51 protein-coding genes, 2 tRNA genes and 1 riboswitch (1 of these 54 running past the window's edge) are annotated in these 57671 nt (G+C 57.0%); of the genes, 21 read left to right on the top strand and 32 right to left on the bottom strand.

Annotated elements, in window-relative coordinates; genetic code table 11:
• From kdpD to NP77_RS18310, 8 genes are all read right to left on the bottom strand, one after another.
• On the bottom strand, nt 1–2123 hold the 5' portion of the coding sequence (gene kdpD, locus NP77_RS18345; RefSeq protein WP_039661150.1) for a two-component system sensor histidine kinase KdpD. Its footprint begins 553 nt before the window's first position; only the first 2123 of its 2676 coding nucleotides appear in the window; it begins with the start codon at nt 2121–2123; its stop codon lies off the left edge, out of view.
• Between the two features lie 16 nt (nt 2124–2139).
• Nucleotides 2140–2706, bottom strand: a complete 567-nt coding sequence (gene kdpC, locus NP77_RS18340) for a potassium-transporting ATPase subunit KdpC (RefSeq protein ID WP_039661149.1) — start codon at nt 2704–2706, stop codon at nt 2140–2142.
• Between the two features lie 10 nt (nt 2707–2716).
• Entirely contained in the window at nt 2717–4765 is a 2049-nt protein-coding gene (gene kdpB / locus NP77_RS18335) for a potassium-transporting ATPase subunit KdpB (RefSeq protein WP_039661147.1), read from the bottom strand.
• Nucleotides 4762–6450, bottom strand: coding sequence for a potassium-transporting ATPase subunit KdpA (gene kdpA, locus NP77_RS18330; RefSeq protein ID WP_039661146.1), 1689 nt, complete (start codon nt 6448–6450; stop codon nt 4762–4764). The genes kdpB and kdpA overlap by 4 nt, the downstream gene beginning before the upstream one ends.
• The gene (kdpF, locus tag NP77_RS18325; protein WP_010253443.1) at nt 6450–6539 is read right to left on the bottom strand and encodes a K(+)-transporting ATPase subunit F; all 90 of its coding nucleotides are present in this window, start codon (nt 6537–6539) and stop codon (nt 6450–6452) included. Before kdpF ends, kdpA begins: the two co-directional genes overlap by 1 nt.
• 108 nt (nt 6540–6647) lie before the next feature.
• Nucleotides 6648–7814 carry an HD-GYP domain-containing protein gene (locus tag NP77_RS18320; RefSeq protein WP_008926329.1) on the bottom strand — a complete coding sequence of 389 codons (1167 nt, stop codon included), beginning with the start codon at nt 7812–7814 and terminating at the stop codon, nt 6648–6650.
• 158 nt (nt 7815–7972) lie between these two features.
• Nucleotides 7973–8929: a 2-hydroxyacid dehydrogenase gene (locus tag NP77_RS18315; protein ID WP_039661144.1), complete on the bottom strand. Its 957-nt coding sequence runs from the start codon at nt 8927–8929 to the stop codon at nt 7973–7975.
• Entirely contained in the window at nt 8910–10301 is a 1392-nt protein-coding gene (locus tag NP77_RS18310; RefSeq protein WP_039661142.1) for an MFS transporter, read from the bottom strand. The genes NP77_RS18315 and NP77_RS18310 overlap by 20 nt, the downstream gene beginning before the upstream one ends.
• Nucleotides 10302–10720: 419 nt before the next feature.
• Here NP77_RS18310 and NP77_RS18305 point away from each other — a divergent pair, with 419 nt between their 5' ends.
• Nucleotides 10721–11638: a sugar ABC transporter substrate-binding protein gene (locus NP77_RS18305; protein ID WP_039661141.1), complete on the top strand. Its 918-nt coding sequence runs from the start codon at nt 10721–10723 to the stop codon at nt 11636–11638.
• Between the two features lie 35 nt (nt 11639–11673).
• On the opposite strand, the gene NP77_RS18300 is transcribed toward NP77_RS18305, so the two are convergent.
• On the bottom strand, nt 11674–12174 hold the full coding sequence (locus tag NP77_RS18300; RefSeq protein ID WP_039661139.1) for a GNAT family N-acetyltransferase: 501 nt from the start codon (nt 12172–12174) through the stop codon (nt 11674–11676).
• A gap of 72 nt (nt 12175–12246) precedes the next feature.
• Here NP77_RS18300 and NP77_RS18295 point away from each other — a divergent pair, with 72 nt between their 5' ends.
• Nucleotides 12247–14079 carry an ABC transporter ATP-binding protein gene (locus tag NP77_RS18295; protein WP_039661137.1) on the top strand — a complete coding sequence of 611 codons (1833 nt, stop codon included), beginning with the start codon at nt 12247–12249 and terminating at the stop codon, nt 14077–14079.
• Here the strand turns inward: NP77_RS18295 and NP77_RS18290 are convergent.
• On the bottom strand, nt 14076–15200 hold the full coding sequence (locus tag NP77_RS18290; protein WP_039661136.1) for a GNAT family N-acetyltransferase: 1125 nt from the start codon (nt 15198–15200) through the stop codon (nt 14076–14078). The two genes, NP77_RS18295 and NP77_RS18290, sit on opposite strands and share 4 nt — an antisense overlap.
• Before the next feature lie 141 nt (nt 15201–15341).
• Between NP77_RS18290 and NP77_RS18285 the strand changes: the two genes are divergently transcribed.
• From NP77_RS18285 to NP77_RS18275, 3 genes are all read left to right on the top strand, one after another.
• Nucleotides 15342–16247 (top strand): LysR family transcriptional regulator, encoded by a 906-nt coding sequence (locus NP77_RS18285; protein ID WP_039661134.1) that lies wholly within the window; start codon nt 15342–15344, stop codon nt 16245–16247.
• Nucleotides 16248–16345: 98 nt separating this feature from the next.
• Nucleotides 16346–17287 carry a glutathione S-transferase family protein gene (locus NP77_RS18280; RefSeq protein ID WP_039661132.1) on the top strand — a complete coding sequence of 314 codons (942 nt, stop codon included), beginning with the start codon at nt 16346–16348 and terminating at the stop codon, nt 17285–17287.
• A gap of 23 nt (nt 17288–17310) precedes the next feature.
• On the top strand, nt 17311–17916 hold the full coding sequence (locus tag NP77_RS18275; protein ID WP_039661131.1) for an alpha/beta hydrolase: 606 nt from the start codon (nt 17311–17313) through the stop codon (nt 17914–17916).
• On the opposite strand, the gene NP77_RS18270 is transcribed toward NP77_RS18275, so the two are convergent.
• Together NP77_RS18270 and crcB are read right to left on the bottom strand one after the other, a co-directional pair.
• The gene (locus tag NP77_RS18270; protein WP_039661130.1) at nt 17913–18728 is read right to left on the bottom strand and encodes a sugar phosphate isomerase/epimerase; all 816 of its coding nucleotides are present in this window, start codon (nt 18726–18728) and stop codon (nt 17913–17915) included. The two genes, NP77_RS18275 and NP77_RS18270, sit on opposite strands and share 4 nt — an antisense overlap.
• Before the next feature lie 127 nt (nt 18729–18855).
• Entirely contained in the window at nt 18856–19233 is a 378-nt protein-coding gene (gene crcB / locus NP77_RS18265) for a fluoride efflux transporter CrcB (protein WP_003852055.1), read from the bottom strand.
• Nucleotides 19234–19322: 89 nt separating this feature from the next.
• A riboswitch (Fluoride riboswitch) is annotated at nt 19323–19398 on the bottom strand.
• Nucleotides 19399–19515: 117 nt separating this feature from the next.
• Between crcB and NP77_RS18260 the strand changes: the two genes are divergently transcribed.
• Entirely contained in the window at nt 19516–20436 is a 921-nt protein-coding gene (locus NP77_RS18260; RefSeq protein ID WP_008926341.1) for a nucleoside hydrolase, read from the top strand.
• Nucleotides 20437–20445: 9 nt separating this feature from the next.
• Here NP77_RS18260 and NP77_RS18255 read toward each other — a convergent pair whose 3' ends face one another.
• Nucleotides 20446–21474 (bottom strand): zinc-binding alcohol dehydrogenase family protein, encoded by a 1029-nt coding sequence (locus NP77_RS18255; protein WP_039661128.1) that lies wholly within the window; start codon nt 21472–21474, stop codon nt 20446–20448.
• A gap of 137 nt (nt 21475–21611) precedes the next feature.
• On the opposite strand from NP77_RS18255, the gene NP77_RS18250 reads away from it, so the two are divergent.
• Nucleotides 21612–22514, top strand: a complete 903-nt coding sequence (locus tag NP77_RS18250; protein WP_039661126.1) for a GntR family transcriptional regulator — start codon at nt 21612–21614, stop codon at nt 22512–22514.
• Between the two features lie 170 nt (nt 22515–22684).
• Entirely contained in the window at nt 22685–24037 is a 1353-nt protein-coding gene (locus tag NP77_RS18245; RefSeq protein ID WP_039661125.1) for an MFS transporter, read from the top strand.
• Nucleotides 24038–24056: 19 nt separating this feature from the next.
• On the opposite strand, the gene NP77_RS18240 is transcribed toward NP77_RS18245, so the two are convergent.
• Entirely contained in the window at nt 24057–25448 is a 1392-nt protein-coding gene (locus NP77_RS18240; protein WP_003852046.1) for a hypothetical protein, read from the bottom strand.
• On the bottom strand, nt 25441–26352 hold the full coding sequence (locus NP77_RS18235) for an alpha/beta fold hydrolase (RefSeq protein ID WP_003852045.1): 912 nt from the start codon (nt 26350–26352) through the stop codon (nt 25441–25443). Before NP77_RS18235 ends, NP77_RS18240 begins: the two co-directional genes overlap by 8 nt.
• A gap of 351 nt (nt 26353–26703) precedes the next feature.
• Between NP77_RS18235 and NP77_RS18230 the strand changes: the two genes are divergently transcribed.
• On the top strand, nt 26704–27033 hold the full coding sequence (locus tag NP77_RS18230) for a hypothetical protein (RefSeq protein WP_003852044.1): 330 nt from the start codon (nt 26704–26706) through the stop codon (nt 27031–27033).
• Here the strand turns inward: NP77_RS18230 and NP77_RS18225 are convergent.
• From NP77_RS18225 to mntP, 3 genes are all read right to left on the bottom strand, one after another.
• Entirely contained in the window at nt 27011–27826 is an 816-nt protein-coding gene (locus tag NP77_RS18225) for a DUF4225 domain-containing protein (RefSeq protein ID WP_039661123.1), read from the bottom strand. The genes NP77_RS18230 and NP77_RS18225 overlap by 23 nt on opposite strands.
• A gap of 437 nt (nt 27827–28263) precedes the next feature.
• Complete coding sequence (azuC, locus tag NP77_RS24075) at nt 28264–28341, bottom strand: stress response protein AzuC (RefSeq protein WP_123809971.1); 78 nt, start codon at nt 28339–28341, stop codon at nt 28264–28266.
• A 117-nt stretch (nt 28342–28458) separates the two neighbouring features.
• The gene (gene mntP / locus NP77_RS18220; RefSeq protein WP_003852038.1) at nt 28459–29034 is read right to left on the bottom strand and encodes a manganese efflux pump MntP; all 576 of its coding nucleotides are present in this window, start codon (nt 29032–29034) and stop codon (nt 28459–28461) included.
• Between the two features lie 316 nt (nt 29035–29350).
• Between mntP and NP77_RS18215 the strand changes: the two genes are divergently transcribed.
• A complete protein-coding gene (locus NP77_RS18215; RefSeq protein WP_008926345.1) occupies nt 29351–29593 on the top strand; it encodes a DUF1158 domain-containing protein in 243 nt (80 codons plus the stop codon).
• Here the strand turns inward: NP77_RS18215 and NP77_RS18210 are convergent.
• Entirely contained in the window at nt 29583–31025 is a 1443-nt protein-coding gene (locus tag NP77_RS18210; RefSeq protein ID WP_039661122.1) for a PLP-dependent aminotransferase family protein, read from the bottom strand. The two genes, NP77_RS18215 and NP77_RS18210, sit on opposite strands and share 11 nt — an antisense overlap.
• A gap of 57 nt (nt 31026–31082) precedes the next feature.
• Between NP77_RS18210 and NP77_RS18205 the strand changes: the two genes are divergently transcribed.
• The 3 genes from NP77_RS18205 (at nt 31083) to NP77_RS18195 (ending at nt 36174) form a co-directional block, all read left to right on the top strand.
• Entirely contained in the window at nt 31083–31538 is a 456-nt protein-coding gene (locus NP77_RS18205) for a carboxymuconolactone decarboxylase family protein (RefSeq protein WP_039661120.1), read from the top strand.
• A 511-nt stretch (nt 31539–32049) separates the two neighbouring features.
• The gene (gene mqo / locus NP77_RS18200; protein ID WP_003852028.1) at nt 32050–33663 is read left to right on the top strand and encodes a malate dehydrogenase (quinone); all 1614 of its coding nucleotides are present in this window, start codon (nt 32050–32052) and stop codon (nt 33661–33663) included.
• Between the two features lie 126 nt (nt 33664–33789).
• Entirely contained in the window at nt 33790–36174 is a 2385-nt protein-coding gene (locus NP77_RS18195; RefSeq protein ID WP_039661119.1) for a phosphoketolase, read from the top strand.
• Here NP77_RS18195 and NP77_RS18190 read toward each other — a convergent pair.
• The gene (locus NP77_RS18190) at nt 36171–36758 is read right to left on the bottom strand and encodes a LysE family translocator (protein ID WP_003852024.1); all 588 of its coding nucleotides are present in this window, start codon (nt 36756–36758) and stop codon (nt 36171–36173) included. The genes NP77_RS18195 and NP77_RS18190 overlap by 4 nt on opposite strands.
• A gap of 134 nt (nt 36759–36892) precedes the next feature.
• On the opposite strand from NP77_RS18190, the gene NP77_RS18185 reads away from it, so the two are divergent.
• The gene (locus NP77_RS18185; RefSeq protein ID WP_039661117.1) at nt 36893–38380 is read left to right on the top strand and encodes a PLP-dependent aminotransferase family protein; all 1488 of its coding nucleotides are present in this window, start codon (nt 36893–36895) and stop codon (nt 38378–38380) included.
• Here the strand turns inward: NP77_RS18185 and NP77_RS18180 are convergent.
• Nucleotides 38347–38970: a glutathione S-transferase family protein gene (locus NP77_RS18180; protein ID WP_003852022.1), complete on the bottom strand. Its 624-nt coding sequence runs from the start codon at nt 38968–38970 to the stop codon at nt 38347–38349. The two genes, NP77_RS18185 and NP77_RS18180, sit on opposite strands and share 34 nt — an antisense overlap.
• A gap of 106 nt (nt 38971–39076) precedes the next feature.
• Between NP77_RS18180 and NP77_RS18175 the strand changes: the two genes are divergently transcribed.
• Complete coding sequence (locus NP77_RS18175; protein ID WP_008926350.1) at nt 39077–39925, top strand: PhzF family phenazine biosynthesis protein; 849 nt, start codon at nt 39077–39079, stop codon at nt 39923–39925.
• A gap of 39 nt (nt 39926–39964) precedes the next feature.
• Here NP77_RS18175 and NP77_RS18170 read toward each other — a convergent pair whose 3' ends face one another.
• Complete coding sequence (locus tag NP77_RS18170; RefSeq protein WP_003852020.1) at nt 39965–40723, bottom strand: SDR family NAD(P)-dependent oxidoreductase; 759 nt, start codon at nt 40721–40723, stop codon at nt 39965–39967.
• 115 nt (nt 40724–40838) lie between these two features.
• On the opposite strand from NP77_RS18170, the gene NP77_RS18165 reads away from it, so the two are divergent.
• From NP77_RS18165 to NP77_RS18155, 3 genes are all read left to right on the top strand, one after another.
• Nucleotides 40839–41738 carry a LysR family transcriptional regulator gene (locus NP77_RS18165; protein WP_039661114.1) on the top strand — a complete coding sequence of 300 codons (900 nt, stop codon included), beginning with the start codon at nt 40839–40841 and terminating at the stop codon, nt 41736–41738.
• A 45-nt stretch (nt 41739–41783) separates the two neighbouring features.
• Nucleotides 41784–42803 (top strand): inner membrane protein YhjD, encoded by a 1020-nt coding sequence (gene yhjD, locus NP77_RS18160; RefSeq protein ID WP_003852018.1) that lies wholly within the window; start codon nt 41784–41786, stop codon nt 42801–42803.
• Between the two features lie 272 nt (nt 42804–43075).
• Nucleotides 43076–44407, top strand: coding sequence for an MFS transporter (locus tag NP77_RS18155; protein ID WP_003852017.1), 1332 nt, complete (start codon nt 43076–43078; stop codon nt 44405–44407).
• 628 nt (nt 44408–45035) lie between these two features.
• Here the strand turns inward: NP77_RS18155 and ilvC are convergent.
• On the bottom strand, nt 45036–46511 hold the full coding sequence (gene ilvC, locus NP77_RS18150) for a ketol-acid reductoisomerase (protein WP_039661162.1): 1476 nt from the start codon (nt 46509–46511) through the stop codon (nt 45036–45038).
• 162 nt (nt 46512–46673) lie between these two features.
• Between ilvC and ilvY the strand changes: the two genes are divergently transcribed.
• Complete coding sequence (ilvY, locus tag NP77_RS18145) at nt 46674–47555, top strand: HTH-type transcriptional activator IlvY (RefSeq protein ID WP_008926355.1); 882 nt, start codon at nt 46674–46676, stop codon at nt 47553–47555.
• Here ilvY and ilvA read toward each other — a convergent pair whose 3' ends face one another.
• The 6 genes from ilvA to ilvL form a co-directional block, all read right to left on the bottom strand.
• Nucleotides 47556–49103 carry a threonine ammonia-lyase, biosynthetic gene (gene ilvA / locus NP77_RS18140; RefSeq protein ID WP_039661112.1) on the bottom strand — a complete coding sequence of 516 codons (1548 nt, stop codon included), beginning with the start codon at nt 49101–49103 and terminating at the stop codon, nt 47556–47558. It lies immediately after the preceding gene.
• A gap of 2 nt (nt 49104–49105) precedes the next feature.
• Entirely contained in the window at nt 49106–50956 is a 1851-nt protein-coding gene (gene ilvD, locus NP77_RS18135) for a dihydroxy-acid dehydratase (protein WP_008926357.1), read from the bottom strand.
• A gap of 62 nt (nt 50957–51018) precedes the next feature.
• A complete protein-coding gene (locus tag NP77_RS18130; protein WP_039661111.1) occupies nt 51019–51948 on the bottom strand; it encodes a branched-chain amino acid transaminase in 930 nt (309 codons plus the stop codon).
• Nucleotides 51949–51966: 18 nt separating this feature from the next.
• Entirely contained in the window at nt 51967–52224 is a 258-nt protein-coding gene (ilvM, locus tag NP77_RS18125) for an acetolactate synthase 2 small subunit (protein ID WP_039661110.1), read from the bottom strand.
• Nucleotides 52221–53867 carry an acetolactate synthase 2 catalytic subunit gene (ilvG, locus tag NP77_RS18120; RefSeq protein ID WP_039661108.1) on the bottom strand — a complete coding sequence of 549 codons (1647 nt, stop codon included), beginning with the start codon at nt 53865–53867 and terminating at the stop codon, nt 52221–52223. The genes ilvM and ilvG overlap by 4 nt, the downstream gene beginning before the upstream one ends.
• Nucleotides 53868–54017: 150 nt before the next feature.
• The gene (ilvL, locus tag NP77_RS23500; protein WP_072101316.1) at nt 54018–54116 is read right to left on the bottom strand and encodes an ilv operon leader peptide; all 99 of its coding nucleotides are present in this window, start codon (nt 54114–54116) and stop codon (nt 54018–54020) included.
• A 330-nt stretch (nt 54117–54446) separates the two neighbouring features.
• Between ilvL and NP77_RS18115 the strand changes: the two genes are divergently transcribed.
• Nucleotides 54447–55967 (top strand): YifB family Mg chelatase-like AAA ATPase, encoded by a 1521-nt coding sequence (locus NP77_RS18115; protein WP_039661107.1) that lies wholly within the window; start codon nt 54447–54449, stop codon nt 55965–55967.
• A 26-nt stretch (nt 55968–55993) separates the two neighbouring features.
• Here NP77_RS18115 and NP77_RS18110 read toward each other — a convergent pair whose 3' ends face one another.
• On the bottom strand, nt 55994–56332 hold the full coding sequence (locus NP77_RS18110) for a DUF413 domain-containing protein (RefSeq protein ID WP_008926362.1): 339 nt from the start codon (nt 56330–56332) through the stop codon (nt 55994–55996).
• A gap of 120 nt (nt 56333–56452) precedes the next feature.
• Between NP77_RS18110 and hdfR the strand changes: the two genes are divergently transcribed.
• Nucleotides 56453–57286, top strand: a complete 834-nt coding sequence (hdfR, locus tag NP77_RS18105; RefSeq protein WP_008926363.1) for an HTH-type transcriptional regulator HdfR — start codon at nt 56453–56455, stop codon at nt 57284–57286.
• A 119-nt stretch (nt 57287–57405) separates the two neighbouring features.
• Here the strand turns inward: hdfR and NP77_RS18100 are convergent.
• Together NP77_RS18100 and NP77_RS18095 are read right to left on the bottom strand one after the other, a co-directional pair.
• Nucleotides 57406–57481: transfer RNA gene (locus NP77_RS18100), tRNA-Trp, on the bottom strand.
• A 7-nt stretch (nt 57482–57488) separates the two neighbouring features.
• A tRNA-Asp gene (locus NP77_RS18095) sits at nt 57489–57565 on the bottom strand.
• Nucleotides 57566–57671 lie beyond the last annotated feature (106 nt).

The raw sequence follows: 57671 nt of genomic DNA, 5'->3' as shown, positions 1-57671 counted from the left end.
GTCTGCTCGCGAATCTGGCTGGCCTGCGGCACATATTTTGAGTTGTCACTGGCCAGGTCAAGCATCAGCATTTCTGCCTGACCAAACAATACGGTCAGCGGGGTGCGCAGGTCGTGTGACAGCGCCGACAGCAACGCATTGCGCAGCTGTTCACGCTCAGCTGAGAGACGGGACGCTGCCTCGCTGTGAGACAGCGCCATCCGCTCCAGGGCATTGGCGATCAGCACCGTAAAGGTTTCCACCAGCCGCTGCTGCTCAGGAATCATCAGCTGACGCAGGTTCTGCGGCTCCACCACCAGCAATCCCCGGCACTGCGCGCCGCTTTTCAGCGGCAGGATCTGATAAGGCACTGCCGGTAAGGTATCGGTGCCCGCGCCTGCAGGCTGGCCTTTGCTGTAACTCCATTTAGCAATCGCGCGATCCGGCTCGCTGGCCGGTAACGCATCGCCCACCGCTTTCAGCTCGCCCTGCTCATCGGGCAGCAGCAGCAGGCAGCGCGCCTGTAGCGTGGCGTCGAGCACACGCTGGCTGGTGGCGGCGATATCCTGCGGTGTCAACGCGCTGCCCAGCGATTTCGCCATCTCATAGAGCTGACGCGCCCGCTGCTCGCGGTAGCGCGCCACCCGCGCCTGATAGCGCACGCCTGCCGTAAGATTCCCGACAATCACGCCGACCGCCAGCATCACGCCAAAGGTCACCAGATATTGCAGGTCGGAGACCGCCACCGTGCCGGTGGGGGCCACAAAGAAGAGGTCGAAGGCGACGATATTTATCACCGTGGCGATCACCGACGGCCAGCGGCCATAGCGTAGTGCCACGATCACCACCGCCAGCAGGTAGATCATCACGCAGTTGGCGGGATCGAAATTGATCAGCACCGATTGCCCGGCTGCGGTCACCAGGATACAGAGCACCAGCGCCATCATCACGCCGCGCAGCTGAATGCGCCATTTTTCGCTGTTAACACGACCATCCGGCAGCGGATGCGGCGCATCTTTCAGCGGCTCATCCAGCGCCACGACCAGCAGATCGAGATCCGGGCCAAGCTGGCCCAGTCGTTCAGCAAAACTGTCACGCCGCCAGCGCCGAAGCGGGCGACGGCCGGTGACGATTTTGCCCAGATTGTGTTCGCGGGCATAACCCAGCACCGCTTCCGCTTCATCCGGTTCAGAAAGGGTGGCGGTTTCCGCGCCCAGCTCCTGTGCCAGCTGTAATGTGCGCAGGATGGCCCGTCGCCGTGCTTCCGGCAGCCGGTTGAGCCGGGGCGTTTCAACATAGACCGCGTGCCATTCGCTGCCCAGTCGCGCCGCCAGGCGGGCTGCGGTGCGCACCAGCTTTTCACTGCCGCTGTCGTCGCCAATACAGAGCAGAATAGCGTCGCGGGTGTGCCAGACGCGCTCCCGTCCCTGCTGATCGCGCCAGGCGCGCATCTGATCGTCTACCCGATCGGCGGTGCGGCGCAGCGCCAGCTCACGCAGGGCGAAGAGATTACCTTTACGGAAAAAGTTTTCGATGGCGCGCTCAGCACGATCGCCAATATAAACTTTGCCCTCTTTCAATCGCTGGCGCAGATCGTCGGGCGGCAGATCGACCAGCACCACTTCGTCGGCACTGTCAAAAAAGGGATCGGGTACGGTTTCGCGCACCTGAATGCCGGTGACGCCGCCGACCACATCGTTGAGGCTCTCAAGATGCTGCACGTTGACGGTGGTCAGGACGTCGATGCCCGCTTCCAGCAGCTCCTCAATATCCTGCCAGCGCTTGGGATGGCGCGAGCCCTTAACGTTGGTGTGCGCCAGCTCATCCATCAGGATGACGGCAGGATGGCGGGCCAGCGCGGCATCGAGATCAAACTCTGCATGACGCGAGCGGCCGGTCGCGCGACGCGGCAGCAGGGTTAATCCTGTCAGCAGCTGTGCGGTTTCCGGCCGTTCGTGGGTCTCTACCACGCCAATCAGCACATCCAGACCCTGCGCACGCAGCCGCTGTGCCTCCTGCAGCATGGCGTAGGTTTTGCCCACGCCAGCACAGGCACCAAAGTAAATTTTCAGCTGCCCGCGATGCGTTTCGCGGTTAGCCTGCAGCAGCGCGTCGGGATCGGGACGCTGGGGTTCGTGGTTCATCGCTTCCTTAACACCATTACAGTTCGTTGAGCGCCATATTCAGCTGCAACACGTTGATTGTCGGTGTGCCGAGGAATGGCATCAGTGGACGATGCGTCATCTTTTCAATCAGCGCCTCGACCTGCGCCACCGGCACCTTGCGGCTGGCGGCGACACGCGGCGCCTGCCAGCGCGCGGCCTCCGGCGAAATATCCGGGTCCAGCCCGCTGGCTGAGGCTGTGACCAGCTCGACCGGCACGGCAGCCGATGCCTGCGGGTTCGCGGCCCGCAGCGCAGCGACGCGATCGGCTACCGCTTTATCCAGCGCCGGATTGCTGGCGGCCAGGTTGCTGCCGCCTGAGGAGAGCGGGTTATAGGGTTTATCGCCTGTGGCTGAAGGGCGGCCCCAGAAATAGTTGGGCTGGGTAAAATTCTGGCCAATCAGTGCTGACCCGCGCGCCACGCCATCTTCCTCCAGTAGCGAGCCGCTGGACTGGGACGGAAACAGCCATTGCGCCAGACCAGTAGTAAGCAAAGGATAAACCACGCCGGTGACAAGCGTAAGCAGCAACAACAGTAAAATTGCCGGACGTAACTGACTCATTTTTCTCTCCTCAGGCCATGCCTGAAAACACTAACAGCAGATCGATCGCTTTGATGCCGACAAACGGCACCAGCAGGCCACCCAGACCATAAATCAGCAGGTTGCGGCGCAGCAGCGCAGCGGCGCTCAGTGGGCGGTAGCTGACGCCTTTCAGGGCCAGCGGGATCAGGAAGACAATCACCAGGGCGTTAAAGATCACCGCCGACAGGATTGCGCTGGCGGGCGAGTGCAGCTGCATCACGTTAAGCATGTTGAGCTGCGGATAGGTCGCCGCAAACGCCGCCGGGATAATGGCGAAATATTTCGCCACGTCGTTGGCGATACTGAAGGTGGTCAGCGAACCGCGCGTCATCAGCATCTGTTTACCGATGTGCACCACTTCCAGTAGCTTGGTCGGGTTAGAGTCGAGGTCGACCATGTTGCCCGCCTCTTTCGCCGCCTGGGTCCCGGAGTTCATCGCCACCGCCACATCCGCCTGCGCCAGTGCTGGTGCATCGTTGGTGCCGTCGCCGGTCATCGCCACTAAACGGCCTTCGGCCTGATACTGGCGGATCAGCGCCAGTTTGGCTTCTGGTGTGGCCTCTGACAGGAAGTCATCCACGCCCGCTTCTGCGGCAATCGCCGCGGCGGTCAGCGGGTTATCACCGGTGATCATCACCGTTTTGATACCCATTTTGCGCAGTTCGGCAAAGCGCTCTTTGATGCCGCCTTTCACGATATCTTTCAGCGCCACCACACCCAGCACATTTGCGCCTTCTGACACCACCAGCGGCGTGCCGCCACTGCGAGCCACCTCTTCCACCTGCGCATTCACTTCCGCAGGGAAACGGCCATGGTTCGCTTCGATATGGCGACGTACCGCATCGACCGCACCTTTGCGGATCAGCCGGTCCTGCACGTTCACGCCACTCATGCGGGTCTGGGCTGAGAACGGAATAAAGCTGGCGCCCATGCTGCTGAGATCGCGTTCACGCAGGTTAAATCGCTGTTTCGCCAGTACCACGATGCTGCGGCCTTCCGGCGTCTCATCGGCCAGCGAGGCGAGCTGCGCGGCGTCCGCTAGCTGCTCTTCGCTGACGCCTGGCGCGGGCAGGAACTGGGTCGCCTGACGGTTACCCAGCGTGATGGTGCCGGTTTTGTCCAGCATCAGCACATCCACATCCCCTGCGGCTTCCACCGCACGACCGCTGGTCGCGATGACGTTGGCACCCAGCATCCGGCTCATCCCCGCCACGCCAATCGCCGACAGCAGGCCGCCGATAGTGGTCGGGATCAGACAGACCAGCAGTGCCACCAGTACCGTGACGCTGACCGGTGTGCCGCCCCATGCCGAGAACGGCCAGAGCGTCACGGTCGCCAGCAGGAACACGATGGTCAGTGATACCAGCAGGATGGTCAGGGCGATCTCATTTGGCGTTTTGCGGCGTTTTGCGCCTTCCACCATGGCGATCATCCGGTCAAGGAAGGTTTCGCCCGGGTTGGCGCTACAGGTGATCACCAGCCAGTCAGAGAGAATACGGGTACCGCCCGTCACGGAAGCAAAGTCACCCCCTGACTCACGAATAACCGGTGCAGATTCACCGGTAATGGCGCTCTCATCCACTGAGGCACCGCCCTCCATCACTTCACCGTCACAGGGAATGATATCGCCCGCTTCTACCAGCACCGCATCGCCTTTGCGCAGCGCATCGGCACTGACCTGCTGCCACTCGGCACCATAGCGCGCCGCTGAGAGTTTTTTGGCAAAGCTGGTCTTTTTGACGCCTTTCAGGCTGCTTGCCTGGGCCTTGCTGCGCCCTTCTGCCAGCGCCTCTGCCAGGTTGGCGAACAGCACGGTGAACCAGAGCCAGACCGCAATCGCCCCGGTAAAGCTGGCGCTGCCGCTGATGCGCCCGGTCAGCATGCCCACCGCCAGCAGCGAGGTGAGGATGCTGCCGAGGTAGACCACAAACATCACCGGGTTACGGAACTGTACCCGGGGATCGAGCTTTTTCACCGCATCCCAGGCCGAGGTACGCAGCAGGGCTGCGTCAAATAACGCCTGTTGTTGACGACTCATGAGGATTGTCCCTGAACAAGTTGCAGATGCTCAGCCACCGGGCCCAGCGCCAGAGCAGGAATAAAGGTCAGTGCACCCACCAGCAGCACGGTGCCAATCAGCAGTGCAATAAACAGCGGACCGTGAGTTGGCAGTGTGCCGTTACCTACCGGCTGCACTTTTTTCACTGCCATCGCACCGGCAATCGCCATCACCGGGATGATGATGCCGAAGCGGCCCAGCAGCATGCAGACAGCCAGTAACAGGTTCCAGAACGGCGTGTTGGCACTCAGTCCGGCAAAGGCACTGCCATTGTTGTTAGCCGCCGAGGAGACCGCGTAGAGCACTTCGCTGAAGCCGTGAATGCCCGGGTTCGCCATTGCGCTGCGTCCGGAGTCGGTCATCATCGCCAGGGCGGTGCCGATCAGCACCAGCGCCGGGGTGACCAGAATCGCCAGCGCGGTCATTTTCATCTCCCACACATCGACTTTTTTGCCCAGGAATTCCGGGGTACGGCCAATCATCAGTCCGGCGATAAACACCGCCAGCAGCACAAACAGCAGCATGCCGTAGAGACCGGCACCAACGCCGCCAAACACCACTTCACCCAGTTGCATCAGCCACATCGGCACCATGCCACCCAGCGCGGTAAAGGAGTCGTGCATGGCATTGACCGCACCGCATGAGGCAGAAGTGGTAATGACCGCGAACAGGCTGCTGTTAAGGATGCCAAAGCGCGTCTCTTTGCCTTCCATGTTGATGGCGCTGTCGGCCCCAAGCTGAAGGAAATGCGGGTTGCCCTGCAGTTCGGCCCACATCACGACGGCGACCGCCGCCACAAACATCAGCGTCATCGCCCACAGCAGCATGTGGCCCTGACGACGGTCACGCACACTTTCGCCAAACGCGAAGCAGAGCGCTGCCGGGATCAGGAAGATGCTCAGCATCTGCACCAGATTCGTCAGTACCGTCGGGTTCTCAAAGGGATGTGAGGAGTTGGCGTTAAAGAAGCCGCCGCCGTTGGTGCCCAGCATTTTGATCGCTTCCTGCGACGCCACCGGTCCCATCGACAGCGTCTGCTGCACGCCTTCCAGCGTGGAGAAGCTGTGATAAGGCGAGAAGTTCTGGATGCTGCCCTGACTGACAAAAAACAGCGCCATCAGCAGGCTGATCGGCAGTAAGACGTAGAGCGTGATGCGGGTCAGATCGCGCCAGGCGTTACCCAGGGTCGCAGAGCTGCGATTGGCGAAGCCACGGATCAGCGCAAAGGCCACGGCGATACCGGTCGCGGCAGAGAGGAAGTTCTGCACCGTCAGGCCCACCATCTGACTGAAATAGCTCAGGGTGCTTTCGCCACTGTAGGATTGCCAGTTGGTGTTGGTCACGAAGCTCACGGCGGTGTTCAGCGCCAGATGCCAGCTCAGGCCAGGCAACTGCTGAGGATTCAGCGGCAGTGAGCCCTGCAACAGCAAAATGCCCAGCAGCACCACGAAACCCAGCGCGTTGAACAACAGAATTGCCAGCAGGTAGTGAGGCCAGCGCATGTCCGATGCCTGCGCGCCCAGCAGTCGCCACAGTGGCGCTTCCAGGCGGGCAAACACCGGCTTATCAGCTACTAACGAAGCCAGGCCCCGTCCGAGCGGCTGCGCCAGTACCATCAGCAGCACCAGATAAAATGCGATGAGTAGAAAAGCATTGGCCGCCATCAGAAGGCCTCCGCGTTTAACAGGGCATAGATCAGATAGCCCAGTAACAACACCACCAGCACAATGCCAGTTATTACGCCCACGCTCACAGGAACCTCCAGAGGATTGGATTTATGGCTCAGCTTGCGCGAGGGCGTATAAAGACGGGGTTAAAATGCAGCGGGCGGGCGTAAAAATAGTGTAAAAATGGCGAAAAATCAGGCGACTTCCAGCGCCCAGATACGATTAAGATCGACGTTACCCCACAGCTTGCTGTCTTCTGCACCGACAATGCTGTCGGTGCAGAAGCTGTCGCCGAGGTCGAGCTCTTCCGGTTTCACTTCACGCTGAGCGTGCAGCGACCAGAAAACGTGCACACAGGGACGCATCAGCGATTTCTCACCCGCTTTCACCACTAACGCCACCCGGCCAGAGGCCAGACGCACCAGCGATCCCACCGGATAGATACCAATGGTTCTTACGAAGGTGTGCAGTAATGCAGGGTCGAAATGCCCGCGCCAGCTCAGCATCTGATGCATCGCCTCTGCTGGCGTCCAGCCGTTGCGATAGGAGCGGGTCGAGGTGACGGCATCATAGACATCACACACCGCCGCCATTCGGGCGTAAAACGAAATCGCCTCGCCTTTCAGGCGGTGCGGATAGCCGCTGCCATCATATTTTTCATGATGATGAAGAGCGATATCGAGCAGATCGTCGTCAGCGTTGGCCTCTATCAGCATCTGCGTGCCGACCACCGGATGCTCACGCATCACCCTGAACTCCTCTTCAGTCAGCTTGCCCGCTTTGTTCAGGATCGCCAGTGGCACAGCCGCTTTGCCGACATCATGCAGTAAACCGCCCATGCCCACCCGGCGCAGCTGCTGCTCATCCAGCCCGAGTTTTTTACCCAGCGCAATCATCAGCCCGCAGACCGCCATAGAGTGCAGATAGGTGTAGTCATCATGATTTTTCAGCCGCGCCACGCTCAGCATGGCGGAGGGTTCACGCGTGATCGATCCGGCGATTTCATCCACCAGGTCCATCATATAATCGAGCTTCAGGCCGTTACCCAGCCGCGCTTCGTTGAACATCGCCCGCACTTTCGGTTTGCCCTGCTGAAAGATCTGCTGCGCCTGATCCATTTCCTGAAAAAACGGAGTGCGGCCAATGGTTCTTTTTGCGACCGTGGTGGCGATCGGCGTCTGAACCGATCGATCGAGGTCGATCCAGAGCTGGCGGATCCCTTCGCTGCGTAGCGTGGCAATTTGTCGTGGATCGGTGATCAGCATCTGATTATGAATGCGCTGCTCTTTTATCCACCAGACTTCCAGCTTGTGGATAAACATCCCCGGGCGCAACTCATCAATGGTAATCAGCTTAATCACGCTATCACTCCTTAACATTAACGGTTGGGATAAGGTGATATCGGCAGCCGGGCTGATTTTCTTCAGGCTGTTTTGTGCGAAGTCTGGGGTCGGGAGAGCGGTCAGAGGAGAGGCATCCTGCCTCACGTCCGTTTCGCAGGGTTACGTCATTGGTGTGGTTACACCACGCGTGTCAGCACGGGCTCACCACGGGAAAATGCCAGCATGTTCTCAAAGACCAGGTCAGCCATCGCCGCCATGGTTTCGCGGGTGCTGCTGGCGATATGTGGCGTAATGACCACATTGTCACGCTGGCGCAGTGCGTCAGGCACCTGCGGTTCCTGTTCAAACACATCCAGCCCCGCTCCGGCGATCCGTCCGGTTTCCAGCGCCGCCACCAGCGCCTGCTGATCCACTACGCTGCCGCGTGCAATGTTAATCAGATACCCCTCTGGTCCCAGCGCCTCTAGCACATCTGCGTTGATAATATGGCGCGTTGCGGCACCGCCAGGCAGCGTCAGCACCAGGAAATCGGCCCGCTGCGCCAGGTCCACCAGGCTCTCGTGCCGGGTATAGGGCACATCGGGGCGTGAACGCGGATTATAGTAATGAATCTGCATATCAAACGCCTGCGCACGCCTTGCCACCGCCTGGCCGATATTGCCCAGCCCGACAATGCCACACACCTTACCGCCAATTTTGCTGCTCAGCGGAAAGCGGCCCTGCGCCCAGTGCCCGGCGCGCGTGAAACGATCGGCCTCACTGATGCGGCGCGCCACATCCAGCAGCAGCGCCATCCCCAGATCGGCGACGCAATCATTCAGCACCTCTGGCGTGTTGGTCACCACAATGCCGCGAGACCGGGCAGCTTCCGTATCAATGCTGTCATATCCGACACCGTTACTGCAGATCGCTTTCAGGTTGGGCAGCGCAGCGATTAGCGCAGCCGGTGCGCCCATCACCGCATTGCCGCTGGTCACCAGTATGTCGATCTCTGTTCCCTGCTCAGCCAGAAAGGCCGCCTCATCCTCCGCCTCCCACAGCCGGAAGGCGGTGAACGACTGTTCGATATTCTCAATCAGCTGCGGTGGCAGAAATTTCCCTTTGATCAGCACTTTACATTGCTTTAATGCCATCTTCTTTCTCCTGATTGTTAAATGATGCCGTGCGTCCGGTCTCTTCGCCGACACGTTCAATCGGCCCCATCACCAGCAGGAACAGCAGCGCCGCGACCACGCAGTGTGCCGCCACAAACGCCAGTCCAATGCTGTAGCTACCGGTCAGCCCAACGATGATGCCGAACAGCAGCGGCGTGGTGAAACCGGCAATATTGCCGATGCCGTTAAAAATGGACCCCGCCAGACCCACCGCCTCTTTGGGTGCGGTATCACTGATCACCGTCCAGGTGCCTGCGCCAGCCGCGATGCCTTTACCAAAGAAGGCGAAGGACATAATGGCGATGATGCCGCCGTTACCGGGAATAATCGCCGCCAGCACCAGGCTGGACGCCATCAGCATGCCGACGATATAGGGCGTTTTACGCGCCCAGGAGACGCTCCAGCCTCGGGCGATTAACTTGTCTGACAGGTAACCGCCACTGATGCCGCCCAGAAAACCGAACAGCGCTGGCGCAATAGTGGCGAATCCCGCTTCCATGATGTTCATGCCGCGCGCCTGCACCAGATAGATTGGAAACCAGGTAATAAAGAAGTAGCTGAGCGCAATGATGCAGTACTGACCGAGATAGGCGCACCAGAGCATGCGATTGGTGAGCAGCTTTCTGAACATCGCTTTGCTGACCGGTGGTCGCGCTTTCAGCGTCTGCGCCGCATCGATATCCACCAGCGCGCCACCGTCGACAATGTGGCGCAATTCACTTTCCGATACGCCGGGGTGGTTGCGTGGCTCGCGCATCCAGGCCGCCCAGACCAGGACCGCCACCAGACCGATGCCGCCCAGCACAAAGAATGGCCATTCCCAGCCAAAGCGCGAGACCAGCCAGCCTGAAAGCGGCGAGAAGATAGCGACAGCAAAATATTGCGCCGAGCTGAACAGCGATGATGCGCGTCCCCGCTCTGCGCCCGGAAACCACATAATGACCACGCGCGCATTAGCGGGAAAGCTGGGTGCCTCTATGAGTCCCAGCATAAAGCGCAGTCCAAACATCAGCATCAGCGCGCCGGTCATGCCGCTGGAGAACTCGCCCACAAATCCCATCGCCAGCGTTGAAACTGACCAGAGCGCCAGTGTAACGCCATACACTTTTTTGGCCCCGAAGCGGTCAAGCAACAGTCCGCCAGGAATCTGACCGATGACATAGGCCCAGCTGAAAGCAGAGAGGATCAATCCCAGCTGGATCGCTGACAGACCGAACTCCTCTTTGATTGCCGACCCGGAGATCGAGAGGATCGAGCGGTCGGCGTAAGCCACAACCGACAGAAACAGGATCAGGCAGAGGATCCCGATGCGGACATGGGTCGTCCGTTGAGGCGTTTGTTCTTTAGGCATGAGCTGAATTCCTTAAAAAGCGGCAGGTTGCGCCACGAGGTTTTTTTCAGGAATAACGCTGAGAATTCCCGCTTCTGGAAATATAGATAGGAGGCTAACGATGGGTCACTGTGCAGATGTCAGGATCGTCTGGCCCGATTAAACGGTTTTCTGACAATCCTCACAACTGCCCGTGCGGCACTGCACAAAAGCGCGAAAAGCTGCGGCTCACTACTGAAGAGTGTGCACCAGGTCGGGGATTTCCCCCGCGCTGACCGCTATGACAAGGCGATTTTACGGCAAAATGTGGCGGCGCTAGCAAGAGTGAAAAGGACCGGTTGTCAAACCTGATGGCAGTTTCTAATCTGCAAATGATCCTGCCTTTCCATTTTTATAATAAATGAAAATTTCATTCCATCCGGTATCCTCGGGAGCTTCTAATGAAAAAACATGCATGGGCAATACTCTGTCTGCTCTCTCTTTCAACACCGGCGCTGGCTGAGAAGATAGGTGTCTCGATGGCCTATTTCGACCAGAACTTTCTGACCATCATCCGCCAGTCGATTGAGAAAGAGGCTAAAGTGCGCCAGCTGGAGGCGCAGTTCGAAGATGCACGTGGCGACGTGGGGCGTCAGACCGACCAGGTGCAGAGCTTTATCAGCGCCGGGGTGGATGCGATTATCGTCGACCCGGTGGACTCGGCCAGTACGCCAGCCCTGACAAAACTGGCGCAGCAGGCTCATATTCCACTGGTCTATGTTAACCGCTCACCGGGCGATAAAACCCTGCCGCCAGGCGTGGTGTTTGTTGGCTCTGACGAGCGCGAGTCAGGCACGTTGCAGATGGAAGCGCTGGCAAAGCAGGCCGGTTACCGTGGCAACGTCGCCATCATGATCGGCAACCTCAGCGATGCGGGCGCGCTTCAGCGCACCAAAGATGTGGAGCAGGTGGTGGCGAAGTATCCCAATATGAAAGTGGTGCTGAAGCAGACCGCTAACTATGCGCGCAATGAGGGGATGGATTTAATGCTCAACTGGCTGTCGAACGGTGAGGATATCGATATTGTCGCCGCGAACAACGACGAAATGGCAATTGGCGCCACGATGGCCATTGCTCAGGCGAAGCCGAAGAAAACCATTCTGGTGGGCGGGATTGATGCCACGCCGGATGGCCTGAAAGCGCTGGCCAGCGGTAAACTGGCCGTAACCGTGTTCCAGGATGCCGTGGGTCAGGGCAAAAAATCAGTTGAAGTGGCGCAGCAGATGATCAAAGGCCAGAAGGTAGATTCTCACCAGTGGATCCCGTTTGAGCTGGTAACGAAGCAGAATATGCAGCACTACAGCAATAAAAATCCGTAATGCAACACGGAGCGGCCGTGATGCCGCTCCGGTTATCACTTCTCGTGCAGCAGCTTCGCCATCATCACCACGTCGCGGAACTGACCGTCGCGGAGTGCCGCCTGGCGCATCACCCCTTCCCGCTCAAAGCCCAGCCGCTCATAGAGCCGCAGCGCCCGTTCGTTGTCGTGAAACACCTCCAGCTCCATACGGGTAATGCCCAGCCAGTTGCGGGAGTAGTCCATTGCGGTGCGAATCAGCCGCTCACCGACCCCGCGACCGCCGAAATCGGGATGCACGCCCAGTCCAAAACTGATGCAGTGGCGGGTTCGCGGCTTGTTATCGACAAACAGCGTCAGCTCACCCACCAGCTCGCCATCAATTTCTGCCACAAAGGCGATAAACCCCTCGGCGTCCATTCGGGCAATTTTTTTCTCCCAGGTCGCAACGCTGGGAAACGGCAGTTGCAGTGTCCAGGGATAGACATCGGGATGACTGTAGAGGCGCTGATAGGCGGCAGCATCCTGCGGTTCCCGTGCCCGAATAATGATTTCCATATTTTCTCCTTTTAGCCGAACGGGGTTCATGCACTAAGCTGTAGCTCTTTACCGGACGGAAAGAGTATCGCTATGTTGTATCGTCGTTTTGAGCGTTTTATCAATATATTTCATGATGCACCCACCGATTCACCGCCCTCAACGGTCTGGTCGTTTTACCTCTACTACCTGCGCCAGGTCTGGCCCAGTTTCGCAGCACTGCTGATGGTGGGGCTGGCGTCAGCGCTGATCGAAGTGTCGCTGTTCAGCTATCTGAGCCGCATTATCGATATGGTGAACCACTCCACACCCGCCAGCCTGTTTCAGGATAACTGGCCAATACTCCTGTGGATGGGAGCAGTGGCGCTGATTCTGCGGCCGATTTTTATCGCCCTGCACGACATGCTGGTTCACCAGAGCATCAGCCCGGGCATGACCAACCTGATCCGCTGGCAGAATCACAACTATGTGCTGCGCCAGAGCCTTAACTTCTTCCAGAACGATTTTGCAGGTCGTATCGCCCAGCGCATCATGCTGACCGGCAGTTCACTGCGTGATTCCGCGGTGCAGCTGGTGGACGCTATCTGGCACGTGCTGATCTACGCCGTGACGTCGCTGGTGTTGTTTGCGGATGCCGACTGGCGACTGATGATCCCACTGATTATATGGATGGTCGCTTACAGCGCCTCGCTGCGTTTCTTTGTGCCCCGCGTCAAAGCCCGTTCGGTGGTCTCTTCAGAGTCGCGTTCGAAGCTGATGGGCACCATTGTTGATGGCTATACCAATATTGCCACCATCAAGCTGTTCGCCCACAGCGATCTGGAGCGTAAGTATGCGCGTGAGGCGATGCAGGAGCAGACGGAAAAAACTCAGCACGCTGGCCGCATGGTCACCAGCATGGATCTGACGCTGTCAGCACTGAACGGCCTGCTGATTGTCTCTACATCCGCGCTGGCGCTGTGGTTGTGGAGCCAGTCGCTGATCAGCGTCGGCGCCATTGCGCTGTCGACCGGTCTGGTCATCCGCCTGGTCAATATGTCTGGCTGGATCATGTGGGTCGTCAATGGCATCTTCGAAAATATCGGTACGGTTCAGGATGGCCTGAAAACCATTGCGCAGCCGCTGAGCGTGCAGGATGCGCCGCAGGCTAAACAGCTTAAGGTGACGCGCGGCAACATCCGATTCGAGGATGTGCGCTTTGACTATGGCGGTGGCCGTCAGGTGATTAACGGCTTTAATCTCGACATTAAACCGGGCGAGAAGATTGGTCTGATTGGTCCTTCGGGGGCCGGTAAATCGACGTTAGTGAACCTGCTGCTGCGTCTTTATGACCTTAACGGTGGGCGGATTGTGATCGACGATCAGGATATCGCCGCAGTGACGCAGGAGAGCCTCCGCAGCCAGATTGGCATGATTACGCAGGACACCTCGCTGCTGCACCGTTCGATTCGGGAAAACCTGCTCTATGGTCGCCCTGACGCCAGCGAGGAGGAATTACAGCTTGCGATTCACCGCGCCCGCGCCGATGAGTTTATTCCGCTGCTTTCCGATTCACTGGGCCGCACCGGGCTGGATGCACACGTGGGGGAGCGTGGCGTGAAACTGTCGGGTGGTCAGCGTCAGCGTGTGGCGATTGCCCGCGTGCTACTGAAAGATGCGCCGGTGCTGATCATGGATGAGGCCACCTCGGCGCTGGACTCCGAAGTGGAAGCGGCGATTCAGGAGAGCCTGGAGTCACTGATGCAGGGCAAAACCGTTATTGCGATTGCACACCGCCTGTCGACCATCGCGAAGATGGATCGACTGGTGGTGCTGGATAAAGGCGGTATTGCTGAGATGGGCAGCCATCACGAGCTGCTGGCGCAGAACGGTCTGTATGCCCGTCTGTGGCAGCATCAGACCGGTGGCTTTGTCGGCATCGATTAATCGCCGCGTCGATAGGGTAAGGCGTCGCGTGCTTCTTCCGCCCAGCCGCGCACGCCTTCCCGCTCCTGCACCAGAAAATCGGCCACGGCATCGCGCAGGCCGGGATGCAGCAGATAGTGCCAGGAGTGGGTAATCTGCGGCTCAAAGCCGCGCACCAGCTTGTGCTCGCCCTGCGCACCCGCATCAAATCGCGTCAGCCCTTCATCCATGGCTAAATCCATTCCCTGATAGAAACAGGTTTCGAAGTGCAGCCGATCAAACTCCGCCAGGCAGCCCCAGTAGCGGCCATAGAGCGAGTGGCTATCCCGCAGATAAAAAGCCATTGCCGCCGGTTGCTGCTGTAAGCGGGCGATCACCACCACAATATTCTGCGGCATTCGTTCCGCCAGCAGACTGAAGAAGTCGCGCGTCAGATAGGGCCGCTGACCGCGCACCGCATAAGTGTTGGCGTAACAGGTATAGACAAAATCCCACTGATCTTCGCGCAGCTCATCACCGCGATAGCGGTCAAACACAAAACCACTCTGCGCCACCTGTTCACGCTCTTTACGCAGCTGTTTGCGCTTGCGCGACATCAGCGTGTCCAGGAAATCCTGAAAATCGCGGTAGCCGCGATTATGCCAGTGATACTGACAACCGAGCCGTAAGAGCCAGTCGGGCTGATCGGCCAGCAGCGCGTTAGCCTGCGCATCGGTAAAATTGATGTGCGCACCGCTTAAGCCCTGCTGCAACAGGCTTTCCGGCAGGGCTGAAACCAGCTGAGACGCGGCAGAGGCTTTTCCCAGCAGGCGTGCACCGGTGACCGGGCTGAAGGGTATCGCGCCCAGCCATTTCGGGTAGTAGCGGATGCCGGCGCGCTGGCTGGCATCCGCCCAGGCGTGATCAAAGACATATTCGCCCTGTGAATGGCGTTTGCGGTAGCCCGGCAGCGCGGCGCGGGTCACGCCCTCTTCCCGCCACAGCAGATGGTCAGGCTGCCAGCCCGCCTCAAACCGTACGCTGCCACTCTCTTCCAGCGTCAGCAGAAAGGCGTGGCGCAAAAATGGCTGGTCATCAGGCAACAGCGCATCCCACTCGGCGGCCGGAATCTCCGCCAGTGACGTCAGGTGAATCAGCGACATGAAATACTCCAGTGAACGTCGGGCAGAGAATCAGTCAAACAGGTTTTCCGCGCCAGCGAAAGGGTCAAGGCACGCAAAGTGAAGGCTGCATCGCCTGGCCACAGCCCCTATACTGCGACTTTACCTCCTCAGGACTTCGCCATGGATCGACTCGATTGTGACCGGATGTTTGTCACGGTGCTGGAAACCGGCAGCTTTTCTGCCGCGGCGTTGCGTCTCGGCACCAGCAGCAGTCAGGCATCAAAACTGGTTTCAAAGCTGGAGCAGCAGCTCGGCGTGCAGCTGTTTAAGCGCAGCACGCGCGCGCTGTCGCCCACCGATGTCGGACGCAGCTATTATGAGCGGGTGAAGAATCTGCTCGATGCCTTTGAGGCGCTGGATGCCAGCGTGCGTGAAAGTGCGACGACGCCCACCGGCAGGCTGAAAATCAGCGCACCCGGCTCCTTTGGCACGGCGGTATTGTCTCAGGTGCTGGTGGCGTTTGCCCGCCGCTATCCGTTGATTGAGCTGGATGTCAGCTTTTCAGACCGGGCCGTGAACATCGTCGATGAAGGTTTTGATATGGCGATCCGCATCGGCACGCTCAGCGACAGCAGCCTGGTGGCGCGCAAGCTGAGCGAAGTGCATGTGCGTATCGCCGCATCACCGGTCTATCTGGAGCAGTTCGGCACGCCGCAGCACTGGCGTGACATGGCACAGCATCAGTGCATTATCGACACCAATTTTCGCGATCCCTGGCACTGGCCGTTTACCAGCGGGGACGGCAGCAGTGAAATTGTGACTGTGCCGGTGCGTGGACGTTTGCGCTTCGCCAATACTGAAGCCTGTCTGCAGGCCGCCATCGCTGGTCTGGGCATTGCGCGTTTGCCCGGTTTTATTGCGGCCCCGGCGCTGCAACGTGGGGAGATTGTCCGGCTGCTGGAAAACTTTGAGACGCCACCGCTAGGCTTGTTTGCGGTTTATCCGCCCGCCCGTCATCTGCCACATCGGGCACGCCTGCTCATCGACTTCCTGGTGACGCACTTCACGCACGCTCCACCGGCGTGATTTCTTCCATACTGGAAGAAATCATTGTCTTGCAGACCCGATTATCAGTCGTTTAGTCATCAGTTAAGCTACTTTTCTCACCACAGAGGAGTTGCGCGATGTTAGTAGAAGGCAAATGGAGTAGTGACTGGCATCCGGTGCAGGCTACCGATAAACAGGGCGGATTTGTTCGCCAGACATCCGGTTTCCGGCACTTTATCAGTAGCGATGGCTCGACTGAATTCGCCGCCGAACCGGATCGTTACCACCTCTATGTGGCGCTGATCTGCCCGTGGGCGTCACGTGCACTGATGGCCCGCAAGCTCAAAGGGCTGGAGTCGCTGATTAGTGTCACGGTGGTTGAGCCGCAGCTCGGGGCTCAGGGCTGGCGCTTCGGCACGTTTCCCGGCGCACAGCAGGACCCGCTGAATAACGCGCAATATCTGCATGAAATCTATACCCGTGTCGCGCCCGATTATACCGGCCGCGCCACCGTGCCGGTGCTGTGGGACAAGAAGACCGGCACCATCGTCAATAATGAGTCCGCTGACATTGTGCGCATGTTCAACAGCGGCTTTGGCGATCTGGCCGATAACCGCATCGATCTCTATCCCGCCGCGCTGCGCCAGGAGATTGACGCGCTGAATGAGAGTCTCTATCCGCGCCTGAATAACGGTGTTTATCGTGCTGGCTTCGCCACCACCGCCCTCAGCTATCAGCAGGCATTTAATGACGTCTTTAGCCAGCTCGATGAACTGGAAGCCCTGCTCAGCGATGGTCGCACCTTCCTGCTGGGAGAACGGCTGACTGAATCCGATATTCGCCTGTTCGTGACGCTGATTCGCTTTGACGCCGCCTACCATGGCCTATTCAAATGCAACCTGCGCCGGATACGCGACTATATGCTGCTGAATCGCTATCTTAAGAGCATGTTATCGGTCTCCGGCGTACGTGAGACGGTCAGTATCGATCACATCAAACAGGGTTATTACTCGATCAAGGCGCTGAATCCGAACGGGATTGTTCCGGCTGGCCCGGATATGAGTGAATACAATTTGTAAGGGCATAAGCTAAAGGAGCAATGATGGCAAAAGCACTGGTAATTTTTCTGCATGGCGTGGGCAGTAACGGCGACGATCTGGCACCAATTGGCCGTCACTGGGCGACGCTGTTGCCGGATGTGATTTTTGCCTCTCCCAATGCGCCTGAACGTTTTCCCGGTGGTTTTGGCTGGCAGTGGTTCAGCCTGGCGGACATCACACCTGAGAACAGGCCTGCCCGTGTTCGGGCAGCGCGGGCGGCATTTGATGCAACCCTTAGCGAGATTATTGCGCAGCACGGCTTCGCGGAACGCTGGCAGGATGTGGTGCTGGTCGGCTTCTCGCAGGGATCGATCATGGCGCTGGATGCCCTGGCCTCAGGCCGTTATCCGCTGGCTGGCGTGGTCGCCTTTTCCGGGCGCCTGGCGGTTGACGGTGAATTAACCCCGCAGGCTCATGTGCCCGCGCTGCTGATTCACGGTCAGGCCGATGAGGTGATCCCGTGGCAGGAGAGCGAATCTGCCGCAGCACGACTCCAAGCCGCAGCGGTGCCGGTCGACGCGCGCTTTGAACCCGCCACCGGCCACACTATTTCCGCTCAGGGTGCTATGCACGCCGCCGGATTTATCGGCCAGTGTTTACAGGATTAACCCCAGTAGCGGTTTAACGCCTGCCAGGCATGACGTGCTGCGACGTCGGGCGGCAGGCGTTTCAGCGTATCATTAAAGACTTCGATGCCCACCGGCCCCTGATAGCCCGCACTTTTCAGCTTATCGACGAAGCGTTCAACATCAATAATGCCATCGCCGGGCAACTGACGATGGTGTTTTGCCATCGCCATCAGGCTCTGCTTATCCTGCGCGGGAACCGCGGCCATATCACACAGCTGCACTTCATAAATACGGTCGGCAGGAATGCCGTCCAGCTGCGAGGCGTCACCGCCCAGTGCGCAGATATGGAAAAGATCCACCACCAGCCCGATATTGGGCTGATCGAGCCGCTGCAATCGCTGCCACGCCAGCGGCAGCGTATTGTCCACGCTGCACCAGGCCATCGGCTCATACATAATGCGCATGTTGTAGCGTGCAGCTTCAGAGGCCATCCAGCGCAGGTCATCATCAATCTGGTCGGCGCAGCAATCTTCGCGGGTGCTGGCCGGTGCCTGAATCGTGTCGCAGCCCAGCGTCCGGGCAATCTGTATAAACTGGCGCAGCTCTTCGCGCTTCTGGCATCGTAGCGCACCCGGTGCGCCGGTAAAATCGCGCAGCACCTGCAGATTAGTAAAGCCAGGTCCCTTCAGTGCGCTGATCTCAGCCAGTGCTGCCGCACCGCCCTCGTATGCGTCAACATCCTCGCGCCAGATCTCGACCTGATCAAAACCGGCGTCGCGCGCCGCCTGCAGTTTCTGGTCGGGTTCACCGTTTAACAACACCAGGTTAAGGAAGGTAGGATTGGTTCGCATGGCTCGGCTCCTTAATCGTCCGGAATAATCGGTGACGTTCAGCGTTACGCCCGCAATAGCCATGCGGGCGTAAAACCTGAAACAGTATCTACCTCTTAAGCGTTAAGACAAGCGCCGATTAGCCAGATCAGCCCAGCAGCGTGACCAGCGCAAAACCCGCAAACGCCATCAGCAGTGAGCCAATCACATGCACCAGCGCGCTGGCCATCGCCCACATATATTTTCCGGTCTGAAGCAGACCCATTAATTCCGCAGTAAACGAGGAGAATGTTGTCAGGCCGCCACAGAGTCCGGTGACGATCAGCAGTTTCCAGATCGGGTCCACGTCGGGATGGCGCACAAACCAGGCCATTGCGCCGCCGATCACCAGCCCGCCGATCAGATTCACCAGCAGCGTGCCCGGCGGCAGATTAGGAAAGAGCGCATTAAAACGCATCGAGAACAGCCAGCGCAGTACACAGCCGGCAGAGCCGCCGATCATCACAGCCAGTAACGGTTTAAACATGTGTTGCTCCTGATAACAGAGTAATGCCGGGCTGAGGGGGGAAAGGCAGAGATAAACTGCGCCTGACACCTCAGCTCCCGCGAAAGGATTGAGTGTCAGGCGTCATCAGCCGGTGTTAAGCCCACCGGCGGTTGGGAAAGGTGGCACGCCATCACCTTGAGCCGGTGATAATACGACGCCCGTTTCAGGCTGGCAAGCCTGTGCGCATGGCGGATGAATCGCTTGACGCCCTGCCCGCTGGCGGGGTAATGCTGAGAGTTAACAGCCTGTTGCGGAGAGCCTATGCGTACCCTGATTTTTGATACTGATATCGGCGTGGATGATGCCTTTGCACTGGCTTATGCGGCGCGGACGCAGCATCTGCTGGGAATTACCACGGTGTCTGGCAACGTGGCGGTGGGTCAGGCGGTGAAAAATGCCCGGCTGTTCTGCGACAAAATGGCGATTAATGCGGAGGTCTATCGCGGCTGTTCACGGCCGCTGGCGCTGGCGCCCTCTGCGCCCGCCCGGCTGCACGGTGAAGATGGACTGGGCGATGCGTTTGATAACACCTGCAGCGATGAGGCGCCAGGCGCGGTGCAGTTTATTATCGACAGCGTGCGGGCGCAGCCGCATCAGATCACCCTGGTGGCGATTGGCCCGCTGACCAACATCGCCACGGCCATTAATCAGGCGCCGGATATTATTCCGCTGGTGAAAGAGCTGGTGATCATGGGCGGCGCGTTTGGCACCGATGGCCACAGCGGCAACGTGACGCCCTTCAGCGAATTTAATATCTGGAAAGATCCGCATGCCGCCGATCAGGTGCTCGCCTCGGCGCTGAACGTGGTGGTCATCCCGCTGGATGTCACGCACAAGGTACTGATCAGCAGTGATGAGGTTCAGCGTCTGAACCAGCCGGTGCTGAGCGCTATCTGTCGTCCTTATCTGGCTTACAGCCTGGCAAAAGAGGGTTTTGCCGGTATGGCGCTGCACGATACCCTGGCAGTGGCGTGGCTGACACTGCCGCAGGCCTTTACCCTCACTGAAAGTCCGCTGCGGGTCATCACCGAGGGCATCGCCTGCGGTCAGACTGTGCGTAAGCTCGGCGCACTGGCGTCGCGCGATGATCCCTTTGCCGGTCTGCCCGCCCAGCGTATCGCGCTCGGCGTGGATGCCGACGCGGTGCGGGCGCACTTCTTTGAAACCCTCACCGCGCCCTGAAACGCCGCGTTAGCGGTCGAAGTGAATCACGCCTTTGATCAGTTCGCGATTATTGATGACTTGCGACTCAAAGGTTTCATCCAGCGTGGAGAAAGCCAGGTGATGATTCAGCATCATTTCAGCACGCAGCTGGCCGCTGGCCATCAGTGCACTTACCCGATTAAAATCTTCGCGGGTGGCATTGCGGCTGCTCATCAGCGTGGTCTCTTTTTTGTGGAATTCACTGTCAGGGATAACCAGATCGCCTTTGTGCAGGCCGACATAGACGATTGTGCCGCCGTGCCGCATCAGGTTAACCGCATTGTTCATCGCCGCCGGGCTGCCGGTGGCGTCGATCACTTTCAGCGCCAGACGACCACCAAACTGATCCCGTAGCGCGCTGTAAAACGCCTCATCCGCCGGATTCAGTGCCGCCAGACCCAGCTGATCAGCGACATGCTGGCGACGGAATTCGCTGGTGTCCGCCACCACGACCTGCGCGCCACTGGCGGCGGCAATGGCGGCGACACCCAGCCCAATCGGTCCGGCACCCACCACCAGAACCTGCTCATCCGCCACAATGCCTGCACGACGCACCGCATGGGCGCTGATGGCAAAGGGCTCAATCAGCGCGGCCGCTTCCGGGGCCACCTCATCCACCGCCAGCAACGTGCTGACCGGCACGCTTAAGTAGTCGCAGAAACCGCCATCCTGATGCACGCCTATCACCGAGATCTGTTCACAGCAGTTGGTCTTGCCACTCTGGCAGGCGTCGCAGCGCAGACAGGAGATGTAGGGCATTAACGCCACCCGCTGGCCTGGCTGAAAGCCCTCGGCGCCACTACCCAGCGCCACCACTTCCGCACAGATTTCATGGCCCAGCACCCGTGGATAGCTGAAGAACGGCTGATTGCCGGACCAGGCGTGGATATCCGTGCCGCAGATTCCGGCGGTGAGAATTTTAATCAGCGCCTCGCCAGCGGCAGGCTTGGGGGTGTCGCGGGTGGCCCAGACCATCTTACGTGGTTCAGCGATGACCAGTGCTTTCATTGTTGTCATGGTGATTCTCCGGTTGTCCTGCAGGCAGTTACGGCGAATCCTGCCTGATGCGCAGCGTTCGTTTACGGGAAGTGTGAAGCACGGCGATTTTTTTGGGCTTTGAATGGTTTTTAATGCATTAAAAACCGGAGAGTCAGATGAGCCGCAGCCAGAATTTGCGCCAGAACGTCATCAACCAGATGCTGGAGAGTATCGCTCAGCGACATATTCGTTCGCCCCTGCCACCGCAGGCGGCGCTGGCGGAGATGTTCAATATCAGCCGGACCACGGTGCGACATACCCTGCACTATCTGCATCAGTGCGGCATGCTGGATAAAGTGGATCAAACCTACGTTATCGTGCGTGATCCCCGCGAAGAGGACAGTTTTAGCGCCTTAACGCCGCCGATTGAGCAGCAGGCCAGTCACTTTGAGCAGATGTTTTTTAATATGATCAATCAGCGGCAGCTGGTGCCCGGCGACACCTTCAGCGAGCTGCAACTGGCGCAGCAGGTGAAAGTCAGTCCGGTCGTGGTGCGCGAATTTCTGCTGCGCTTTATGCGCTATGACCTGCTGGAGCCGGTGAAACGCGGTCAGTGGCGCATGAAAAAATTCACTCAGGATTATGCCGAGAAGCTGTTTGAACTGCGCGAGATGCTGGAAACCCACGCCCTGAGCCGCTTCCTGAATCTGCCCGCCAGCGATGAGCGCTGGATGCAGGCGCGGGATCTGCTGGATCGTCACCGATCCATGCGCGACACCATCGCCAGCAACTATCGCCACTTTGCTGCGCTGGACCGTCAGATGCATTCGCTGATTTTATCCGCCGCCAGTAATCCATTTTTTAATCAGTCGCTGGAGATCATCTCAGTCATCTTTCACTCGCATTATCAGTGGGATGAAAGCGATCTTAAGCAGCGTAACATTGTCGCGCTGGAGGAGCATATGGCGATACTGACCGCGCTGATTGGCCGTCAGGATATTGATGCGCTCTGTGCATTACATAACCATCTGGCGACCGCTAAAACCTCAATGGTGCGCTCAATCGGTCAGTACAATTAAAAACCGATTAAAAACCACAAAGCATTAGCTCCCGCACGATTCAGAAACATCTTTGCAACATCCTTAACCCTTTGCTCTTAGTCTCGACTGCAACGTCACGGCGGCCTTTTGCCGCTGCGCGCAGACCCCTTCTCACCATAACGATAAGTACCCAGTTTCGGGAGAGTGCAATGGAAAAGACCTCAGTAACCGGTCGCGACAGCGTGACCGGCGACACGCCACCAGGCCAGGATTTCGTGCCAATGCGCAGCGATGTGGTGCGTTCACCGCGTATCCGCAAAGTGCAGATTACGGCGATGCTGCTGTTGCTGTTCGCCGCCATCATCAACTATCTGGATCGCAGCTCGCTGTCGGTCGCGAACATGACCATCCGCGATGAGATGGGGCTAAGCGCCACCGAAATCGGCTTCCTGCTTTCTGCTTTTTCGCTGGCGTATGGCCTGGCGCAGTTGCCGTGTGGCGCGCTGCTGGATCGTAAAGGGCCGCGCATTATGCTCGGCATCGGCATGTTTATCTGGTCGCTGTTCCAGGCCGCCTCGGGTCTGGTGCATAACTTTACCCAGTTCATCCTGGTGCGCATTGGCCTGGGTATTGGCGAAGCGCCGATGAACCCGTGCGGCGTGAAAGTGATCAACGACTGGTTCAACATTAAAGATCGCGGCATGCCAATGGGGATGTTTAATGCCGCTTCAATGATTGGGCTGTCGGTGGCCCCGCCGATTCTGGCGGCGATGATGCTGGTGATGGGCTGGCGTGGCATGTTTGTCACCATCGGTATCCTCGGCATGTTCCTCGCTATCGGCTGGTATATGATTTACCGCGACCGGGATAACAACACCCTGAGCGCCGAGGAGATCCACTATCTGCAGGCCGGCAGCGTGGCGTCGCGGAAAGAGCCGATCAGCTTCAAAGAGTGGCGTGGCCTGTTTAAGCAGCGCACCATGTGGGGCATGATGATTGGCTTCAGCGGCATCAACTACACCGCGTGGCTCTATATCGCCTGGCTGCCTGGCTACCTGCAGTCCACCTATCATCTCGATCTGAAAAGTACTGGCCTGCTGGCGGCGATTCCGTTCCTGTTTGGTGCAGCGGGAATGCTGCTGAATGGCTATGTGGTTGACTCGCTGGTGCGTCGTGGCTTTAACGCCGTAAAAACCCGCAAAATCTGCATCGTCAGTGGGATGCTGCTGTCAGCCGGATTCACCGCCGTGGTGACCCGCGCGACCGACACCACCAGCGCCGTGACGCTGATTGGCATGGCGCTGTTCTGTATCCACTTCGCCGGGACCTCGTGCTGGGGATTGATCCACGCTAACGTCACCGCCCGCATGACCGCTTCGGTCGGCAGCATCCAGAACTTTGCCAGCTTTATCTTCGCCTCGTTCGCGCCAGTGATCACCGGCTGGGTGCTCGACACCACCAAATCGTTCAGCCTGGCGCTGATGATCTGTGCCTGCGTCACGCTGGTTGGCGCACTCGCCTACCTGCTGCTGGTGCGCCAGCCCATCACCGACGGCGAATAATCGCAGGACGGCGCGGCGGCTACGTCAGCGCCGTCAGCGTGACGCCATGTTTTGCACCGTAACGTTTAATACCTGCCATCACCTTCTCTGAATTAAGCGGAGGCGGCGGTGGCAACAGCGGTGCCCGTTCACGCAGCGCCGAGTCGAAGCGGGCAAACGTCGCGAAGTCACGCGGGTAGCGGGCTTCATCCACACCAATTAAAACTCCCTCGTCACGCGCATGGGACAGCAGCGCCCGCCAGCGATCAATCTCCGCCAGCCCGATACTGTCGGTACCATGAGAAAAGAGCATCATATCGATGTTACGGAATGGCGGCTGTTTTTCCAGGAAACGTTGCAGCGCTAATGCCGAGGATTCGCTGCTAAAGCTCAGCCAGAACGGAATCGACTGCTGCTGCTGCGTACACCACGGATCCATCAGCAGGAAACTGTCCACCGTCAGCCGGGTCGGTAAGATTCCCGCCGCCAGATACCAGTCGCGGTAGATCTCCGCCACCACATAACTCATTGCTTCCGGATTCTCGTAGCGAATCTCCATCAGCTTCCAGCTCTGCGCTTCGGCAAGCTTTTTCAGCGGTGCGATCAGATAACCATCCAGCCCCCACTCCGCTTCCGGCACCCGGTCGGTAATGGCTGGCGGCGTCCAGCGCTCACGATCCACACCGTAACGTGCCAGATATTCCGCCACGCGCGGACCGCCCTGCATAAACTCTTTTTCGCTGGCTCCGCCCGGCGCACCAAACTGAAAGAAAGAGCGATCGCTGGTGCGCGTTACCGGCCATTGCTGGGTGCAGTGATTGATAAACAGCGTGGAACCGGCGGGCAGACTGCCCATCAGGAATTCGTTAAAAGCCAGCGGCAGTTCGCGCAGTTTCAGCCGGAAATAGCGCATCTGGTCGAGCATCAGGCGATCCTGATTCGGGTCGTGCATGTGGTGAACCGCCAGCCGTGGCCAGGCAGCCAGCAGCGCGGCGGCCACCTCTTTACCCTGCTCAAAATTCGCTTCTGCATCATCCGGATCGTTACTGGCGGCGCGCACCGGACAGAGAAACGTCTGCGGCAGCCAGGGCACGTTCATTGCCGACGCCAGATGTACCAGCGCGCCGTTCGACGAACCGATAAAGGCCGCCGGATAATCCTGCTGTGGGTACTCACTCACCATCCATTCAGCAATGCCTTCTATATCCAGCTCGCCCGCCTGGCGCAGGCTGATGCCTTCTGCCATGCCGCCCAGCGCATAACCCCACTCACGTAGCCCGGTCGGCAGACGATTCAGCGAGGGCAGTAACCGGTCAAGCGTCGGTGACTGGCTCGGACTGGCGAAGGGACGATCGTGAAGCGCATTTGCCAGCGCCAGAAGCATGGCGGCAGCAGAGTCAAAACGGGCGATGCCCTTGGGCGGTTTACTCATGCTGATTCTCCTGCTGAATGCGCGCCACGAACGGGCGGATGGCGTTGCAGAAACTCCACGGATAGACGTAGTGCAGCGTGTGGGTACCATCGCGCAGCGTCAGACGTTCGCTGCGCGGCATCAGCGCGGCGAGCTCATCCAGCCAGCGTGCCGGGCAGACTGGATCACGCGAGCCACGCAGCAGCAGCGTTGGCGCGTTGATGTAAGTGAGGCGATGCTCAATATGGTCGCGCATCATGACGCGTAATGTGCCGAACGCGCGCCATAGCCCGGCCTTGGCGTAGTCGATGCGCGCCAGCGAACCCGGCGAGCGATGCGCCTCCAGACCACGATTGCGCCAGTTGCGCCAGAACTGGCGTGTCAGACTGCGCGCATGGCGATCCACCGTCGGCCCTTGCAAGACCAGCCCCGCTACCGCCTGCGGATATTTCACCGCCAGCGCAGCCAGAATCTGGCAGCCAAACGCATTGCCCACCCAGATGGCACGCTGAAACCCGTTGTGCTGCAGCCAGAGCCAGAGCGCATCAGCCTGCTGATCCACCGTCATGATGGGTGCGGAAGGTGGCAGCGTGCTGGCCCCAAAACCAGGCAGATCCGGCACCAGCACGTGATAGTCGCGGCCCAGTGCCAGCGCCAGCGGCTCCATCGCCCGGCCCGACATCACCAGCCCGTGAATCAGCACCACCGGCAGTCCCTGATCCTCATTAGGTGTGACACGCGTAAACATGCGCCAGTCGCCCACCTGCTGGAAATAACCCGCCAGCCCGGCGTGGTGACTGCGCGGCAACACCGGCGGCGTCTGCTTCAGTTGCTGCCAGCGTTTCATACCCCAAAGCGTAGCCGCTACACCTAATCCCACGCCTGCCACAATCGCTGCCTGTTTTCGTCGATGCTTCTGGATCATCCGCTGCTCCTGATTTGGGGAGGATAATTCAGTGTAGGACGGGATTGGGTTGAAGGCGGGTTAATGGTGGGTTGAAGGTTTGGCGTAAGAGGTAATTTCTTAGAGAATGGCAAAATTTGCTGTGTAGCGTCGCTTGCTGTTTTGCGGACAACATGACCCCGACCGTACACTATATTGCAGATGGCAAGTAGCGCACTGCTGCATAATCCTGTTTACGAGTGCTTCGCGCTTTAGAGCTGGATATCAGACATAAAGAGTAGTTATCAGAAAGAGTGCCCTTTGCGGGATTTTTAGTGCCATTATCAGGTAAAGTTATTTAAGCTACACAGGTAATTTTAAGGATAAAAGTCTATGAAATTGAACGAAAAGGCGCTGCTGGATTCCGGCTTTAACTATGCAGATCTTCAGAAGCTTAAAAACAACATTGCTAACTATGGCGGCTCTCTGGATTCGGTTATCCATGACCTTGCTAACCGCTTTATTGCTGCAAAGTGGATTACTATCGTTGCCTTAGCCATTCTCGTTCTCACGTTAGTGCTGGCATCCTCAGATACCAGCATCACGCTCACAGGTACACTTGCAATTGTATTACCTTTTATATGGTATCTAACGCCAGCAACACTTGCCTATAAGGCATGGCGCTATCGTAAATTAACAACTAATTCTGAACAGCGCCCTTAACAGATATAAGGTCAAATATGACTTTGGCCGTAACACCATAACCGACTATGTGCATTGTGAGTTTGGCGCGGCTCATTGTGTTAACTTTTCGGAAATAATCGGATGGCATGTATCTGAATAAACGCCAGGTTCCGGGGCGCCTGAAGAGGCCAAATACGGTATAAGCATTTGCGACCAGCGAGACTGATTTATAGACTGCCAGCCCGCTGTTTGGACTGAACCCCATAAATTGAGCGGAAGACATGGCAGCATCAGCCACTAAACCTTCGGTGTTTTTTATACCCATAACGTAGTTCGAAAATTCTTTGCTTATGCCGTTAGCGCCGTCAATAACCAGCACTGCACCGGCCAGAATACCCATAGGCGTCATAGAACCTATAAGGATTAGGCCAGTAGCTATTTCGGCACCGGCCATAACAACATTTACAGCAGAAATCACATACCCAACGATTTTATTGTTTTCCTTAACAAACTCCACTTTGGCGTAGAGTTTCGCAGCTTTCATGCGCAGCATTCTGTCCTGCTCCTGAAGGTTTTCCATTTCTATCCGCAAATTTCTAATACATGCCACGCACTCTTCGTCAGATTTTGCACGTCGTGCAGCGGCAAATTCCTTCTCAATGAGATCTCTAATCTCCTGAACGAACTTTACCTGAGTCATGCCATTTGAAAGATGGGCCGAGGACACATGATTAGCCGTATTGATCAGCTTTCTGGCCTCAAGATTAATCATTGTTTCATCCCAGTGCTTATTTCGGCCTGAGCGCATCATATCGAGCAATGCTGCATCCATTTATATTCTCCCTGAACATTATATCGCCGATAAGACCTCATATATTCAGCTATAAGCCGTCGATTACGACAGAATTAAGCTACATGAGATAGCATATTAAAGGATGACCTATCAGAAAAAATTTACAACTTAGAGCGGCACTAAATCATGACACTTTTGCCATGATTCTCACGTTGACGCAGAGACAATTAGCATGAAATCGAAAACCAGGTTACATAAACAAGGAATTACAACCAGCACATAACGCACGGCTGCAAAGGCGTCATTTTGTCGCCAGAAAGTGTTTTTAGCGGAAAGACAACAAGAAGAGTGGCAGAAGCAGATTAGACGCACCAGGAAGTGCAAAACGCGGGTTTACTCAGAAGAAAGCAAAAGCAAAAGGTGATAATCACAGGTCGATCCCTGACCGCGATTATCGAGGGTTTCTTGCGGGGTACTTAGTACATGGCACCCGGCGGTACGTGTTTGAACGTCTCAACATAAGCGCGGAACACGTGTTTAATGATGCGTTTCATAAAATGCCTGATTCAAATTTAGTTGAACATATACTGAAAAAGTATAGCCGCTGTGCGTTTTAACAGCAAATAAATTTGAAGCAGATCACAAAAATGCCGCTTTTATGTGCAAAGGCCCTAGGCGGTGTAGCCAAGATGCTGCAACAGAATGGTGGAGCCGACGGCGATTAACACCACGCCACCCAGCACTTCCGCCCATTTGCCCAGTACCGGACCGATAAAGCGTCCGACTAATACGCCGGTCGTCGCCATCACTGTGGTGGCGGCACCAATGGTCAGCGCGGTGGTGATGATATTCACCTGTAAAAAGGCCAGACCAACGCCGACCGCCAGTGCATCCAGGCTGGTCGCGACGGCAGTGGTCGCCAGGACCATAAAGCCATGACTTTGCGGGGCTTCACAAGGTTCTGCGACGGCTGTCTGACGAAAACCTTCCATCATCATACGGCCACCCAGAAAGGCCAGCAGGGTGAAGGCAACCCAGTGATCCCACGCCATGATGTAACGACTGGCCGCCAGACCAAGTGCCCAGCCAATCAGTGGGGTCAGCGCTTCAATAGAGCCGAAGATCAGACCGGTACGCAGCGCTTCTTTAAAACCAGGACGATGCAATGTGGCACCTTTGCCCAGCGCAGCGGCAAACGCGTCCATCGACATACCCAGCGCAAGAATTAAAGTGGCAATAAAGGTCATGATTTATTCACCTGGGGCGAAAAAGCGGCAATTCACGCTGAATTCACCACACAAAGTGTTCAGTTATGAAAAAGTGGGCGCAGTCTACCACGCAAACCTCAAGATAAAAAGACAGTAAAATCAGGGATTTAAGTATAGCAAAGGCTATAACTCTTATCATTCGCTATGAATGGCGCTAAGTCGATGGTGGCAAAGCATTTTCTGGCCGTTTTCCCTGCCCTGCACTACGCCATGTGGGCGTATTGCGGCACACCACCATTGAACCCTGTCGACGATTACCGGAAAATGCCGGGCTGATAAATATGGGAAACCGGTTATGAATAGCCCTTTTGAAACGTTGGTTGTGCCTGGTGGCATTTTGCTGCTGGGCTTTCTCTCGGCGCTGCTGCTGCCCGCGCCCGCTTTTAGCGTGACAGTAGCGCAGCATCTGTTGCAGATGTTCCATTTACAGGATCTGAATCAGCTCTATACGGTGGTGTTTTGCATCTGGTTTTTGCTACTGGGCGCCATAGAGTTTTTTGTTATCCGCTTTGTCTGGCGTCGCTGGTTCAGGGGCTGACCGCCTGCGCATCGACCAGCGCTTTTAGCCGTTCAGCGCTGCGCGCGTAACCTTCACGCGGCAGATGTGCCGCACCCAGTACCAGACCCGCACCGCGCTGCCCGGCCTGCTGATACCAGACCGACAGCGGCGAGGGGGCCATGCCCCACTCCACCGCCTGCTGCGCAATGGCCTCATCCGGAGTACCGGCGGGTAAGCGGACAATCACCGCCAGCCCGGCGCGTTGCAGGTCGGGAAAGTAAGGATGGAGCGCCGCGATCATCTGCTCCAGTCGCTCATGATAAACGCGCTTCATGCGCCGCAGATGCCGCATAAAGTGTCCGTCCCGCAGAAACTCCGCCACCGCGTTGTGTAACAATCCTGAGGATGCAGGCGAAAGCAACGCGCAGACCTCACCGAAGCGCGCCGTCAGCGCCGGCGGAACCACCATAAAACCGAGCCGCAGTTGCGGCGTCAGCGTCTTGCTGAAGGTGCCGATGTGCAGCACCCGCCCTTCACTGTCGAGCGCGGCGAGTGCAGGGGCCGCGCGATTACCGGGCTGAAGCTCGCCGAGATAATCATCTTCGATAATCCAGCGCTGCTCCCGGCTGGCCCAGTTCAGCAATTCATGACGGCGTACCAGACTCATGGTGATGCCAAGCGGCGCCTGCTGTCCCGGTGTGACCAGCGCGAAAGCGGCATCCGGCGCGCGGGAAATCCCGGTCGCCACCTGCAACCCTTCGGCATCAACCGGCACGGCAACCGGCGTGACGTGTAGCGCTTCAACCGCGCGACGTGCCACCCAGAATCCGGGGTCCTCCAGCCAGGCCTTTTTGCCCTGAAAATTCATCGCCAGCCCAATCAGGCCCATCGCGCCCGCATAACCGCTGGTGATAATGATCTGATCCGCCTGACAGCGCAGGCCGCGTGCCACCGCCAGGTAGGCCACCAGCGCCTGACGCAGCGCTAAGCTGCCGCGTGGATCGGGATAACTCGCCGGTCTGCTGACCTGCATGCGCGTCTGACGCTGCAGGATGCGCAGCCAGACTTTTGCCGGAAACGCATCGCTGGCCGGAATGCCCATCTGAAAGGTCAGCGGTGGCGCTTCATACTCTTCAATTCCATCAGGATGGAGTGACTTGCAGTTGGCATCATTGCCGGCCGGTTTTAACGGTGGTAATGGGCTGACGAAGGTGCCTGCTGCGCCTCTGGCCTGCAGAAACTGTCCATCAACCAACATGTCATAGCTGGCACGCACGGTGCCACGTGCCACGCCGAGCTGCGCCGCCAGATCGCGGCAGGAAGGTAAACGCGTACCAGGCTGTAAACGCCCTTCACCAATCGCCTGTTCAATCAGCAGTCGCAGCTGTTCGCTGAGCCCCCGTGATGCACCGCGCTGCAGTGTCAGCGTAGAAAGCGGCGATGGGCCAGTCAGACTCTCATTTTTTGGCACTTTATCTGCTCCATTGAAAGGCCGAAAATCACCTCATCAATCCCAGGAGGCAATAAGATGAGCGAACGTATCGATTTTCATAGTGCAGCACCGGCAGGCATGAAAGCGCTGGGCGGCGTATACAGTTATCTGGCACAAACCGATCTGCCACTCACTTTACTGGAACTGCTGTTCCTGCGCATTTCCCAGATTAACGGCTGCGCCTACTGCATTGATATGCATACTAAAGCGCTGAATAAATCGGGTATGAGCTGGGATAAGATCGTGCTAACCCCGGTCTGGCATGAATCGGGGACGCTGTTCAGTGAGAAAGAGAAGGCCGCTCTCCACTGGGCTGAATGCCTGACGCTGATTGCTCAGCAGGGTGCGCCAGACGCCTGCTATGCGGCACTGACAACCGAGTTCAGTGAAAAAGAGATTGTCGATCTGAACATCGCGATTGGCCTGATGAACACCTATAACCGCATGGCGATAAGTCTGAAAAAGCTGCCTGCCAGCGCGAATCAGTCATAGGTGAATCCGATGCGTGGGCCGATGCGCACGCATTTTCACACTCACAAAAATGTAACATTATTTTTACACAAGCGGCTGTTAAGGCCCTGCCATCCTGATTCCTGTTATTCCTTACTGCGCAATAAATCGCTAAATTTCAGCTAATTAAATAATTCCGCACTGTTCACATCCTTTCCGGCACTGCACCAGCAAGGGGCTTTTCCGCAACATCCGCTTTTAGTTAACTCACTGACTTCACTCTAAAAAATCACTAATACGCCGCGCATCGTGATGATTAATTCTTATGCTGAATCATTTCTGCATTTAAAAAATAAACTAATGTTTAATTCAGATGTGAGAATGTTATATTCGGATGACTAAGCATAACGTTCAGTTAACGCGTTATCACCGCTTTAACCCTATACCTGAGACTTAACCTTTGAGAAATAGCGCAACGCGCTCGTAAGAAGCGTGACTATTTCGCCTGCGAAACTGTTGGGCTTCAGGTCAACAGAAGAGGAGATGTCGCCTCATGAGCAATTCAGCTGTAAACCTTGCGCTCGCGATGAGTGCCATGGCAAAGGACACCACTACTGCGCAGGAGCGCAAAGACGTTGACGTGCTGCTGATTGGTGCTGGTGTGATGAGCGCTACCCTCGGTGCATGGCTGCAGGATTTAGAGCCGGACTGGTCCATAGAAATGGTGGAGCGGCTCGATAGCGTGGCCGAAGAATCCTCCAACGGCTGGAATAACGCGGGCACCGGTCATGCGGCGCTGGCGGAGCTGAACTATACGCCTCAGCAGGCGGATGGCAGCATCGACATCTCTAAAGCGATAACGATCAACGAATCGTTTCAGATTTCCCGCCAGTTCTGGGCTTATCAGGTTCAGAAAGGCAACCTGCGCAATCCCAAAAGCTTTATTCATAGCACGCCGCACATGAGCTTTGTCTGGGGCGACGACAATGTCGACTTCCTGCGCAAGCGCTTCAAAGCGTTGCAGAAAAGCACTCTGTTCCGCGGCATGGCCTACTCCGAAGATCCGCAGCAGATTGCCCGCTGGATCCCGCTGGTAATGAATGGCCGTGACCGTCGCCAGAAAGTGGCCGCGACCTGGACAGAGATGGGCACCGATGTGAACTTCGGTGAGATCACCCGTCAGCTGATCGCCTCGTTAGAGAAGAAAGCGAATTTCCAGCTGCGTCTGCGTCAGGAAGTGCGGGATCTCAAAAAGCTTGCCGATGGTCGCTGGCAGGTGACGCTGCAGTGTCTGAACAGCGGCACGCGTCGCACGCTGACGGCGAGCAAAATCTTTATTGGTGCGGGTGGCGCGGCGTTACCGCTGCTGCAGAAAGCCGGTATCCCGGAAGCGAATGGTTACGCCGGTTTCCCGGTGGGCGGTTCATTCCTGGTCACGGAAAACCCGCAGGTCGTCGCGCAACACATGGCTAAGGTTTACGGCAAAGCCAGCGTCGGTGCGCCGCCGATGTCCGTGCCGCACGTTGACACCCGCGTACTGGATGGCAAGCAGGTGCTGCTATTTGGCCCGTTCGCCACTTTCTCGACCCGGTTCCTGAAACAGGGTTCGTTGATGGATATGTTCACGTCCCTGAACAGCAGCAATATGTTGCCAATGGTCAAAGTGGGGCTGAAAAGCTTCGATCTGGTGAAATACCTGATGGATCAGGTATTGCAAAGCGACAGCGACCGGATGGAGGCGCTGCGTGCTTATGTGCCGCAGGCGAAGCAGGAAGACTGGCGCCTTGTCACAGCGGGTCAGCGTGTGCAGATTATCAAGAAAGATGAGAAAGAGGGCGCCGTGTTGCGTCTGGGCACCGAAGTGGTCGCCTCGCAGGATGGTACGATTTCCGCTCTGCTGGGTGCCTCGCCAGGCGCCTCAACGGCGGCACCCATCATGCTGGAGCTGCTGCACAAGGTCTGTCCTGAGCAGATGGCTTCACCGGAATGGCAGAACAAAATCCGTGCGGTGGTCCCCTCCTGGGGACGTAAGCTTAATGGCGACGTGGCGCTGACAGAAAAAGTGTTAGCCGAGACCAGTCGTGTTCTGCAGCTCGACTATTCGCCGGTTACGCCGATGGCGGCCAACGATGAAGGACGGGAAACCGCGTTCGTCGTCGGCAAGTAATACAGTGCCGTTGATAAAAAGGCTCCGCATAGCGGGGCCTTTTTTATTGGGCGGTTGCCTGGTCGTCCTGAGGATTCTCTATTAGGGTTAAGGCATCTTTTAGCCGAACGATCAGGAGGAACCCGCATGTCTTACTCCCCTGCGTCACCCGAATTTACCCTGCTCGACCGCTACTGGCGGGCAGCGAACTATCTCTCCGTTGGACAGATTTACCTGATGGATAACCCGCTGTTGCGCGAGCCACTCAGGCCGGAACATATTAAACCGCGTCTGCTGGGTCACTGGGGCACCACGCCAGGTCTGAATTTTATCTATGCCCACCTCAACCGTGTTATCCGCAAACAGAACCTGGATATGATCTATATCTGCGGGCCAGGCCACGGCGGTCCCGGCATGGTGGCGAATACCTGGCTGGAGGGCAGCTATAGTGAGATTTATCCGCACATCTCGCAGGATGCGGCGGGTATGCAGCGCCTGTTTAAACAGTTCTCCTTCCCTGGCGGCATTCCCAGCCACGCGGCACCGGAAACGCCGGGCTCAATTAATGAAGGCGGCGAGCTGGGCTATTCGCTCTCTCATGCCTTTGGTGCGGCCTTCGATAATCCCGATCTGGTGGTGCCGTGCGTGATTGGCGACGGCGAAGCGGAGACCGGGCCGCTGGCCTCCAGCTGGCACGGCATCAAATTCCTCAATCCTGAACGTGACGGCGCAGTGCTGCCGATTCTGCATCTTAACGGCTACAAGATTGCTAACCCGACGCTACTGGGCCGCAGCAGCGATGAGGATCTGCACCAGCTATTCAGCGGCTACGGCTATGAGCCGCTGTTTGTCTGCGGGCATGAACCGGAAAAAATGCATCCGCTGATGGCGGAGACGCTGGATACCGCCTTCAGTAAGATCGCTGCGTATCAGCGTGAGGCGCGCAGCGGCAACGCCAGCAACGACGTGCCGCGCTGGCCGATGATTATCCTGCGTAGCCCCAAAGGCTGGACCGGCCCTGAAACGGTCGACGGCAAGAAAGTGGAGGATTTCTGGCGGGCGCATCAGGTGCCGGTCGCGGCCTGTCGTGAAGATGAAGGTCATCGCCAGATCCTTGAAACGTGGATGCGGAGCTATCAGCCCGACGATCTGTTTGATGAACAGGGTCGCCTGAAGCCGGAACTGCAGGCGCTGGCACCGGAAGGCGATAAACGCATGGGGGCTTCGCCATATGCCAATGGCGGCCTGCTGCGCCGTGAGCTGGATGCACCTGACATCGCGGAGTTTGCCTGCGAGATCAGCGAGCCAGGCACAGAGATAGCGCAGGCCACAGAGCATCTGGGGCGCTATCTCAGCGTGTTGTTCCAGCGTAACCGCGATAATTTCCGCCTGTTTGGCCCGGATGAAACGGCCTCTAACCGCCTGACGCCGGTCTTTGACGTGACCAGCCGCACCTGGCTGGAACGAATAGAGCCGTACGATGAGCAGCTGGCGCGGGATGGCCGGGTGATGGAAATCCTCAGTGAGCATCAGTGTCAGGGCTGGCTTGAAGGCTATCTGTTGACCGGCCGCCACGGGCTGTTCAACTGCTATGAAGCTTTTATTCACATCGTCGATTCGATGTTTAACCAGCACGCTAAGTGGCTGAAAGTGACGCGCAAGCTGGGCTGGCGTAAACCGATTTCGTCGCTGAATTACCTGCTCTCTTCGCACGTCTGGCGTCAGGACCACAATGGCTACAGCCATCAGGATCCGGGCTTTATCGATCATGTTGCCAACAAGAAAGCAGACATCGTGCGTATCTATCTGCCGCCCGATGCCAATACGCTGCTTTGGGTGGGCGATCACTGCCTGCGCACCTGGGACCGCATCAATGTGATTGTGGCGGGCAAACAGCCTGCGCCGCAGTGGCTGGATATGGCCAGTGCCGTGACCCATTGTGAAGCGGGTATGGGCGAGTGGCGCTGGGCGGGCACCACGCCGGCACATGACCAGCCAGATGTGGTGATGGCCTGCGCCGGTGATGTCCCAACTATGGAGACGATGGCGGCGGTCGATCTGCTGCGTGAGATGCTGCCTGAACTGCGCATCCGCGTGGTGAACGTGGTCGATCTACTGGCACTGCAGCCGGAAGATCAGCATCCGCATGGCAAATCTGATGCGGAGTTCGACGCGCTGTTTACCCAGGATAAACCGGTGATTTTTGCTTTCCACGGCTATCCGACGCTGATACATCGCCTGACCTATTCCCGAACCAACCACCGCAACTTCCATGTGCGCGGCTTTAACGAAGAGGGAACCACCACCACGCCATTTGATATGACGGTACTGAACGAGCTTGACCGCTATCATCTGGCGCAGGAGGCGATTCTGCGCGTGCCGGGCCTGGCCGACGCGCATCCTGAGCTGCTGGAGGATTTACAGCAGCGTCTGGCGGAACATCATCGCTATGTCCGTGAGCATGGCGAAGATTTACCGGAGGTGCAGAACTGGAAATGGCCGTCGGCCACTGCACCGGGTGCGCCCGATTAAGCGGCCAGCAGCGCGTCGGTCAGCATCCAGACGGTGGTCGCCACCAGCGACAGCGCCATCAGGCTGTTAAACAGCTGGCGCTTCCAGGCAATCTGCAGATGGCTGCGCAGGCGATCGCCCAGTGCTGCCCAGATCAGGATGCAGGGCAGATTGAGCAGCATAAAGCCGATCATCACCGTCAGGACGCCGCTGCTGCCGCTATAGAGCAGCGCGACGTTGGTGGCCATCAGCCAGGCCTTGGGATTGATCGCCTGGAAGCAGGCGCCGCCCACTATCGTCATTGGCTGAGGACGGGTGCGCGCTTCGGGTGCGGCAGCGCGAAAAATTTTCCAGGATAACCACATCAGATAAGTACAGCCTGCCAGCGTCAGCGGCAGGCGAATCGCCGCCATCCAGTGCAATAACACCTCCAGCGCCATCCCGGCAATCACCGTCTGCACCGCACAGCCCACCAGAATACCGAACACCATTGGCAGGGTGCGCCGCATACCAAAATTGACCCCGGAGGTCGCCAGCAGCAGATTGTTCGGGCCTGGCGTAATTGACATCACGGTAACGTAACTGAAGAAAGAGGGATCAAGCATGGTGACTCTCCTGAAGGTAGACAGAGTTCTATGCTACGGCGGGGAAAGAGATGGTAACAGGGACACAAAATCACTATTGTTATGGTTACAGTTATCGTTAACAGAAATTGTACCCATTCAGGCCGGAGGCTATTGTGTCCCTTGCTCCCACGACCGAACAACCCCTCTATCAGCAGCTGGCAGAGAGCTTCGCTGAAGCCATCCATCAGGGAACGCTGAAACCCGGTAAACGCCTGCCGGCGATCCGCCGTGTTGCGCAGTCACATCAGGTCAGCGTCAATACCGTGCTGAATGCCTGGCAGATGCTGGAAGATCGCGGGCTGATTGAGGCGCGTCCGCAGTCGGGCTATTACGTGCGCGGCGTGTTGCCCGCCGTCACCCGCCACGGTCAGCATAAGACCCGGGTACGCGATCCCAGCAGCGGTAAACTCGACCTGATAGATAAGGTGTTTGCGGCGCAGAATCATCCCGACTACACCAATATTTCGCTGGCCTGCCCGCAGGACAGTGAGCTTTTCCCGGCGGCACGCATCGCCCGGATTACCGCCTCATTGTTGCGTCGTGATCCCAACATGATCGGTCGCTATGCGCTTCCGCCCGGTAGTGAGCGCTTACGGGAGGAGATAGCGCGACGGGCGCTGCACGCCGGACAGACAATTACCGCCGATGAGATCACCCTGACCCACGGCTGCATGGAGGCGCTTCAGCTGGCGCTCAGAGCAGTCACGCAGCCCGGCGACTGCGTCGGACTGGAGTCGCCGACCTACTTTTTCCTCTTTCCGCTTCTGGCCTCGCTCGGTCTGAAAGCACTGGAAATCCCCACTGACCCACAGCACGGGCTCTCGCTGGATGCACTGGAGATGCTGCTGCAGGAGCAGCGTATCAAGGCGCTGATTGCGATGCCGAGCGCGCAGAACCCGCTGGGCTGCGGTATGTCGCTGGAGAATAAGAAACGGCTGGCAAAGTTAGTGAACACTTACCACGTTCCGCTGATAGAAGATGGGCTGTATGACGAGTTGCAGTTCGACTGGCCGCTCTCACCCGCCGTGAAAGCCTTTGATCGCGATGGCTGGGTGATCTACTGCACCAGTTTCACCAAAACCGTGGCCCCCGACTTCCGTATTGGCTGGACGGCTGCTGGTCGTTTTCATGATGCGATTGCCCGGCTGAAAGCCGTCTCCTCAATGGCTGAATCTGCCCTGCTCTCCGAAACGCTGGCGGAGTTTCTGGCTTCTGGCGGTTACGACCACCATCTGCGCACGCTGCGCCGTCGCTACGCGGCTAATCTGGATGAGGCGCGGGGTCTTATCGCCCGCTACTTCCCGGAAGGCACGCGCGCAACGCTGCCGCGCGGTGGCTTCGTTTTCTGGGTTGAGCTACCGGGCGGCGTGAATACCACCGAGATGTTTGATCGGCTGCTGCAGGAGCAAATTTGCGTTACGCCTGGCGCGCTCTACTCACTGAGCGAGCGCTACAACCATGCGCTGCGACTCTCCTGCTGCTATCCGTTTGATGCGCGCTACAGCCGGGCGATTCAGCGCGCAGGCGAAATCGCCTGTGAGCTGGCGGGTCTGCCTTGCGGTGAGGCTCAGGGTGTGCCGTTGCGGCCCCAGACGGTATAGCCGCGACGTTCAGTCAGGCGCTCGTAATAAGTCCGCACCGCAGGGTAATCAGGATGGTCGAGCGGGGTCTCAAACCAGCGGTTCACCGCCAGGCCAATCGGAATGTCTGCCAGCGTGAAATTACGTCCGGCAACATAGCGGCCGGTTTTTTCCAGCTGCTGATTGAGAATGCTCATGGTATGCGCCCAGCCTTTACTGGCCGCGGCCAGCAGACGCGGATCCTGATGAGCCGGGGAGTTTCGCACCAGCGACATAAATGCGTAGCGCCATGAGGTGTTGAGTTCGGTAGCTTGCCAGTCTATCCACTGATCGACAGGCGCTCGCGTTTGCGGATCATGAGGATAGAGCCATTCGCCGCCATAGGCGTTCGCCAGATAGCGCAGAATGGTATTGGATTCCCACAACACAAAGTCATCATCTTTCAGAACCGGCACCATCGCATTGGGATTCAGTGCCATGAATTCGGGTAGGTGGGTTGAGCGGAAGCCATCGCCCCACTCTTCGCGCTCAAAATCAAGGTCAAGTTCGTCACACAGCCATAGTACTTTGCGCACGTTGATTGAGGAGGCGCGTCCCAGGATCGTTAGCATTCAGAGTCTCCGGTAAAATCTTTAACTTATTGATAACGCTGTTAGCTGTTATAAGCAATCATCCGGCAGAGAAAAGGCCACACTGAACCCAGAGCAAGGAGTCACAATGAAGGTCGCGTTTAAGCAAGTCGATGTGTTTACCTCATCCGCCTTTAATGGCAATCCGCTGGCGGTGATCATGGATGCTCAGGGGCTAAACGACAGCCAGCTGGCGGCAATTGCCCGCTGGACGAACCTGTCGGAAACTACCTTTGTGCTGCCGCCGCAGCACGAAGAGGCGGATTATCGGGTGCGTATTTTTACCGTGGAAGGCGAACTGCCGTTTGCCGGTCATCCGACGCTGGGCACCGCACATGCGCTGCTGGAGGCGGGCTGGCCTACCCGAACGCCGGGTGAAATCGTGCAGGAGTGTGGCGTCGGAAACGTGACGGTGAAGATAGGTGAGGCGGGCGAACTGGCATTTGCCGCGCCGGCGGCCACCCTGATGCCGTGGCAGGATGCGCTGATGGGGAACGCTTTAAACAGCGACGCGTTCGATCTGACGCAAAGCCCGACGGTGGTCGATATGGGGATTCGCTGGCTGCTGGTACCGATGGTCAGTGCCGACGCTGTGCTGGCGCTGCAGCCCAATGTCAGCGATTTGCAGCGTCTGGTTAAGCATGCGGGTGTTTCGGGAGTGATGCCGTTTGGCCGGTTGCCTGAGGGCGAGCCTGAGCAGTATGAAGTGCGTGGCCTGCTGGTAGAAAATGGCAGCCTGACCGAGGATCCGGTGACCGGCAGCGCCAACGCCTGTCTGGCGCGTTACTTCGCAGCCGCAGGCCATACCACCGCCTATCGCGTTCGCCAGGGAACGGCCCTGCAGCGTGCAGGCCGGGTGAACGTATCTTTCGCTGGTGAGACCATCTGGATTGGCGGCAATACGGTTACCGTCATCGACGGCACTATTACGCTGTGAAAAGCGGCGGCGTCGTGTTTTCAACGACGCCGCCCGCGGTTAAATCCCCTGCCCGCCTGAAGCCTCAATCCGCTGCGCGGTGATCCAGCCGGTTTCGTCACTGAGGATCGCGCTGATGGCGTCGCCGATATCATCCGGCAGTCCGACCCGACCCAGCGCCGTCAGTCCGGCAATCTGATCGTTAATCTCGCGGGTATCACGCACCCGGCCACCACCAAAGTCAGTCTCTATCGCGCCAGGTGCCAGAATATTGACGCGAATGCGCCGTTCGCCCAGCTCTTTCGCCTGGTAGCGCGTCAGGACTTCCATCGCCCCTTTCATCGACGCATAGGTCGAGGAGCCAGGATAGACCAGCCGGGTCAGCCCGCTGGAGATGTTCAGGATGCGGCCACCGTCATTGATCAGCGGCAGCAGCTTCTGGGTGAGAAAGTAAGGCCCTTTAAAATGCACATTCACCAGCGCATCAAATTCCGCCTCGGTGGTGTCGGTAAAGGGCTTGTAGTGTCCATGACCCGCGTTGTTCACTAAATAGTCAAATCGCTCCCGTTGCCATTGCTGTTGCAGTGCCTGTTTCACGTCTCCGACAAAGCGGTCGAACTGACCGGTTTCGCCGACATCCAGCGCCAGCGCCACGGCGCGCCTCCCCATCGCCGCAATTTCCTTTACGACCGCCTGCGCCTCATCGGCATGGCTGCGGTACGTCAGAATGATATCGGTGCCTCTGGCAGCCAGTTTTAAGGCTCCATTCCGGCCTAACCCACGGTTTCCACCGGTAATTAACGCCACTTTCTGATTCATCGCTCACACCTGTTGAAAAATTGAACACGGGTTAAGGATATTCGCGAATTATTGATCTATAAACAGGGGTAAACGCGCATCACTGTTTCAATAAAAACAACAATCGGTGAACAACATGGACAAAATTCACGCAATGCAGGTCTTCGTGCGGGTGGCAGAAATGGGCAGTTTTACCCGCGCAGCAGAAAGTTTAGGTGTGCCGAAAGGCAGTGTATCCCGGCAGATCCAGGCGCTGGAGAATCAAATGGCAACACGTTTGTTGCATCGCACCACGCGCCGGGTGCAACTCACCCAGGATGGATTAGTCTATTACGATCGCTGTCTGGATTTATTGTCGATGATTGACGATATGGACAGCCTGTTTCAGCACGAACCCGCCTCGCTCAGCGGTAAACTCCGGGTGGATATGTCGGTGGCGATGGCCACCGGTTTTATCCTGCCACGACTGCCCGAATTTTTGCAGCACTATCCCGGCATAGAGATTGAGCTGAGTAGCAGCGATCGTCAGGTGGATGTGATCCGCGAAGGGTTTGATTGTGTCCTTCGGGTTGGCGAACTCAAAGATTCGGGGCTGATTGCGCGAAAAATTGGTACCCATACCTTGATTAACTGCGCCAGCCCTGGCTACCTTTCGCGGTTCGGGATGCCAATCCGGCTGGAAGAGCTGTCGCAGCATGCGATGGTGCATTACAGCCAGCAGCTCGGTCAGGCATCACCCGGATTTGAATATTTTGATGGCAGGCAGTGCTATTACGTTCATACCGGCGGCGTGGTGACGGTGAACAGCACCGAAACCTATCGCGCCGCCTGTCTGGCGGGCTTAGGCATTATTCAGGTGCCTGCCGCCGGCATTCAGACATTGCTGGAAAGGGGTGAGCTGGTGGAAGTGCTGCACCGCTTTCCCGCCAGGCCGATGCCGATCCATCTGCTCTATCCGCACCGGCGCAATGTGGCACGTCGCGTGCGGGTATTTATGGAGTGGCTGAGTCAGGTGTTACAGGAGTACGTCACCTGAGCGGCTATACTTTGATTTTAATGATAAACAGGACAGTGAAGGTCTATGACAGACAAGCAGGAAAATCCGCAGGATTTGCAGCCACAAAAGCCGCTTATCGATATTAAAACCGGCAACCACACCGTAGACGAATCTATCGTTCGCGTGTCGCGTTTCGCCACCTGGTTTCAGGCTATTCCGGCGGTGGCGCATTTCATTCGCGCCCTTGACCGCTTTAACGATCGGCTCGGCAGCCAGTTTGGCGCGGCGATTACCTATTTTTCGTTTTTATCGCTGATTCCCATTCTGATGGTGTCGTTCGCCGCCGTGGGTTTTGTGCTGGCATCGAATCCGGATTTGCTGACCGATATCATCAACAAAATCGTCAGCAGCATCAGCGACCCGACACTGGCAACCACGCTGAAAAATACGGTGAATACCGCGATTCAGCAGCGTGCCACCGTGGGGATTACCGGTTTACTGCTGGCGCTCTACTCCGGCCTTAACTGGATGGGTAACCTGCGTGAAGCGATTCGTGCCCAGTCGCGCGACGTATGGGAACGCAAACCGGATGACAAGGAGAAGATTTGGAAGCGTTATATTCGCGATCTGCTGTCGCTGGCGGGTCTGATGCTGGCGCTGGTGATTACGCTGTCGCTGACCTCGGTAGCCGGCTCTGCGCAGGCCTCTATCGTCAGTGCTCTGGGCCTGGATGGCATTGACTGGTTGCGGCCTGCGCTGACCATTATCGCCACCTCGATTTCCGTTATGGCGAACTATCTGCTTTTCCTGTGGATTTTCTGGATTCTGCCACGTCATAAGCCACGTAAGAAAGCGTTGTTCCGCGGGACACTGCTGGCGGCAATCGGCTTTGAGGTGATTAAGTTTGTGATGACGCTGACACTGCCGAAGATGGCGACCTCGCCTTCCGGTGCCGCCTTTGGTTCAGTGCTCGGCCTGATGGCATTCTTCTACTTCTTCGCTCGTCTGACGCTGTTCTGTGCAGCGTGGATCGCCACTGCCAAATATAAAGACGACCCACAGATGCCTGAAGCGGGCAGCGCGTCACGACACAAATCATCGTAATCCGTTAACAACAGCGGAAAATATTTCCCCTCGGCTATTTTTTAATCAGATAACAGGATGAATAGCTGAGGGGTCACTTTTATTTAGCCCTTTCTTAGAGTATCCCGCCATATATCGTCCGGTTTACCCCGGTATCACCCGGTATTCACAGCACCACAGAAATTATCCTCTTTTTGCCCTCTGAAGCCAGACGCGGCGCGGGTTTTCATCATTGAATGCGCCCTGGCAGATGCGTAAGATTCTTTATCTGTATTTACAAATAAGAAACAGTTATGCAAGCCTCCCTCACAGACACACTCGACAAACAGCAGGATCCCACGCCGGTTAACTCACGCAGTAAAGTGGTGATTGCCTCGCTGGTCGGTACGGCCATCGAATTCTTCGACTTTTATATTTATGCCACGGCTGCGGTAATTGTTTTCCCGCACATTTTCTTCCCGCAGGGTGATGCCACGGTCGCAACGCTACAGTCGCTGGCCACTTTCGCTATCGCCTTTATCGCGCGTCCGATTGGCTCAGCGGTGTTTGGTCACTTTGGCGATCGCGTCGGGCGTAAAGCCACGCTGGTTGCCTCGCTGCTGACCATGGGTATTTCCACCGTGGTGATTGGTCTGCTACCCAGCTATGAGACGATTGGCGTGATGGCGCCGCTGCTGCTGGCGCTGGCGCGTTTTGGTCAGGGACTGGGGCTGGGTGGAGAATGGGGTGGTGCGGCGCTGCTGGCGACGGAAAATGCGCCAGCGAAGAAGCGTGCGCTTTACGGTTCGTTCCCTCAGTTGGGTGCGCCGATTGGCTTTTTCTTCGCTAACGGGACTTTCCTGCTGCTTTCATGGCTGCTGACCGACGAGCAGTTTATGCAGTGGGGCTGGCGCGTGCCGTTTATTCTCTCTGCCGTGCTGGTGCTGGTTGGTCTTTATGTGCGCGTTTCGCTGCATGAGAGTCCGGTGTTTGCCAAAGTGCAGAAAGAGAAGAAGCAGGTTCGGGTGCCGATTGCGGCGCTGCTGAGCAAGCATCTGACCGCCACGATTCTCGGCACTTTTATCATGCTGGCGACCTATACGCTGTTCTATATCATGACCGTCTATTCGATGAGTTATGGCACCACGGCAGCACCGGCGGGTCTGGGCATTCCGCGTAACAGTATGCTGTGGATGCTGATGCTGGCAGTGATTGGCTTTGGGGTGATGGTACCGATTGCTGGTTTGCTGGCTGACCGTTTTGGTCGTCGCAAGACGATGATTACCATTACGCTGATGATTATCGGGTTTTCGTTCCTGTTCCCGGCAATGCTTGGTTCAGGTTCACAGGCGCTGGTGATGGCGTTTCTGCTGCTGGGTCTGAGCATTATGGGGCTGACGTTTGGCCCGATGGGCGCGCTGCTGCCGGAGCTGTTCCCGACTGAAGTGCGTTATACCGGCGCATCGTTCTCCTATAACCTCTCCTCGATTCTGGGTGCCTCCGTTGCGCCTTATATTGCGACCTGGCTAAATGCCCATTATGGTTTGCAGGCGGTGGGGCTGTATCTGGCGTCAATGGCAGTACTGACGCTGATCGCGTTGCTGGCCTGTAAAGAGACGCGTCACCAGACGCTTTATGACGTGTAATCCGGTTGGATGAATGTCAGTGAAACCCGGCAGATGCCGGGTTTTTTTATGGGTTGGGTTGAGTAAATAAAGGGCGTTTCAGGGAGCATACATCTACTCCGCAGGGTTTAAAGTGTCGCCTTGAGGTCAGGTAGCAGGCTCAGGGCGCATACGCCTTTCGCAAAGACGTAAAAGACGCCATCCCTGGCAGGCTCAGCGCGGCCGATTACGCACCTCATCCCTGAGGTGCGCCCGTAGCCGGGCCAACGCATTGCGTTGTTCAAAAACGCTCCCGGCGTTGTTGTCCCTGGCCCGCGATGCTTTGCTACAGGCGTATGCTCCCATCGCCTGAAGCAGGTTAGCTGTCAGTTTGAAGATCTTGCATAGTGCTAATGAGGCAGGGTGATTCGGGCAGCAATGAAGAAGCTTGAGGGCACTGGCAATACGGGCAGAGGAGGAAAGCGTCCCGCGCCAGGGATGGCGGGTTTTGCGTCTTTCCGATCTGACCGTATTGCCTGTGCCGGCTCGATCTTACAGCGAAGCAGGCAGTGCAGGCACCGTTCCTACAGCGAACCTTCCAGGCAGTGTTCCCAAACAAAAAACCCCGGCGAGCCGGGGTTTGTTTTGCTGAAAATTGTGATGAGGTTGATTAGCCCGCGACAGCGATACGCTTCATGTCGGTCATGTAGCCACGCAGTTTGCGGCCAACGGTTTCAATCGGGTGCTGGCGAACGGCTTCGTTGACGTCACGCAGCTGCGCGTTATCAACCTGAGTGCCTTCAACCGCTTTACCCAGATCGCCGGGCTGCAGCGTGGTCATGAACTCTTTCAGCAGCGGCACCGCGGCGAAGGAGAACAGGTAGTTACCATATTCGGCAGTATCAGAGATAACCACGTTCATTTCATACAGACGCTTACGGGCGATGGTATTCGCAATCAGCGGCAGCTCATGCAGTGATTCGTAGTAAGCAGACTCTTCAATGATGCCGGCGTCTACCATGGTTTCAAACGCCAGCTCAACGCCCGCTTTCACCATCGCAACCATCACAACACCTTTGTCGTAGTATTCCTGCTCTTCGATTTTGCCTTCATACTGTGCGGCGGTTTCAAACGCGGTCTGGCCGGTCTCTTCACGCCAGGTCAGCAGGTTTTTATCATCATTTGCCCAGTCAGCCATCATACCGGAAGAGAATTCACCAGAGATGATGTCATCCATATGCTTCTGGAACAGCGGCGCCATGATAGTTTTCAGCTGCTCTGACAGCGCATAGGCGCGCAGTTTCGCCGGGTTAGAAAGACGATCCATCATCAGGGTGATGCCACCAAACTTCAGTGACTCGGTGATGGTTTCCCAGCCGAACTGAATCAGTTTTTCTGCGTAAGCCGGATCGGTACCTTCAGCCACCAGCTTGTCGAAGCAGAGCAGTGAACCCGCCTGCAACATGCCACACAGGATAGTCTGCTCACCCATCAGGTCAGATTTCACTTCTGCAACGAAGGAGGATTCCAGCACGCCAGCGCGATCGCCGCCGGTGGCTGCAGCCCAGGCTTTAGCAATCGCCATGCCTTCGCCTTTTGGATCGTTTTCAGGGTGAACCGCGATCAGCGTCGGCACACCAAAGCCACGTTTGTACTCTTCACGCACTTCAGTACCCGGGCACTTCGGCGCCACCATCACAACAGTGATGTCTTTACGGATGCTTTCGCCCACTTCAACGATATTGAAACCGTGTGAGTAGCCCAGTGCAGCGCCATCTTTCATCAGCGGCTGAACAGCCTGAACTACAGCAGAGTGCTGCTTGTCTGGCGTCAGGTTAACCACCAGGTCAGCCTGCGGGATCAGATCTTCGTAAGTCCCCACTTTGAAACCGTTATCGGTCGCTTTGCGCCATGAAGGGCGTTTTTCCGCAATCGCTTCAGCACGCAGTGCATAAGCAACGTCCAGACCGGAATCGCGCATGTTCAGACCCTGGTTCAGGCCCTGCGCACCACAGCCAACGATAACGACTTTTTTGCCTTTCAGGAAACTGGCACCATCCGCGAATTCATCACGTGACATGAAGCGGCATTTGCCTAATTGCGCCAGCTGGTTGCGCAGGTTCAATGTGTTGAAATAGTTAGCCATGGGTACTCCAGTAAGGTTGTGTTTGCTTTTTTTGTTCAGGAACGGCGAATCGTGCAGCGCCGCGAATGACCCCATCATATGACAGGAATTCTGTTGCTTAAATTGATATATTAACAACGTCACATTGCAATAAATGCAACACCACTCAGAGGCGACGCGCACATGGATTTACGGGATCTGAAACTGTTTCTTCATCTGGCAGAAAGCTGCCACTTCGGGCGCACTGCGCGTGCGATGCACGTCAGCCCTTCCACGCTGTCACGCCAGATCCAGCGGCTTGAAGAAGATGTCGGCCATGCGCTGTTTCTGCGTGATAACCGCACCGTGACGCTGACGGAAGCGGGCGAACGCCTGCGCCAGTTTGCCCAGCAGACGCTGTTGCAGTATCAGCAACTGCGCCATGTGATGGATCTTAACGGCCCGTCACTCAGCGGCGAACTGCGACTGTTCTGTTCTGTGACGGCGGCCTATAGTCATCTGCCGCCCATCCTTGACCGCTTTCGCGCTGAACATCCGCAGGTCGAAATCAAACTGGATACCGGCGATGCCGCGGATGCGGTGGAAAAAGTGCACTCCGGCGATGCCGATCTGGCGATTGCCGGACGGCCTGAAACTCTGCCCGCCAGCATTGATTTTATGCCACTGGGGCTGATCCCGCTGGTGCTGATTGCGCCTGCACTGCCCTGTGCTGTTCGCACTCAGGCCACTCAGCCGCAGCCCGACTGGTCAAAAATTCCGTTTATCCTGCCGGTGCAGGGACCTGCACGACGGCGTATCGACCTCTGGTTCCGCCGTCAGCGCATCCCGAATCCGGTGATTTACGCCACCGTATCGGGTCATGAGGCGATTGTCTCGATGGTGGCGCTGGGCTGTGGTATTGCACTGTTGCCGGATGTGGTGCTGGAGAACAGCCCGGACCCGGTGCGAAACCGCGTGCTGCTGCTGGAGAATATTGACTCGGTTGCGCCGTTCGAACTCGGCATCTGCGTGCAAAAAAAGCGGCTCGGAGAGCCGCTGATCAGTGCTTTCTGGAGTCAGCTGTAATCAGTGGCCTGACAGGAAGAAGCGGAACGCCGGGTTCTGGCTTTCGTCATGAAAGTCGTAACCCAGATCGGTGAGATGCTCCTCGAAACGTGGCTCATCGCTGCCGAGTTCAAACGCCGCCAGCACACGACCATAGTCGGTGCCGTGGCTGCGGTAGTGAAACAGCGAGATATTCCAGTGAGTGCCCAGCGTCTGCAGGAACTTCAGCAACGCGCCAGGTGCCTCCGGGAATTCAAAGCTGAAGAGCCGCTCACGCAGTGGCTTGGAGGGCCGTCCGCCCACCATGTAGCGCACGTGCAGTTTCGCCATCTCATCATCTGAAAGATCGACCACCTGATAACCGCCGCTGGTGAGCTCGCTGATGATTTCGCTACGCTCCTCTACGCCACGGGTCAGACGCACGCCAACAAAGATGCAGGCTTTGTCCGCATCCGCGTAGCGGTAGTTGAACTCGGTAATGGAACGTCCGCCCAGCGTCTGACAGAAGCGCAGGAAGCTGCCCTGCTGTTCCGGGATGGTGACAGCCAGCAGCGCTTCACGCTGTTCGCCCAGCTCACAACGCTCGGAGACGTAACGCAGGCCGTGGAAGTTAACGTTGGCACCTGATAACACATGCGCCAGCCGCTCGCCTTTGATCTCGTGCTGCTGGATATACTTCTTCATCCCTGCAAGCGCCAGCGCGCCAGATGGCTCCGCCACAGCACGCACATCTTCAAACAGATCTTTCATCGCCGCGCAAATCGCATCGCTGTCGACGGTAATGATGTCATCGAGGTAGGCCTGACAGAGCCGGAAGGTTTCGCTGCCAATCCGTTTGACCGCTACGCCTTCGGCAAACAGCCCGACGCGCGGCAGATCGACCGGATGACCCGCTTCCAGTGCGGCTTTCAGGCAGGCTGAATCTTCTGACTCCACCGCAATCACTTTGATTTGCGGCATCAGCTGCTTGATCAGCACAGCCACGCCGGCGGCCAGACCGCCGCCGCCAACCGGCACAAAGACCCGGTCGAGGTGCGCATCCTGCTGCAACAGCTCCATCGCCAGCGTGCCCTGTCCGGCAATGACAGCCGGATGGTCAAATGGCGGCACGAAGGTGTAGCCGCGCTGTTCAGCGAGCTCTATCGCTTTGGCTTTCGCCTCATCAAAGTTGGCGCCAAACAGGAAAGCCTCACCGCCAAATGCGCGCACTGCATCAACCTTGATGTCTGCGGTCGCCAGCGGCATCACAATCAATGACTTGATGCCCAGTTTCGTCGCGGAGAGTGCCACGCCCTGCGCATGGTTACCGGCTGACGCCGTCACCACGCCGCGCGCTTTCTGCTCTTCGTTCAGACCGGCAATCATCGCGTAAGCACCGCGCACCTTGAAACTGTGCACCGGCTGGCGATCTTCCCGCTTCACCAGAATGGTGTTGCCGAGCCGCGCCGAAATTTTTTCCATAACCTGCAGCGGCGTCACCTGTGCCACTTCATACACCGGTGAACGCAGCACTGCGCGCAAATATTCGGCGCCGCCAGGCGCGTCAGGTAGCGGTTGAGACTCGGCCATTTTTAGCCTCCCAGCTTGCTCTTATCGCGGACAGCGCCTTTGTCAGCACTGGTCGCGAGTAATGCGTAAGCACGCAGCGCAAAGGAGACTTCACGCTGACGATTGACTGGCGTATAGGCCGCATCGCCACGTGCCTGCTGCTCTTCACGGCGGGCGTGCAGTTCGTTATCCGGCACAGCGAGTTTGATGCCGCGATTAGGGATATCGATTTCAATGGTATCGCCATCTTTGACCAGCGCAATGGTGCCGCCGTTAGCCGCTTCCGGCGAAGCGTGGCCGATAGAGAGGCCCGATGTACCGCCGGAGAACCGACCGTCGGTGATCAGTGCGCAGCTTTTGCCCAGGCCCATCGATTTCAGATAGGTGGTCGGATAGAGCATTTCCTGCATGCCCGGCCCGCCTTTTGGTCCTTCGTAGCGGATGACGACCACGTCGCCTGCCACAACTTTGCCGCCCAGAATCGCTTCTACCGCGTCATCCTGGCTTTCATAGACTTTAGCCGGACCCGTGAAGGTCAGGATCTCTTTGTCTACGCCCGCCGTTTTAACGATACAGCCATCTTCGGCGATGTTGCCGTAAAGCACGGCCAGACCGCCATCCTGCGAGTAAGCGTTTTCGCGGGTGCGGATACAGCCTTCGGCACGATCATCATCCAGCGTGTCCCAGCGGCAGTTCTGTGAGAACGCCTGGGTGGTACGGATGCCTGCCGGGCCAGCGCGGAACATATCTTTCACCGCCTGATCTTTGGTCAGCATGATGTCGTACTGATCCAGCGTTTCACGCATCGTCTGCTGCAGAATATTACGGGCGCTGCTGTCGAAGAGGCCTGCGCGATCCAGCTCGCCCAGAATCGCAAAAACCCCACCCGCGCGATGCACATCTTCCATGTGATATTTCGGGGTACTTGGCGCGACTTTACAAAGCTGAGGCACTTTACGTGACAGGCGATCGATGTCGGAGATATTAAAGTCGATATCGCCTTCCTGTGCCGCCGCCAGCAGGTGCAATACGGTGTTGGTGGAACCGCCCATGGCGATATCCAGCATCATGGCGTTCTCGAAAGCGGCCTTGTTAGCGATGTTACGTGGCAGCATGTTGACGTCATCCTGCTCGTAGTAGCGCTTGGTCAGACTGACGATGCGCTTACCGGCATTGATGAACAGCTCTTTGCGATCGGCGTGCGTGGCCAGCAGTGATCCGTTGCCAGGCTGCGACAGGCCCAGAGCTTCGGTCAGACAGTTCATCGAGTTGGCGGTGAACATACCGGAGCAGGAGCCACAGGTCGGGCAGGCAGAGCGTTCGATCTGATCGCTGTCGGCATCGCTGACGTTCGGGTTGGCACCCTGAATCATCGCATCCACCAGATCCAGCTTGATGATTTTGTCAGAAAGCTTGGTTTTACCCGCTTCCATCGGTCCACCGGAAACAAAGATCACCGGAATATTCAGGCGCAGTGACGCCATCAGCATTCCCGGCGTGATTTTATCGCAGTTAGAGATGCAGACCATGGCGTCTGCGCAGTGCGCGTTGACCATGTACTCGACCGAGTCGGCAATCAGTTCGCGCGAAGGCAGTGAATACAGCATGCCGCCATGACCCATGGCAATACCGTCATCCACCGCGATGGTGTTGAACTCTTTAGCCACACCACCTGACGCTTCAATCTGCTCAGCGACGAGTTTACCCAGGTCGCGGAGGTGAACGTGGCCAGGGACAAATTGGGTGAATGAGTTAACCACAGCGATAATCGGCTTGCCGAAATCGTCGTCGGTCATTCCTGTCGCGCGCCATAAGGCACGGGCACCTGCCATATTGCGGCCGTGGGTGGTAGTGGCGGAACGGTACTTAGGCATGCTCTATTTACTCCAGTAAGAATAAGCTCGCGGACGTCAGATGACGCCCGCGCTGTATCTGATTATGGGTTAACCGGATCTAACCAGCCCCACTTGTCTTCTGTTTCGCCAGTGAACAGACCAAAGAAGGCCTCCTGGATGCGTTTGGTGACCGGACCACGTTTGCCTTCGCCCACCTGAATGCGATCCACGCTGCGTACCGGCGTGATTTCTGCGGCGGTGCCAGACATAAAGACTTCGTCAGCCAGATAGAGCGACTCACGCGACAGCGTCTGCTCACGCACTTCAATGCCCATATCGCGCGCCAGCGTGATGATGGCATCGCGGGTGATACCTGGCAGTGCAGAGGAGGTGAATGGCGGCGTAAACAGCACACCATCTTTAACTTCAAACAGGTTCTCGCCAGCACCTTCTGAAATCAGGCCATTGGTGTCCAGCGCGATACCTTCCTGATAACCGTGACGACGGGCTTCGCTGCCCACCAGCAGTGAGGAGAGGTAGTTACCACCCGCTTTCGCGGCGGTTGGCAGGGTATTTGGCGCAACGCGGTTCCATGAGGAGACCATCGCATCGATGCCGTTTTCCAGCGCTTCTGCGCCCAGGTATGCGCCCCACGGGAAGGCAGCAATGATCACATCGGTGGTGAAGCCGTCTGGCGGGTTCACGCCCAGGCCCACATCGCCAACAAAGGCCAGCGGACGGATATAAGCACTTTTCAGTTTGTTCACGCGGATGACTTCGCGGCACGCTTCCATCAGCTCATCAACGCTGCTTTTAATCGGGAAGCGGTAGATTTTGGCGGAGTCGTGCAGACGTTGCATGTGTTCGCGATGACGGAACACAACCGGTCCTTTGTGAGAGTCGTAGCAACGCACGCCTTCAAATACCGACGTACCGTAGTGCAACGCGTGAGACATGACGCTGACCTTCGCATCTTCCCACTTAACCATCTCGCCATTGAACCAAATAAAGTCTGCTTTCTTCGTGCTCATTGTTATTTCCTCTCGCGGCTACGCGCGGATTTGTTGTGTTGTCTGTTGTTGGATCTGAACGCATGCAACGTCGATCAATTTACTTAACTGCGAAGACAGTAAATCGACGGAGCGCTGGCTGGCAACGGTCATTTCAATATTAATGTTTTCTGCGTTGGCGACTGAGGCCATGTTCATAGAACAGACCTGAAAACAGCGGTGACGCACGACGCGTAAAATGCGCTCTAATATTTCAGGGCGGAAACGGGCTTCGATAGACAATTGATGCTGGTTCATACGGTTTTCTCCATCATGTTTGCATTGCTGGCACCCGGCGGTACCAGTGGCCAGACGTTTTCATGCTCATCTATTGCAACATGCAGGAAGTAAGGACCTTCGCTGTTCAGCAGAGCATCAAGGGCGGCGTCGACCTGATCTTTACGGGTAATGCGCTGGCCAGGAATGTTGAACGCGCTGGCCAGCGTGAGGAAGTCGGGATTATCGGACAGATTGGTTTCGCTGTAGCGACCGTCAAAAAAGAGCTGCTGCCACTGGCGCACCATGCCCAGACGCTGGTTATCCATCAGTACGATTTTAACCGGCAGCTTGCCGCGCTTGATGGTACCCAGTTCCTGAATGTTCATCATGATGGAGCCATCACCCGAGACACAGATAACCGTATCTTCCGGGCGTGCAACCTGTGCGCCGATAGCGGCAGGCAAACCAAAGCCCATGGTGCCTAAACCACTGGAGGTGATGAAGTTTTCCGGTGCGCTAAATGCCATGTGCTGTGCCGTCCACATCTGATGCTGACCAACGTCGGTGGTCACAACAGTATTGGCCGGTTTGCGATCGGAAAGCTGCTTCAGCAACAGCGGCGCATAGATCGCTTCGCCTGGATGGTCATAGCGCCATGAGTGACTGGCTTTAAGCGCTTTCACCTCATCACGCCAGGCGTTGATATGCAGCGGCTGACTCAGAGCAGGCAGCAATTCGTTGAGATCACCCTGCAGAGAGACGTGTGCGCGACGTAATTTGTTTAACTCAGCGGGATCGATGTCGAGATGAATCACGCTGGCGTGGGGTGCAAAGGTATCCAGCTTGCCGGTGACGCGGTCGTCGAAGCGCGCACCGACCGCGATCAGCAGGTCACATGCCTGTACGGCCAGGTTAGCGGCTTTGGTGCCGTGCATCCCCAGCATGCCCAGATAGACCTCACTGCGTGGATCCACGCTGCCTAAGCCTTTCAGGGTAGCCACTGCCGGAATACCGGTTTCTTCTGCCAGCGCACGCAGTGCCGGAACAGCCTGCGCCAGACCGACGCCACCGCCAACGTAGAGCATGGGTTTTCTGGCCTGCGCCATCAGTGCACGTGCTTCGTGAATTGCCTGATGTGGCAGCGCGCTTCCCTCTTCTACCGGCACCAGATGCGGTGCGGGCTCACCCTGCGCAATCTGAATGTCTTTCGGGATATCAACCAGCACCGGACCCGGACGACCCGACTGCGCCAGCGCAAAGGCTTCCGCCATGATAGCGGGCAGCTCATCCAGCGACTCGACCAGGAAACTGTGCTTGGTACAGGCCAGCGAGAGTCCCAGTACGTCGATCTCCTGGAAAGCATCGGTGCCGATGAAGGCAGAGGTTACCTGACCGGTGATTGCCACAACCGGAACCGAATCCATCATGGCATCCGCCAGGCCCGTAATCAGGTTAGTCGCGCCAGGGCCTGAAGTGGCGATACAGACGCCAGTTTTGCCGGTTGAGCGGGCATAGCCAATCGCCGCCATCACTGCGCCCTGCTCATGACGACACAGTAGGTGTTCCACGCCGCCATCATAGAGCGCGTCGTATACCGGCATAATTGCGCCGCCAGGGTAACCAAATACGGTATTAACCCCCTGCGCGCGTAAAGCCTGAACTACCCACTGTGCACCTGTCATCGCTATTCTCCTGTGTCCTGACCGGAACAACAGAATTTTATGCTACTGTTCATTGTTTGTTCCTTGTGGATTTACTGATATTTCCTCGGGTCGAAAAAAAACCCCCGGACCTTTCGGTGCGGGGGTTTTTTCGGATTCGAGGCTTGATTTTTAAGCCTTTCTTTCTCCAAGCGTTGCCCCGCACGGTAGGTTAATAACCACCACCACGCTAATCACGACCAGGCTAATCACTTGTAGAAGGGCTTTCATGTGTTGTTCAATTCTTTTACGTGTTCGAAGTAATGCCTACAGAGTTATCATAGTCAGGGGTTATGGCACAACTTTTTTTACAGACTTTTTTTAACCACTGGCGCTGGATAACGACCTATCAACCTGTATTACAAGAAATAATTACGTGATGATAATTATTCATCACTTTAGTGGCGTAATCATGTTTTGATGAATTTGCGCGCAGTCGCACAAGGTTTCAATACGCCTTGAAAAAAACGCTGATGAGCTGGACGATGGCCCGAACAGTGCTGATCATCCCCTCGCTTTCATTTGACGCTGTCACCAGACTGGCGGCAACAAGGAGCGAGTATGTCATTATCAAAAGTTCTGACCCGGGCAGCATTAGGCGTAGAAGCCCCGCTGGTGACCATTGAGGCGCATATCAGTAACGGCCTGCCAGCGTTAACACTGGTGGGTTTGCCTGAAACCACCGTGAAAGAGGCACGTGAGCGGGTCCGCAGCGCCATTATCAACAGTGGTTTTACCTTTCCGGCTAAGCGCGTCACCATCAATCTGGCCCCGGCAGATTTACCCAAAGAGGGCGGGCGGTATGACTTACCTATGGCGATCGCCATTCTGGTCGCCTCTGAGCAGCTTCCTGCCGATAAGCTGACGCACTATGAGTTTCTGGGTGAGCTGGCACTCGACGGCGCAGTGTGCGGTGTACAGGGCGCGATTCCAGCGGCTATGGTGGCGATACAGGCGGGAAGGCAGCTGGTGCTCTCCGTTGAAAATCAGGGTGATGCCGGACTCATCCGTCAGGGGTTGTCGCTGGTCGCCTCTCACCTCAGCGAGGTATGCGCCTTTCTGCGTAATGCGCTCACATTACCGACGGCCCAATACCCTGAACAGCAGGGCGACGTGCCGGCTGATGATCTCGCTGATGTCATTGGTCAGGAGCAGGGGCGCAGAGCACTGGAGATCACAGCGGCAGGCGGTCATAACCTGCTGCTGATTGGGCCACCGGGCACGGGTAAAACCATGCTCGCCACCCGACTGCCTGGCATAATGCCTTCCCTTAGCGATCAGGAAGCTCTGGAGTGCGCGGCAATCGACAGCCTGGTGAACAACAATACCCTGCACCGACAGTGGCGCACGCGGCCTTTCAGGTCACCTCACCATAGCGCATCTCTCTATGCTTTGATTGGTGGCGGATCATTGCCACGGCCCGGTGAGATATCCCTCGCGCACAATGGCGTACTGTTTCTGGATGAGTTACCGGAATTTGATCGCAAGGTACTGGACTCCCTGCGCGAGCCATTAGAGTCGGGCGTCATCGCTATTTCCCGTGCCCGGGCAAAAGTTACCTATCCGGCACGGTTTCAGCTGATCGCTGCGATGAATCCAAGTCCAACCGGGCATTATCAGGGACACCACAACCGCTGCTCACCCCAACAGGTTTTGCGGTATCTCAGCAAGCTATCAGGCCCTTTTTTGGATCGTTTTGATCTTTCGCTGGAGGTGCCGCTACTGCCGGGTGGGATGCTCAGCGGTCAGCGCGCCAGAGCGGAAGCGTCTGAGCAGGTACGTCATCGGGTGGTCGCGGCACGTAACATTCAGCTGGCCCGTACAGGCAAGATCAATGCGCATTTAAACAATGCAGAGATTATGCGCTGGTGTCAGCCTGCCAAAGAAGACGCGGAGTGGCTGGAGTCCGTGCTGGAGAAACTGGGTTTGTCTGTGCGGGCATGGCAGCGTATTTTGAAAGTGGCGCGTACCGTTGCCGATCTCGCGGGGGATACAGATATTAGCCGGTCACATCTGCAGGAAGCGGTCAGTTACCGTACAATAGATCGATTAATGATTCATCTGCACAACAGCCTGCAATAAAAAAAGGGGCTTTCGCCCCTTCTCTGTTAATCGTCGCTGTCGGTAAAGTCTTCAACGGTGTCCATCTGCGGTTTACCGCCAGAGAGCGTATGAAAACGCTTAGGACGCTTAATGCGGGTCATATACTTAGACCACACGCGCTCAGCTTCCGTTTGCGGCTCACGCACGCCACGACACACTTCAATAAACAAACGTTCTTCTTCAGTTACAGGCTCACGCTTTGATAAATCCAGCTCATTAAAAGCAAAACCGTGGCGTTCAAGAAGCTGAGCCTCTTTAATAGTAAAGTCACCGTGGCGTGAGAAACCACGCGGGTAATGTTTGTTATCAAAGAAACGATTCTCTGTTGAGAAGCTTTCCGCCATGTTACACGCTCCTGATTTTCTAATGCCGTGCTGTTAATGGCGCGGAGTATTAGATAGGCTTGACAGAGTGTAAAACAAAACATTTAAATCTATACGACAAACATTTTTTGGGAGAACGCTGTGGATACGGAATTACTGAAAACTTTCCTGGAAGTGAGCAGGACACGTCATTTTGGGCGTGCTGCAGAAGCACTTTACCTTACGCAATCTGCTGTCAGTTTTCGCATCCGTCAGTTAGAAAATCAGCTTGGCGTTAATCTTTTTACACGGCATCGCAATAACATACGTCTGACAGCGGCAGGAGAGCGACTGCTTCCCTATGCTGAAAGCCTGATGAGCACCTGGATGATGGCGAAGAAGGAGGTTTCTCATACTCAGCAGCATCATGAGCTTTCTATAGGTGCCAGTGCATCTCTATGGGAAGCCTATCTGACGCCATGGCTACAGACGCTGTATGAGAATCGGGAGAGCCTGCATTTAGAAGCGCGCGTGGCACAGCGGCATCTGCTGGTTAAACAGCTTCATGAGCGCCAGCTGGATCTGTTGATTACCACTGAAGCGCCTAAGATGGATGAGTTAACCAGTCAGCAGATTGGTCATATTTCACTGGCGCTGTTCTGCGCCCGGCAGAGCGAAAAGCGTGAGAAATATGATTATATTAAGCTGGAATGGGGAGCTGATTTTCATCAGCATCAGAGCTATCTCTCGGGGGCTGATGATGTGCCGGTCCTCTCCACAACGTCAGCGCATGTCACCCGTGAACTGCTGCATACCACCGGCGCATGCGCGTTTCTGCCGGACTTCTGGCAAAGTGTTTACAGTGAGTTGATGATGATTCCGGATACACCCGTTGCCGTTCGTCCGCTCTATGCTGTCTGGTTGCAGAACAGCGATCAGCAGGCACACATCCGCCAGTTGCTTAAATTCCCGATTCTGGTCAGGCAAAACAGCTGAATTTACGGGAAAAAGAGGTGAGCAGGGAAGATCAGAGGCCAGTTAGCGTTAGCTGGTTTTTCTTTTTTGCTTTTTTAAAGGCAAAAAAAAATCCTTTGCCGAAGCAAAGGATCGTTTTCTGGCAGGGGCGGAGGGACTCGAACCCCCAACACCCGGTTTTGGAGACCGGTGCTCTACCAATTGAACTACGCCCCTAATAGGGTGGCGGAACGGACGGGGCTCGAACCCGCGACCCCCTGCGTGACAGGCAGGTATTCTAACCAACTGAACTACCGCTCCACCGATTCTTTCACGGTCCTCAGCAACCGGCTGAGAGCCGTCTGTTCCTGTTGCTTTCCTTGTCAGGGGAAAAGGAACGAATTTAATGCCTGGCAGTTCCCTACTC

Origin of the sequence: Pantoea sp. MBLJ3, from assembly GCF_000816655.1 — a bacterium.
GTDB lineage: Bacteria > Pseudomonadota > Gammaproteobacteria > Enterobacterales > Enterobacteriaceae > Pantoea > Pantoea eucalypti.
Note: the sequence above shows the minus strand (reverse complement) of the source record. Positions and strands in the feature narration are given on the sequence as shown.

Bases quoted from the DNA above. Each gene is read 5' to 3' on its own strand.
- kdpC (WP_039661149.1), bottom strand. From the start codon at position 2,706: ATGAGTCAGTTACGTCCGGCAATTTTACTGTTGTTGCTGCTTACGCTT.
- kdpB (WP_039661147.1), bottom strand. From the start codon at position 4,765: ATGAGTCGTCAACAACAGGCGTTATTTGACGCAGCCCTGCTGCGTACC.
- kdpA (WP_039661146.1), bottom strand. From the start codon at position 6,450: ATGGCGGCCAATGCTTTTCTACTCATCGCATTTTATCTGGTGCTGCTG.
- NP77_RS18315 (WP_039661144.1), bottom strand. From the start codon at position 8,929: ATGGCATTAAAGCAATGTAAAGTGCTGATCAAAGGGAAATTTCTGCCA.
- NP77_RS18310 (WP_039661142.1), bottom strand. From the start codon at position 10,301: ATGCCTAAAGAACAAACGCCTCAACGGACGACCCATGTCCGCATCGGG.
- NP77_RS18305 (WP_039661141.1), top strand. From the start codon at position 10,721: ATGAAAAAACATGCATGGGCAATACTCTGTCTGCTCTCTCTTTCAACA.
- NP77_RS18300 (WP_039661139.1), bottom strand. From the start codon at position 12,174: ATGGAAATCATTATTCGGGCACGGGAACCGCAGGATGCTGCCGCCTAT.
- NP77_RS18295 (WP_039661137.1), top strand. From the start codon at position 12,247: ATGTTGTATCGTCGTTTTGAGCGTTTTATCAATATATTTCATGATGCA.
- NP77_RS18290 (WP_039661136.1), bottom strand. From the start codon at position 15,200: ATGTCGCTGATTCACCTGACGTCACTGGCGGAGATTCCGGCCGCCGAG.
- NP77_RS18285 (WP_039661134.1), top strand. From the start codon at position 15,342: ATGGATCGACTCGATTGTGACCGGATGTTTGTCACGGTGCTGGAAACC.
- NP77_RS18280 (WP_039661132.1), top strand. From the start codon at position 16,346: ATGTTAGTAGAAGGCAAATGGAGTAGTGACTGGCATCCGGTGCAGGCT.
- NP77_RS18275 (WP_039661131.1), top strand. From the start codon at position 17,311: ATGGCAAAAGCACTGGTAATTTTTCTGCATGGCGTGGGCAGTAACGGC.
- NP77_RS18270 (WP_039661130.1), bottom strand. From the start codon at position 18,728: ATGCGAACCAATCCTACCTTCCTTAACCTGGTGTTGTTAAACGGTGAA.
- crcB (WP_003852055.1), bottom strand. From the start codon at position 19,233: ATGTTTAAACCGTTACTGGCTGTGATGATCGGCGGCTCTGCCGGCTGT.
- NP77_RS18260 (WP_008926341.1), top strand. From the start codon at position 19,516: ATGCGTACCCTGATTTTTGATACTGATATCGGCGTGGATGATGCCTTT.
- NP77_RS18255 (WP_039661128.1), bottom strand. From the start codon at position 21,474: ATGACAACAATGAAAGCACTGGTCATCGCTGAACCACGTAAGATGGTC.
- NP77_RS18250 (WP_039661126.1), top strand. From the start codon at position 21,612: ATGAGCCGCAGCCAGAATTTGCGCCAGAACGTCATCAACCAGATGCTG.
- NP77_RS18245 (WP_039661125.1), top strand. From the start codon at position 22,685: ATGGAAAAGACCTCAGTAACCGGTCGCGACAGCGTGACCGGCGACACG.
- NP77_RS18240 (WP_003852046.1), bottom strand. From the start codon at position 25,448: ATGAGTAAACCGCCCAAGGGCATCGCCCGTTTTGACTCTGCTGCCGCC.
- NP77_RS18235 (WP_003852045.1), bottom strand. From the start codon at position 26,352: ATGATCCAGAAGCATCGACGAAAACAGGCAGCGATTGTGGCAGGCGTG.
- NP77_RS18230 (WP_003852044.1), top strand. From the start codon at position 26,704: ATGAAATTGAACGAAAAGGCGCTGCTGGATTCCGGCTTTAACTATGCA.
- NP77_RS18225 (WP_039661123.1), bottom strand. From the start codon at position 27,826: ATGGATGCAGCATTGCTCGATATGATGCGCTCAGGCCGAAATAAGCAC.
- azuC (WP_123809971.1), bottom strand. From the start codon at position 28,341: ATGAAACGCATCATTAAACACGTGTTCCGCGCTTATGTTGAGACGTTC.
- mntP (WP_003852038.1), bottom strand. From the start codon at position 29,034: ATGACCTTTATTGCCACTTTAATTCTTGCGCTGGGTATGTCGATGGAC.
- NP77_RS18215 (WP_008926345.1), top strand. From the start codon at position 29,351: ATGAATAGCCCTTTTGAAACGTTGGTTGTGCCTGGTGGCATTTTGCTG.
- NP77_RS18205 (WP_039661120.1), top strand. From the start codon at position 31,083: ATGAGCGAACGTATCGATTTTCATAGTGCAGCACCGGCAGGCATGAAA.
- mqo (WP_003852028.1), top strand. From the start codon at position 32,050: ATGAGCAATTCAGCTGTAAACCTTGCGCTCGCGATGAGTGCCATGGCA.
- NP77_RS18195 (WP_039661119.1), top strand. From the start codon at position 33,790: ATGTCTTACTCCCCTGCGTCACCCGAATTTACCCTGCTCGACCGCTAC.
- NP77_RS18190 (WP_003852024.1), bottom strand. From the start codon at position 36,758: ATGCTTGATCCCTCTTTCTTCAGTTACGTTACCGTGATGTCAATTACG.
- NP77_RS18180 (WP_003852022.1), bottom strand. From the start codon at position 38,970: ATGCTAACGATCCTGGGACGCGCCTCCTCAATCAACGTGCGCAAAGTA.
- NP77_RS18175 (WP_008926350.1), top strand. From the start codon at position 39,077: ATGAAGGTCGCGTTTAAGCAAGTCGATGTGTTTACCTCATCCGCCTTT.
- NP77_RS18170 (WP_003852020.1), bottom strand. From the start codon at position 40,723: ATGAATCAGAAAGTGGCGTTAATTACCGGTGGAAACCGTGGGTTAGGC.
- NP77_RS18165 (WP_039661114.1), top strand. From the start codon at position 40,839: ATGGACAAAATTCACGCAATGCAGGTCTTCGTGCGGGTGGCAGAAATG.
- yhjD (WP_003852018.1), top strand. From the start codon at position 41,784: ATGACAGACAAGCAGGAAAATCCGCAGGATTTGCAGCCACAAAAGCCG.
- NP77_RS18155 (WP_003852017.1), top strand. From the start codon at position 43,076: ATGCAAGCCTCCCTCACAGACACACTCGACAAACAGCAGGATCCCACG.
- ilvC (WP_039661162.1), bottom strand. From the start codon at position 46,511: ATGGCTAACTATTTCAACACATTGAACCTGCGCAACCAGCTGGCGCAA.
- ilvY (WP_008926355.1), top strand. From the start codon at position 46,674: ATGGATTTACGGGATCTGAAACTGTTTCTTCATCTGGCAGAAAGCTGC.
- ilvA (WP_039661112.1), bottom strand. From the start codon at position 49,103: ATGGCCGAGTCTCAACCGCTACCTGACGCGCCTGGCGGCGCCGAATAT.
- ilvD (WP_008926357.1), bottom strand. From the start codon at position 50,956: ATGCCTAAGTACCGTTCCGCCACTACCACCCACGGCCGCAATATGGCA.
- NP77_RS18130 (WP_039661111.1), bottom strand. From the start codon at position 51,948: ATGAGCACGAAGAAAGCAGACTTTATTTGGTTCAATGGCGAGATGGTT.
- ilvM (WP_039661110.1), bottom strand. From the start codon at position 52,224: ATGAACCAGCATCAATTGTCTATCGAAGCCCGTTTCCGCCCTGAAATA.
- ilvG (WP_039661108.1), bottom strand. From the start codon at position 53,867: ATGACAGGTGCACAGTGGGTAGTTCAGGCTTTACGCGCGCAGGGGGTT.
- ilvL (WP_072101316.1), bottom strand. From the start codon at position 54,116: ATGAAAGCCCTTCTACAAGTGATTAGCCTGGTCGTGATTAGCGTGGTG.
- NP77_RS18115 (WP_039661107.1), top strand. From the start codon at position 54,447: ATGTCATTATCAAAAGTTCTGACCCGGGCAGCATTAGGCGTAGAAGCC.
- NP77_RS18110 (WP_008926362.1), bottom strand. From the start codon at position 56,332: ATGGCGGAAAGCTTCTCAACAGAGAATCGTTTCTTTGATAACAAACAT.